The 57,671-nt window shown below is 56.2% G+C and carries 44 protein-coding genes and 4 pseudogenes; 18 read left to right on the forward strand and 30 right to left on the reverse strand.

The annotated features are described in order from the left end of the window. Nucleotides 1-689 precede the first annotated feature (689 nt). The 4 genes from P3T25_RS43175 (at nt 690) to P3T25_RS43190 (ending at nt 4,757) form a co-directional block, all read left to right on the forward strand. On the forward strand, nt 690-896 hold the full coding sequence (locus P3T25_RS43175; protein WP_429363513.1) for a TetR family transcriptional regulator: 207 nt from the start codon (nt 690-692) through the stop codon (nt 894-896). 224 nt (nt 897-1,120) lie between these two features. Then, nucleotides 1,121-2,518: an MFS transporter gene (locus P3T25_RS43180; RefSeq protein ID WP_429363425.1), complete on the forward strand. Its 1,398-nt coding sequence runs from the start codon at nt 1,121-1,123 to the stop codon at nt 2,516-2,518. A 132-nt stretch (nt 2,519-2,650) separates the two neighbouring features. Continuing rightward, a complete protein-coding gene (locus P3T25_RS43185; protein ID WP_429363427.1) occupies nt 2,651-3,601 on the forward strand; it encodes a D-2-hydroxyacid dehydrogenase family protein in 951 nt (316 codons plus the stop codon). 397 nt (nt 3,602-3,998) lie between these two features. Continuing rightward, nucleotides 3,999-4,757 (forward strand): SDR family oxidoreductase, encoded by a 759-nt coding sequence (locus P3T25_RS43190; RefSeq protein WP_429363429.1) that lies wholly within the window; start codon nt 3,999-4,001, stop codon nt 4,755-4,757. A gap of 78 nt (nt 4,758-4,835) precedes the next feature. Here the strand turns inward: P3T25_RS43190 and P3T25_RS43195 are convergent, their stop codons facing one another. The 9 genes and pseudogenes from P3T25_RS43195 to P3T25_RS43235 all read right to left on the reverse strand — a co-directional run bounded on the left by P3T25_RS43195 (nt 4,836) and on the right by P3T25_RS43235 (nt 15,907). Continuing rightward, nucleotides 4,836-5,330 (reverse strand): MarR family winged helix-turn-helix transcriptional regulator, encoded by a 495-nt coding sequence (locus P3T25_RS43195; RefSeq protein WP_429363431.1) that lies wholly within the window; start codon nt 5,328-5,330, stop codon nt 4,836-4,838. 270 nt (nt 5,331-5,600) lie between these two features. Next, on the reverse strand, nt 5,601-7,226 hold the full coding sequence (locus P3T25_RS43200) for a methyl-accepting chemotaxis protein (RefSeq protein WP_429363433.1): 1,626 nt from the start codon (nt 7,224-7,226) through the stop codon (nt 5,601-5,603). Nucleotides 7,227-7,314: 88 nt separating this feature from the next. Continuing rightward, entirely contained in the window at nt 7,315-8,769 is a 1,455-nt protein-coding gene (locus P3T25_RS43205) for an NAD(P)(+) transhydrogenase (Re/Si-specific) subunit beta (RefSeq protein ID WP_266261558.1), read from the reverse strand. Then, on the reverse strand, nt 8,769-9,095 hold the full coding sequence (locus P3T25_RS43210; RefSeq protein ID WP_097391320.1) for an NAD(P) transhydrogenase subunit alpha: 327 nt from the start codon (nt 9,093-9,095) through the stop codon (nt 8,769-8,771). Before P3T25_RS43210 ends, P3T25_RS43205 begins: the two co-directional genes overlap by 1 nt. A 12-nt stretch (nt 9,096-9,107) precedes the next feature. Beyond that, the gene (locus tag P3T25_RS43215) at nt 9,108-10,250 is read right to left on the reverse strand and encodes a Re/Si-specific NAD(P)(+) transhydrogenase subunit alpha (RefSeq protein WP_429363435.1); all 1,143 of its coding nucleotides are present in this window, start codon (nt 10,248-10,250) and stop codon (nt 9,108-9,110) included. Nucleotides 10,251-10,888: 638 nt separating this feature from the next. Continuing rightward, nucleotides 10,889-12,025: pseudogene (locus P3T25_RS43220) on the reverse strand (thiolase family protein). 378 nt (nt 12,026-12,403) lie between these two features. Then, entirely contained in the window at nt 12,404-13,645 is a 1,242-nt protein-coding gene (locus tag P3T25_RS43225; protein ID WP_429363437.1) for a CaiB/BaiF CoA transferase family protein, read from the reverse strand. 43 nt (nt 13,646-13,688) lie between these two features. After that, nucleotides 13,689-14,705, reverse strand: a complete 1,017-nt coding sequence (locus tag P3T25_RS43230; protein WP_429363439.1) for an NADPH:quinone oxidoreductase family protein — start codon at nt 14,703-14,705, stop codon at nt 13,689-13,691. Nucleotides 14,706-14,707: 2 nt separating this feature from the next. Further along, complete coding sequence (locus P3T25_RS43235; protein ID WP_429363441.1) at nt 14,708-15,907, reverse strand: CaiB/BaiF CoA transferase family protein; 1,200 nt, start codon at nt 15,905-15,907, stop codon at nt 14,708-14,710. A gap of 1,030 nt (nt 15,908-16,937) precedes the next feature. Here P3T25_RS43235 and P3T25_RS43240 point away from each other — a divergent pair. Further along, a complete protein-coding gene (locus P3T25_RS43240; RefSeq protein ID WP_429363443.1) occupies nt 16,938-18,209 on the forward strand; it encodes a porin in 1,272 nt (423 codons plus the stop codon). 400 nt (nt 18,210-18,609) lie between these two features. On the opposite strand, the gene P3T25_RS43245 is transcribed toward P3T25_RS43240, so the two are convergent. From P3T25_RS43245 to P3T25_RS43265, 5 genes are all read right to left on the reverse strand, one after another. Continuing rightward, the gene (locus P3T25_RS43245; RefSeq protein ID WP_429363445.1) at nt 18,610-20,019 is read right to left on the reverse strand and encodes an aldehyde dehydrogenase family protein; all 1,410 of its coding nucleotides are present in this window, start codon (nt 20,017-20,019) and stop codon (nt 18,610-18,612) included. Nucleotides 20,020-20,093: 74 nt separating this feature from the next. After that, nucleotides 20,094-21,701 carry a GMC family oxidoreductase gene (locus P3T25_RS43250; protein ID WP_429363447.1) on the reverse strand — a complete coding sequence of 536 codons (1,608 nt, stop codon included), beginning with the start codon at nt 21,699-21,701 and terminating at the stop codon, nt 20,094-20,096. Continuing rightward, nucleotides 21,685-21,837, reverse strand: a complete 153-nt coding sequence (locus P3T25_RS43255) for a hypothetical protein (protein ID WP_429363449.1) — start codon at nt 21,835-21,837, stop codon at nt 21,685-21,687. The genes P3T25_RS43250 and P3T25_RS43255 overlap by 17 nt, the downstream gene beginning before the upstream one ends. Before the next feature lie 101 nt (nt 21,838-21,938). Beyond that, entirely contained in the window at nt 21,939-22,829 is an 891-nt protein-coding gene (locus P3T25_RS43260) for a haloalkane dehalogenase (protein WP_429363451.1), read from the reverse strand. A 12-nt stretch (nt 22,830-22,841) separates the two neighbouring features. Then, nucleotides 22,842-23,066, reverse strand: a complete 225-nt coding sequence (locus tag P3T25_RS43265; RefSeq protein WP_429363453.1) for a hypothetical protein — start codon at nt 23,064-23,066, stop codon at nt 22,842-22,844. Between the two features lie 93 nt (nt 23,067-23,159). Here P3T25_RS43265 and P3T25_RS43270 point away from each other — a divergent pair, with 93 nt between their 5' ends. From P3T25_RS43270 to P3T25_RS43280, 3 genes are all read left to right on the forward strand, one after another. Further along, on the forward strand, nt 23,160-24,080 hold the full coding sequence (locus P3T25_RS43270; protein ID WP_429363455.1) for a LysR family transcriptional regulator: 921 nt from the start codon (nt 23,160-23,162) through the stop codon (nt 24,078-24,080). Between the two features lie 306 nt (nt 24,081-24,386). Then, a complete protein-coding gene (locus P3T25_RS43275; protein ID WP_429363457.1) occupies nt 24,387-25,829 on the forward strand; it encodes an MFS transporter in 1,443 nt (480 codons plus the stop codon). Nucleotides 25,830-25,942: 113 nt separating this feature from the next. Continuing rightward, nucleotides 25,943-26,071, forward strand: a complete 129-nt coding sequence (locus P3T25_RS43280) for a hypothetical protein (RefSeq protein WP_429363459.1) — start codon at nt 25,943-25,945, stop codon at nt 26,069-26,071. A 122-nt stretch (nt 26,072-26,193) separates the two neighbouring features. Here the strand turns inward: P3T25_RS43280 and P3T25_RS43285 are convergent, their stop codons facing one another. Then, nucleotides 26,194-27,105, reverse strand: coding sequence for a LysR family transcriptional regulator (locus tag P3T25_RS43285; protein ID WP_429363461.1), 912 nt, complete (start codon nt 27,103-27,105; stop codon nt 26,194-26,196). 406 nt (nt 27,106-27,511) lie between these two features. Here P3T25_RS43285 and P3T25_RS43290 point away from each other — a divergent pair, with 406 nt between their 5' ends. Both P3T25_RS43290 and P3T25_RS43295 read left to right on the forward strand, forming a co-directional pair. Continuing rightward, nucleotides 27,512-28,726 carry a porin gene (locus P3T25_RS43290; protein WP_429363463.1) on the forward strand — a complete coding sequence of 405 codons (1,215 nt, stop codon included), beginning with the start codon at nt 27,512-27,514 and terminating at the stop codon, nt 28,724-28,726. A gap of 118 nt (nt 28,727-28,844) precedes the next feature. After that, the gene (locus tag P3T25_RS43295; protein WP_429363465.1) at nt 28,845-29,861 is read left to right on the forward strand and encodes an NAD(P)H-dependent flavin oxidoreductase; all 1,017 of its coding nucleotides are present in this window, start codon (nt 28,845-28,847) and stop codon (nt 29,859-29,861) included. A 177-nt stretch (nt 29,862-30,038) separates the two neighbouring features. On the opposite strand, the gene P3T25_RS43300 is transcribed toward P3T25_RS43295, so the two are convergent. From P3T25_RS43300 to P3T25_RS43325, 6 genes are all read right to left on the reverse strand, one after another. After that, nucleotides 30,039-31,340, reverse strand: a complete 1,302-nt coding sequence (locus P3T25_RS43300) for a hypothetical protein (protein WP_429363467.1) — start codon at nt 31,338-31,340, stop codon at nt 30,039-30,041. 262 nt (nt 31,341-31,602) lie between these two features. Further along, entirely contained in the window at nt 31,603-32,031 is a 429-nt protein-coding gene (locus P3T25_RS43305) for an acyl-CoA thioesterase (RefSeq protein WP_429363469.1), read from the reverse strand. Between the two features lie 198 nt (nt 32,032-32,229). Then, entirely contained in the window at nt 32,230-32,874 is a 645-nt protein-coding gene (locus P3T25_RS43310) for an isochorismatase family cysteine hydrolase (protein ID WP_429363471.1), read from the reverse strand. Between the two features lie 268 nt (nt 32,875-33,142). Then, nucleotides 33,143-34,159, reverse strand: a complete 1,017-nt coding sequence (locus tag P3T25_RS43315) for an NADP-dependent oxidoreductase (RefSeq protein WP_429363473.1) — start codon at nt 34,157-34,159, stop codon at nt 33,143-33,145. A 76-nt stretch (nt 34,160-34,235) separates the two neighbouring features. Next, nucleotides 34,236-34,748 carry a DUF1993 domain-containing protein gene (locus P3T25_RS43320; RefSeq protein WP_429363475.1) on the reverse strand — a complete coding sequence of 171 codons (513 nt, stop codon included), beginning with the start codon at nt 34,746-34,748 and terminating at the stop codon, nt 34,236-34,238. 174 nt (nt 34,749-34,922) lie between these two features. After that, the gene (locus tag P3T25_RS43325) at nt 34,923-35,954 is read right to left on the reverse strand and encodes a LysR family transcriptional regulator (protein WP_429363477.1); all 1,032 of its coding nucleotides are present in this window, start codon (nt 35,952-35,954) and stop codon (nt 34,923-34,925) included. 184 nt (nt 35,955-36,138) lie between these two features. On the opposite strand from P3T25_RS43325, the gene P3T25_RS43330 reads away from it, so the two are divergent. Next, nucleotides 36,139-36,945 (forward strand): alpha/beta hydrolase, encoded by an 807-nt coding sequence (locus P3T25_RS43330; RefSeq protein WP_429363479.1) that lies wholly within the window; start codon nt 36,139-36,141, stop codon nt 36,943-36,945. A gap of 347 nt (nt 36,946-37,292) precedes the next feature. On the opposite strand, the pseudogene P3T25_RS43335 reads toward P3T25_RS43330, so the two are convergent. After that, nucleotides 37,293-38,009: pseudogene (locus tag P3T25_RS43335) on the reverse strand (sensor histidine kinase); the annotation flags it as partial. A 172-nt stretch (nt 38,010-38,181) separates the two neighbouring features. Here P3T25_RS43335 and P3T25_RS43340 point away from each other — a divergent pair. Beyond that, a pseudogene (locus tag P3T25_RS43340) lies at nt 38,182-38,746 on the forward strand (transposase); the annotation flags it as partial. Between the two features lie 177 nt (nt 38,747-38,923). Here P3T25_RS43340 and P3T25_RS43345 read toward each other — a convergent pair. Beyond that, a complete protein-coding gene (locus tag P3T25_RS43345; RefSeq protein WP_429363481.1) occupies nt 38,924-39,220 on the reverse strand; it encodes a hypothetical protein in 297 nt (98 codons plus the stop codon). A 977-nt stretch (nt 39,221-40,197) separates the two neighbouring features. Between P3T25_RS43345 and P3T25_RS43350 the strand changes: the two genes are divergently transcribed. After that, nucleotides 40,198-40,863 carry a redoxin domain-containing protein gene (locus tag P3T25_RS43350; RefSeq protein WP_429363483.1) on the forward strand — a complete coding sequence of 222 codons (666 nt, stop codon included), beginning with the start codon at nt 40,198-40,200 and terminating at the stop codon, nt 40,861-40,863. Nucleotides 40,864-40,953: 90 nt separating this feature from the next. On the opposite strand, the gene P3T25_RS43355 is transcribed toward P3T25_RS43350, so the two are convergent. Next, nucleotides 40,954-41,907 carry a LysR family transcriptional regulator gene (locus P3T25_RS43355; protein ID WP_429363485.1) on the reverse strand — a complete coding sequence of 318 codons (954 nt, stop codon included), beginning with the start codon at nt 41,905-41,907 and terminating at the stop codon, nt 40,954-40,956. A gap of 1,485 nt (nt 41,908-43,392) precedes the next feature. Between P3T25_RS43355 and P3T25_RS43360 the strand changes: the two genes are divergently transcribed. The 5 genes from P3T25_RS43360 (at nt 43,393) to P3T25_RS43380 (ending at nt 49,012) form a co-directional block, all read left to right on the forward strand. Next, nucleotides 43,393-43,827: a hypothetical protein gene (locus P3T25_RS43360; RefSeq protein ID WP_429363487.1), complete on the forward strand. Its 435-nt coding sequence runs from the start codon at nt 43,393-43,395 to the stop codon at nt 43,825-43,827. Beyond that, nucleotides 43,824-45,536, forward strand: a complete 1,713-nt coding sequence (locus P3T25_RS43365; RefSeq protein WP_429363489.1) for a methyl-accepting chemotaxis protein — start codon at nt 43,824-43,826, stop codon at nt 45,534-45,536. The genes P3T25_RS43360 and P3T25_RS43365 overlap by 4 nt, the downstream gene beginning before the upstream one ends. A gap of 9 nt (nt 45,537-45,545) precedes the next feature. Continuing rightward, complete coding sequence (locus tag P3T25_RS43370; RefSeq protein WP_429363491.1) at nt 45,546-45,842, forward strand: hypothetical protein; 297 nt, start codon at nt 45,546-45,548, stop codon at nt 45,840-45,842. A 298-nt stretch (nt 45,843-46,140) separates the two neighbouring features. After that, nucleotides 46,141-46,521: a hypothetical protein gene (locus P3T25_RS43375; RefSeq protein WP_429363493.1), complete on the forward strand. Its 381-nt coding sequence runs from the start codon at nt 46,141-46,143 to the stop codon at nt 46,519-46,521. Beyond that, entirely contained in the window at nt 46,487-49,012 is a 2,526-nt protein-coding gene (locus P3T25_RS43380; RefSeq protein ID WP_429363495.1) for an EAL domain-containing protein, read from the forward strand. The genes P3T25_RS43375 and P3T25_RS43380 overlap by 35 nt, the downstream gene beginning before the upstream one ends. 212 nt (nt 49,013-49,224) lie before the next feature. Here the strand turns inward: P3T25_RS43380 and P3T25_RS43385 are convergent, their stop codons facing one another. From P3T25_RS43385 to P3T25_RS43410, 6 genes and pseudogenes are all read right to left on the reverse strand, one after another. Next, a complete protein-coding gene (locus P3T25_RS43385) occupies nt 49,225-49,884 on the reverse strand; it encodes a substrate-binding domain-containing protein (RefSeq protein WP_429363497.1) in 660 nt (219 codons plus the stop codon). Between the two features lie 65 nt (nt 49,885-49,949). Beyond that, nucleotides 49,950-50,633: a 4-carboxy-4-hydroxy-2-oxoadipate aldolase/oxaloacetate decarboxylase gene (gene ligK / locus P3T25_RS43390; protein WP_429363499.1), complete on the reverse strand. Its 684-nt coding sequence runs from the start codon at nt 50,631-50,633 to the stop codon at nt 49,950-49,952. A gap of 2 nt (nt 50,634-50,635) precedes the next feature. Beyond that, complete coding sequence (locus tag P3T25_RS43395; protein ID WP_429363501.1) at nt 50,636-51,661, reverse strand: amidohydrolase family protein; 1,026 nt, start codon at nt 51,659-51,661, stop codon at nt 50,636-50,638. Further along, complete coding sequence (locus P3T25_RS43400) at nt 51,658-52,329, reverse strand: hypothetical protein (RefSeq protein WP_429363503.1); 672 nt, start codon at nt 52,327-52,329, stop codon at nt 51,658-51,660. The genes P3T25_RS43395 and P3T25_RS43400 overlap by 4 nt, the downstream gene beginning before the upstream one ends. A gap of 257 nt (nt 52,330-52,586) precedes the next feature. Then, nucleotides 52,587-53,862: pseudogene (gene dctA, locus P3T25_RS43405) on the reverse strand (C4-dicarboxylate transporter DctA). Between the two features lie 1,737 nt (nt 53,863-55,599). Beyond that, nucleotides 55,600-56,802, reverse strand: coding sequence for a porin (locus P3T25_RS43410; RefSeq protein WP_429363505.1), 1,203 nt, complete (start codon nt 56,800-56,802; stop codon nt 55,600-55,602). Between the last annotated feature and the right edge of the window lie 869 nt (nt 56,803-57,671).

Genomic DNA, 57,671 nt, shown 5'->3' on the forward strand with positions numbered 1-57,671 from the left:
GCTTCCATCCCTTGGGTTCCGTTGTTCAGACATCCAAGGTTAACAGCTTGCCGAGAAAGTAAACAGCCCCCTCAGGGGTTTTTGAACTGGCCTCTTAGTAAGCGGCATCAAGCACTCCTTTTTCCTCAGTTAGATGGCTGGCCCACCTGGCAAATGAACCATCACAATTGCATTCACAATTGACATTTAACCACATCGTCGTGAGGTGTCAAGCATCATTTCATCCCCAGATATCTGCAGGCGTCTGTAGATTCCGACCTCATAGCAGTGACGCAAGGACTCCTTGCCCATCCATTGCTTCAACCGCGTCCCGTTGATATGGATTCCGATTGCCATCGTCATACGAATATCCATTCACCATATCTTTGACGGCAACAGCGAAGGCGCGCGACCTCGACTATGCCGCCCGCAACCTGAGACGAGGCGCTCGACGGCTTCCCCTAGATGCATTCGGTTTTGTGGCCGACCAGATAGGCTTCTACACGCCACGAAAAGAGGTAGCGGCACCTAGCCTAGACCAACGACGCCCTCAAAGACGATGTCGATACTTCTATAACGTCAATGGCATTCACAATTGTTTTGTGCCAGAATGGCAGAACGTAAAGCGCAGGAGAGGAGAGCAGTTCGCTGGCATCTCATGACGGCAAGACTTTCATAATCGGCGGTCGCTCACTACCGCTGAGGAGAAGATCTTCCTCGAGCGCCGCGTCGACGCGGTGGGGCTGACGGAGCTTCCGAAGGTTGCGGGCTTCACCCAAGGTGCCGTCTACATCCGTTTCGCGTCGAAAGATGCGTTGGTGCTGGCGACGGCGAATAAAGTGAGCAATACCTGCCTCCCGATCATCGGAGCGACATTGATTCTCGCTGCCCCGGTTAAACCTGCTCCAGAGACGTAATGCGATTGGGTGCAGCGACAACCGAACCCCTCGCTGACCGGGTTGAGCCAGATATTGTTTGTTGCTTGATCTGGCCGACTATCGAAGGAGAATGACGTGGCAAAGACGGTCGGGCAGAAGAATCACCTTTCGTGTTGGAAGCGTCAGCAACGCTGTTCAACGAGAACCACGAGACGATAGCCAATCTCTCTAGATAGCCAATCTCTCTAAATGGAGCTGCAACAATGAATGCTGCGATTGACAAGCCGATTGCCCCGAAAGCGGAACGTAGCCTGCTCGTTCTGCTGACACTGGCGATCGGATTCGTGATGGCAATGATCGATGTAACCGCAGTCAACGTCGCCCTGCCCGACATCTCTCTCAATCTTTCAGTCCCGCTAACTGGTTTGGTGTGGGTCGTCGATGGTTACACCCTAACCTTCGCAGCTCTGCTGCTGGCAGGAGGCGCTCTAGCCGACCGCTTCGGACCAAAAAGTGTCTATCAGACCGGGTTGACGGTTTTCTTGCTGAGTTCAGCCTTATGTGGAACCGCGCCGAGTGGCCATGTTCTTGTCGGCGCACGATTGCTGCAGGGCTTCGGTGCGGCGATGTTCATGCCGAGCTCGCTCAGCTTACTCACCCATGCCTTTGAAGATGAACGTACGCGCATAAAGATGTTTGGCATCTGGTCAGCTATGGTCGGTGCATCAACGGCTGTCGGACCGCTGATCGGTGGTGTACTGGTTCATCAATTCGGCTGGCGAAGCGTGTTTCTGATCAATTTACCGATTGGCGTGCTCGGGATCGCAATGACTCAATTCTTAATCCCTGCCACGCCCAAGCACGAACGCCCGCTTTCACTGATCAGCCACGGACTTGGCGTGCTCATCCTAGGGGCTTTGAGTTTCTTTCTGATCGAAGGGCCAAACTTTGGCTGGGTTTCTGTGCCGGTGATTTCCGCTGCAGTTGTCACGATTGTGACAACGATAGCGCTTGTGCAGCGGGAACGCAGGGGGGCCCATCCGCTGCTGCCGCGCGCACTGTTTGAGACCCATAGCTTTGCAGCAATCAATATCATTGGCTTCCTTTTCAACTTTGGCATGTTCGGATTGATCTTCCTGTTGAGCCTATATCTACAGCAGAAGCGTGGCGCAGACGCCCTGCAGGCCGGTCTGCAGCTCGTGCCGATGATGGTCGGAATTACGGTGGGAAATCTCTCCTCTGCGCGCTTTTCCGCTCGTTTGGGAATGCACAAGGTCATGCTCGCTTTCTCTGCTGCTGCTGCGCTAATAGCGCTGATAGTGACGGTTACTCAACTGTATATGCCGTACCCGCTGCTGTTGGTCTGCGTGACTATCATGTCTCTGCTTGTCGCTGTTGCTATACCCGCCATGACTACTTCGGCTATGCAGATTGCCGGACGAGCCTATTCGAGCAGCGCTGCGGCGGCTCTAAACGCAAACCGTCAAATTGGCGCTTTGGTGGGAGTGGCACTCATGGGGATCATTCTCCACACGGTGCACGACTGGAACGTTCGGTTATCACTCGCGTTCGCAATTTTCACAGTGGGTTTTGGTATGGTCAGTTTTCTGGTTTACCGCTTTGTCAACGTGTCCAAACCCAATTTGTCCAATGCGGCCTGATCGCATTTCTCTGATTTTGTATGGCGGGATCGCTTCTTGCCTCGCACTTTTCAACGCAATCGAGAAGCCCATGTCACACACTGAGAATCACTAATCCGGCATGTTCGCAGAAATTTTTCAGGAAGACGCGAAGTGACGACATCCTTGGACCCGGTAAATGTTGCCGTCCTAGACGACTATCACGGCGTGGCGACGACTTTTGCCGACTGGTCCAAGGTTAGCAATCGAGCCAACGTTACCGTATTCCGCGATCACCCGGTGGAAGAAGACGCAGTCGCTGAGCTGCTGGCGCCGTTTGATGTCGTGTGCATCATGCTCGAACGGACCTCATTGTCGGGATCATTGCTCGACCGCCTTCCAAAATTGAAGCTGATCGTGTCCACTGCGTCCAGGAATGCATCGCAAGACCAGGCCGCCGCTGCGGAACGCGACATCACCGTCGCGCACACGGGCTATACCTCTGCGCCGACCATTGAACTGACCTGGGCCCTCATCCTCGCAAGTGTCCATCATGTTTCGTCCGGAGCTGCGTCAGTGCGCGCCGGCGGTTGGCAGCACACCATTGGCGACGATCTGGTCGGGAAGACCTTGGGCATTCTAGGCTTGGGAAGGGTTGGGGCTGGCGTCGCAAAGGTCGGACTTGCATTTGGCATGGAGGTGATTGCCTGGAGCCAGAACCTGACATCAGAGGTGGCTGCGTCAGCCGGGGTTCGGCTGGTGTCGAAGGAGGAATTGTTGCGCACCGCGGACGTCATTTCGGTGCACATGGTGTTGAGCTCGCGTACGATTGGACTGATTGGCGCGAAGGAGTTTGCGCTGATGAAACCATCGGCTCGACTCATAAACACCTCGCGCGGCCCGCTCGTCGTCGAGGCAGCGCTATTGCATGCGCTGGCCAATAACCGGATCGCCGGGGCCGCGATCGACGTCTACGATATCGAGCCTCTGCCACTAGATCATCCCTTTCGCCATGCCGAAAACCTGCTCGCCACTCCTCATATTGGGTATGTCGCGCGCGGTCACTACGAGCGCTTTTATCAAGACTGTGTCACTAATATCAGCGTATGGCTCGACGGAAGATGAGCAGGGTTTCCTCTGGTTTCTCGCGTAGGAAATGTACTGCTCATTGAATGATCCCTTTCTTTGGGGCCGCGAATGCGATACTTACTCCGCCATAAAGAGGCGACCTGAGAGAGGTTGCTCGATTTAAGCAGCGCAATCTCGAAACTGCGCGTAGCGGAGGAAGTCGTCAACGCGAGCCAGATACAACTGGACCGTGCGATTGCCGTAATATCTCCGGAGCTGCGGTGCGGTAAGGCTGAGGAAACGCCGCGCGCGGAAGACGTAAGGGACCGCGTCCGTTTCCGCAAAGCACTGCCGGACCGTTGCATAAGAATTGAGCGTCACTTCCACAGCGTCACTCAGCACCAGACGAGGCGGAGATAAGATAACGATTCAACGAGCCTTATGGACGAACACCATGCCGGATGAAAATCGAACAGCGCTTGTGACGAATGCTGCCGGATACGCCGGACCACCCGCTGTGACCGCCTTGAGCAGTTCAGGGTTTAGAGTTGTTGTGCATGACAAAGCCTTCGACGACACCGTAGCAAGGGCAGCGTTCCTTCAAACGCATCCTGGTGCGGAGGTTATTCTTGCAGATAACCCGGCGACGCTTGTAGCCCAAACGTGGAAGTTGGCCGGGAGGCTGGATACGATCGTTTGCAACGATCATTACCCTGCGGTTCAGGCTTCCTCCGAAACAGTGTGTCTAGACGAATTTAGGCGGACGCTGGAATACCTTGTAATCTATCCGTTCGCGCTGCTGCAGGCAGCGATTCCATTGTTAAGATCACAAGGTGGCGGGAACATCGTGCTGGTTACATCATGCCGCACGCACGCACCTATCGCCGGCGGAAGCGTTCCTGACGCGGCAAGAGCTGCTGCCAATGCGCTGGTGAGGTCACTCGCGATAGAGCTCGCTCCTGACGCAATCTCCGTCAATGCTGTATCTCCCAACTTCCTGTACAGCGAGGCCTATTACCCGAAAGCAGTTTTTATCGACGATGCCAAAGGACGCGATTACGTATTGAAGTCCGTTCCAGCTGGGAGACTCGGTCGACCAGAGGAAATTGGCGACGTAATCCGTTTCCTAGCGTCAACAGACGCAAGGTTTCTTACTGGGGCACTCATTGACTTCAACGGTGGGTGGCCATCGTCGCCAATTCGCCCTATCTGAATTTCGACTGTCAGCACCCCGCCGCGCACGCTACCGGGCAAGACATTGATTCGATGCGATACCAGCAACGCGGGGACGTTATCGTGTAAGAGAGAACAATTCTTTCCGCAGTCGCATGGCCCTTGAACTGCCGTAGACCTTCTCAAGATCCAGCTGTGCGGGCGTCACGTATGCCTCACCCTGTTTTGTCCTCTCAAGTCCGGCATCAGTCAGTGCAAGTATGCGGCGTACACCGTTGTGTGCATGGCTGGACTGATCCACTAGGCCCTCTGATACTAAGGGTTTGATGGCACGCAGTAGCGATGTGCGTTCCATGACCAAAAATTTCCCTAGCCCAGCCATTGTCAACGGCCCATGTTCTCGCAGCAGGAGAAGTATGCCGAATTGACCAACGGTGACAGAAGCCCCCGCCAAGCGCTGATTGTAGAGTCTTGAAACGTAACGCGTTGCGCGACTTAGGGCGAAATAGTAATCCTGCTCCAATAGCCCCCCAACCATTCCATTGGCCACAGGCACCACCTTCCCCGACGCCACTTGGGAACTCTCTCCACGCCTAACAATTTTGCCGTTCATATGCGAATTGTTTAGAAAATCTCTTCAATGACGAATCTTCGACCGTTGATTCGTCCGGTCCACGTTTTCTATATTAAGCGTGATCTCGCGATACCTCTGACACGGAGAATCATATGTCTATCAAAATCTTCCCGCAATCCGAGTTCGGATGGGCACAAACGTGGTTTGCTCTGCCGGCCAGTTGCCTGTGATATGGACAGCCTCTAAAAGCTGTCCCATGCGTCAGCCTTGACGGTTTGCGCCACCCGAACGAGCTGTGGGCGAGTCGTCTCAGGGCTGGCGGGGGCGGCGCGCCAGAGTCGCCGTCGCGGGCGTCGGCACGACAGGGCGGCTGATCCCGGTGTTGCGTGAGGCGTTCAGCCTGAACATCGAAACAGACGCTTTCAGATCGGCCGCCTGCGACTCGAGCGAACTGGCGGCGGCCGCCGCCTGTTCGACCAGCGCAGCGTTCTGCTGCGTGACTTCGTCCATCTGCGTGACAGCCTGGTTGACCTGGCCGATGCCCTTGCTCTGCTCCTGCGATGCGGCAGTAATTTCATTCATAATGTCGGTCACTCGTCTGATTTCGTGAGTGATCTCGCGCATCTTCGTTCCGGCTTCCTGCACATGGCCGGCGCCTGCCCGAACCCGCTTCACGGAATCGTGAATCAGCTCCTTGATTTCTTTGGCTGCCGCCGAGGAGCGCTGCGCCAGCGAACGCACTTCGGAGGCCACCACCGCGAACCCCCGCCCCTGCTCGCCTGCCCGCGCCGCCTCGACGGCCGCATTCAGCGCGAGGATATTGGTCTGGAAGGCGATGCCCTCGATGAGGCCGACAATGTTGGCGATCCTGTCCGAACTGGCGTTGATGCCGTCCATGGTTTCCACCACGCGCGACACCACGGCGCCACCCTGTTCCGCCACCTGCGCGGCCTGTGCGGCGAGCTGGTTGGCCTGGCTGGCATTGTCGGCATTCTGGATCACGGTCGAGGTTAGTTGCTCCATGCTGGACGCCGTTTCCTCGAGCGACGCTGCCTGCTCTTCGGTGCGTTGCGACAGGTTCTGGTTACCGGCCGCAATCTGGTGAGTGGCGGTGGCAATCGAGTCGGCTGAAACCCTGATTGTGTTGATGGTCTGGGTGAGCTGCTCCTGCATGCGCTTCATCGAAAACAGCAGGCTCGAGCAGTCGTTCGGCGCCGTCTTCACCACGGCAGTCAGATCGTTACTGGCGATCTGGTTGGCGATTTCGGCGGCATAGGACGGCTCACCGCCTAGTGAGCGAAGGATGCCACGGTTAAGCAGCACCACGACAGCAGACAGTGCACCGGCCAGCACCAGCAGGATTCCGAGGCTCTGATACAGCGTCGAGTGGAATGCCGCATCGAGGTCGTCGACATAGAGCCCCGTCGTGAGAATCCAGTCCCACGGCTGGTAGCTCACGGCATAGACAATTTTCGGAGAAGCGTCGGTGGCCCCGGGCTTCGGACTGGCATATGCGGTAAAGCCCTTACCGTCGCGCTTGATGAGCATAACGATATTCCTGAAGACGTAGACGCCGCTCGGATCTTTGTAGTCGCTGACGTCCTTGCCAGTCCAATCGGGTCGAGCCCCGTGCATCAGGACCGTCGGATGAGAATTGACGATCTGGAAGTAACCGTCCGCGCCATACCGTATGTTCCGGATGCTATCCATAGCCCGCCGCTGGGCCTCCGCTATGGGCATGGCGCCGGTGGCTGCCTGGTTGCCAAAGGTCTTGACTATACTCAGGGCGATCTCCGACGCATGTTCCAGATCCGCCTTGCGCTCGTCCAGCCGCATTTCTCTCGTCTGGCAAGCGTTGTAGATCGATATTCCAGCGAGACACAACAGGCTCAGGATCAGGGGTAACCAGAGTTTCTGCGCAAAAGACAGCTTCATATGCTTACTGACCTTTCGGATTGACCGATGGCGAGGAGAATGGCGAAGCCCACTTCGCAGGCTGGGCTTCGGTACGTGGTGTCGAGGGTTATTCCACCGCCTTTACCATATCCTCGATCACCTTCTTCGCATCGCCGAACACCATCATCGTCTTGTCCATATAGAACAGATCGTTGTCGAGACCGGCGTAGCCCGCCGCCATCGAACGCTTGTTCACGATGACGGTACGCGCCTTGTACGCCTCGATGATCGGCATGCCCGCGATCGGCGACTTCGGATCGTTCTTCGCGGCCGGGTTCACCACGTCGTTCGCACCGAGCACCAGCACCACGTCGACCTGACCGAACTCGCCGTTGATGTCGTCCATTTCGTAGACCATGTCGTACGGCACTTCGGCTTCGGCGAGCAGCACGTTCATGTGACCCGGCATCCGTCCGGCCACCGGGTGAATCGCGTACTTCACCTCGATGCCCTTCTCCACCAGCTTGTCGGTGAGTTCCTTCAACGCATGCTGGGCGCGAGCCACGGCCAACCCGTAACCCGGCACGATCACCACGGTTTCAGCATTGCCGAGCATGAACGAAGCATCATCAGCAGAGCCGGATTTCACCGGACGCTGCTCCGCCGATCCACCTGCTGCCGCCGCACCCGCCTCGTTACCGAAGCCGCCGAGAATCACGTTGAAGAACGAGCGGTTCATCGCCCGGCACATGATGTACGACAGGATCGCACCGGACGAACCCACCAGCGAGCCCGCTATGATCAGCATCGGATTGTTCAGCGAGAAGCCGATGCCCGCCGCCGCCCAGCCCGAGTACGAGTTCAGCATCGACACGACCACCGGCATATCCGCGCCGCCAATCGGAATGATGATCAGCACGCCGAGCACGAACGCGATGATCGTCATGATGATGAACGGCAGCCACGATTGCGTGAGGAAGAAGATCACGCCGAAGCCGAGCATCCCGATCGCAAGGAACAGGTTGATCAGGTGCTGCCCTGCATAGACCACCGGTGCGCCCTGAAACAGCCGGAACTTGTACTTGCCCGACAGCTTGCCGAACGCGATCACCGAACCGGAGAACGTAATCGCGCCGACGAACGTGCCGATGAACAGTTCAACGCGATTGCCATACGGCAGGAAACCCGGCACCGGATTCTCCGGATCGACGAGCCCGAAGGCCGACGGCTCCGACACCACCGCATACGCGATACACACGGCCGCAAGACCGATCAGCGAGTGCATCGCCGCGACCAGTTCCGGCATCTTGGTCATCTCGACGCGCGCCGCGACGAACGCGCCGATCGCGCCGCCGATCACCAGCGCGACCAGCAGCAGGCCGAGCCCTAACCCGAGGTTCGAGCCGAGCGCATTCGCCTGTTTGACGATCAGCGCGATGGTGGTGAGGATCGCAATCGCCATCCCGACCATGCCGAAGGTGTTGCCGGTGCGCGCCGTCTTCGGATTCGACAGCCCCTTGAGCGCCTGGATGAAGCAGACCGACGCAACCAGATAAAGCAGCGTGACGACGTTCAGACTCATTACGCGTTCTCCTTGGCAGCTGCGGGGAGCTTCTTCGGCTCTTTCTTCCTGAACATCTCCAGCATTCGCCTTGTCACCAGGAATCCGCCGAACACGTTCACCGCCGCGAGCGCGACGGCCAGCGTGCCGAAGAACTTGCCGGTGTCGCCCACGGTAAGGCCTGCTGCAAGCATCGCGCCGACGATCACGATCGCCGAAATCGCGTTGGTCACGGCCATCAGCGGCGTGTGCAGCGCGGGGGTGACGTTCCAGACGACGTGGTAGCCGACGTAAATCGCCAGCACGAAGATGATCAGGTTGATGACGGTGTGGTTGATGACTTCCATCGCCGTTCTCCTCTAGGCCTTGCGCGTGACTTCGCCGTCGCGGGCCAGCAGCGTGGCCGCGACGATGTCGTCTGCGAGATCGATGTTCAGGGCGCCTTCCTTGGTGATGATCAGCTTGAGGAAGTCGAGCAGGTTGCGTGCGTAGAGCGATGACGCGTCGGCGGGCACCATCGAGGCCAGATTCGTATAGCCGACGATCTGCACGCCATGCTTCAGGACGACCTGGTCCGCTTCGGTGAGCGGGCAGTTGCCGCCGCGCCGGCCTTCGTATTCGGCGCCGCGGCCTGCCGCGAGGTCGACCAGCACGGAGCCGGGTTTCATTGCCTGCACGGTCTCCACCGAGATCAGCGTCGGCGCCGCACGGCCGGGGATCAAGGCGGTGGAAATCACCACATCGGCCTGCTTCGCCCGTTCGTGGACCAATGCCGACTGACGCGCAAGCCAGGAAGGCGGCATCGGCCGCGCGTAGCCGCCGACGCCCTGCGCGGCTTCGCGTTCCTCATCGGTTTCGTACGGGACATCGAGAAATTTGGCGCCGAGCGATTCGATCTGCTCTTTCACCGCCGGACGCACGTCCGAGGCTTCGATCACGGCGCCGAGGCGCTTGGCGGTCGCGATGGCCTGCAGACCGGCCACACCCGCGCCGAGAATCAGCACGCGCGCGGCCTTCACGGTGCCGGCCGCGGTCATCAGCATCGGCATGAAGCGCGGGTAGAGCGTGGCGGCCAATAAAACCGCCTTGTACCCGGCGATGTTCGCCTGCGACGACAGCACGTCAAGGCTCTGCGCGCGGGTGGTTCTAGGCGCGGCTTCCAGAGCGAACGCGGTGACACCCGCGGCCGCCAGCTTTGATGAGTTTTCGGTATTAAACGGATCAAGCATGCCGACCAGCGTCGCGCCGCGCTTCAGAAGCGGCAACTCGGCATCGGTCGGCGACTGGACCTTGAGGACCAGATCAGCCCCAAAAGCGGTAGCCGCGTCGACAATTTCCGCGCCGGCGGCTGTAAAAGCTTCGTCAGGAAAGCTTGCGCCGGTGCCGGCGCCGCTCTGGATCGTGACCCGGTGGCCCTGGGTCTCATACTTCTTGACCGTTTCGGGCGTCGCGGCCACACGCCTTTCGTTCTCCCGCTTTTCCGTGGGTATGCCAATATGCATAGCACTCAAATCCTTTATCTTTCTATCCTGCTGTATCAGGGCGCGTCGCCTCGATGCGCGATGACATCAAGAACCGACTTTGGCTTCTGCCCCTGCCAACCGTCGCACATCATTGGTCAGGTAATCAAAATGTTCTTCACGATCAAGATACGCCACCGCACTCGAGTAGCTGACTACGTACTAATTCATGGCGCACCCAACTAGTGCGCCTCCCTTCCACGCCGCTCCATATGAAGATCGACTCAAGAAGCCGCCCAGACCGCATTCACAAAATGCATGGACATTCCTGTCAACACCAAAGGGCAGAGTAAACTTAGTGGACTTCAAGGGTTGCTGTCTCGCCAATACTCCCAAGGGGTCCTACATTGGAGTATGTCGCTGCGTTGGAGGGTTCGTGTCCATTGCTTTCCGTGGTTCTCAATTAACTGAGCACGTTTCCCGCGCGACCGTCCAACTTTGCCAACCACGGCTGTCCGACAACATCCACCGCATCCGCTTTTTATGTGTCGCATCTTTGCCGAGATGGTGTCACGCCGAACGTAATGCCGGCCCGGTGCCAACAAATAACCAAACTGATGCCGACGCCGGGTGACTTGCGCGAGCGCTAGCGCGAAGATAGGCGGTAGGATCACACTTACTCAGATCGCCTCAAGGACAGTAGCGATACCCTGCCCGCCACCGATACACTGCGTTGCAAGAGCGTACCGACCGCCCTCCCGCGCCAGCAGGGACGCAGCCTTACCCACCAAACGAGCTCCTGTCGCCCCAAGCGGATGTCCTATCGCCATACCGCCGCCGTCGAGGTTAATCCGCCTTTCGTCAAGCTTTAGCTCTCGGATGCAGGCAACAGCCTGACTCGCGAACGCCTCGTTAATCTCAACCACATCGAGGTCATCCGCGTCAATGCCAGCACGCGCGAGTGCTTTGCGCGACGCCGGGATCGGACCGAGCCCCATGACTTCAGGCGGAACAGCCGCGACCGCCGCGGATTTAATCTTTGCGAGGGGTCGTAGACCGTGCAGCTTCGCAAACGCTGCGCTACAAATTAGCAAGGCAGACGCGCCATCGGTCAGAGGTGACGAGGTACCCGCAGTAACGGAGCCACCTTCCTTGAACGCAGATTTCAGGGCAGATAGCCCCTGGGAATTCGTGCCCGGCCGGATACATCCGTCCTCGCTTACGTATCCATCGGCCGTTTGAATCGGGACAATCTCATCTTTCAGTCGTCCGGCTTCCCGCGCCGCGGAAGCCTTCAAATGAGATGAAATCGCCAGAGCCTCCTGCTCCTGCCGACTGATACCGCACCGTGCGGCCACATTCTCGGCGGTCATTCCCATGGAGGTATAGACCTCCTCGTGATCAGCTTGCAGTGTCGGATTTGGTGATTTATTAAACCCTCCTTGCGGCACGCGGGTCATCGACTCTACGCCGCCGCAAATGAACGCATCACCAAGGCCAAGCGTGATCTGACCGGTCGCATAATGTACCGCTGACATCGATGATCCACAAAACCGGTTAATGGTCGCACCCGGGACGGTTTCCCCTATACCCGCAAGAAAACTTACGATTCGCGCAATATTGAGACCTTGCTCTGCCTAGGGGTACGAACATCCCATGACCAAGTCCTCGATCAACGCTGGATCGATACGGGTGCGCTCGATCAAACCCCTAACTACTTGCGCGGCAAGGTCGTCCGGGCGCACACCGACAAGTGCTCCTTTTTTTGCCAGATGAAATGGTGACCGAGTGTATGCAGCAACAACTACATCTGCCATAGATACTCCAGATTATGAATGTTCAATGAGGCATCCTGCAGGATAACGAAGCACAATCGTTCACCTCCTCTGCGTTGAAACCATCGACAGCATGCGTCATGACTAGACCCATACATGCCCTAGCCGAAGAAATGAATAGAGAGTGTGGACTTAGGGTGATCGCATGTACCCATGCTAACTTTGCGCTGAGAAACCCCAAGCTATTAGTCCGATTCTCAACCATCGCAGCAAGCCTATTGACATTGCTACCTCGCGTGTACCGACCACGAGCAGATTCGTGGCAAACAACGTGGTCGCCATGAATGCCCCAACCTCAGTAGCGAAATAGTAGCTACCCCCGTCAATGCGGCCTTCGTGTCATAGCCAAGTCCTTAGACGCTACTTACCGACCGCGTCGGCAGATGCTCTCACCCGCTCGATTTCAGCATCATCCATCTGGAGCAGATCACGGAGCACTTCGCACGTATGCTCTCCGAGTACCGGAGGAGCCATCCGGTATTGAACAGGCGTTTCCGAAAACCGTAAAGGGCTGGCGGTGGTCGGCGCCATCACTCCCAGTGGGTGCGCGATTTCATGGCGAAGCCCCCGTACCTTGACTTGTGGATCCTCAAAAACTTGCGAGATGTCGTTGATCGGACCACAAGGTACACCGACCGCCTCAAGATCGCTAAGCCATTCATCGCGTGATCGGGCCTTCATAATCGAAGTCAAGCGCTCGATGAGTTCGATGCGGTTGATGATCCGTGCGCTGTTGGTGGCAAAGCGAGGGTCGGTACCGAGTTCAGGCACTCCGAGAACAGTTGCGTAAGCCCGAAATTGGCTATCGTTGCCCACGGCCACAATCAAATGTCCATCCGAAGCGGAAAATGTCTGGTATGGCACGACATTCTGATGAGCGTTACCAGCGCGGCGCGGAGCTTTTCCAGAAGTAAAAAAGTTCGAGTTCTGGTTGGATAGCATTGCAACGTGCGAGTCCAGAAGTGCGATATCGAGGTGCTGGCCGAGACCACTTCGTTGGCGTTCGACGAGAGCGCCCAACACGGCTACAGACGCATACATACCTGCGACTATGTCCGTCACCGCAATGCCGGCCTTTTGTGGCCCGCCGCCCGGCAGATCATCGCGTTCACCCGTAATGCTCATCAGGCCACCCATCCCCTGGATAGCAAAGTCGTAGCCGGGTCTTTGGCTATAAGGTCCGAACTGACCAAAACCTGTGAGAGAGCAATAGATCAGCCTAGGATTGATTTTCTTCAGAGAGTCGTAGTCGAGACCATATTTCTTCAGCCCTCCCACCTTGTAGTTCTCGACGAGCACGTCACTGATCAGGACGAGCTTGCGGACGACATCAGCGCCTTCCTGCGTTGAAAGGTCAATCTCAATGGACCGCTTGTTTCGGTTGCAACTCAAATAGTACGCGGCCTCGCTCGTCTCGCTGCCGTCTGCGTTCTTTAGATACGGTGGCCCCCAGCCGCGGGTATCGTCTCCGATACCAGGGCGTTCGACCTTGATCACGTCGGCGCCAAGATCAGCCAGATTCTGCGTGCACCATGGTCCCGCCAGAACCCGGCTGAGATCCACCACGCGCACGCCTGACAGCGGGCTCGTGCGCGCGGTCATGATTCCCCTCCCGATGCCGAAAACTCAGCGAACGCATGCAGTCTCATGAGGCAGCCTTGTCCGACATCGAAAGCGCAACCTTGCCGATCACCTGCCGCGTTTCAATCGCCGCAAGCGCCTGTTTCAACTCGCCAAGCGGGAAAACGGCCGACACGGTAGGCCGGATGCGCTCTTCGTTAGCCCAGGTCAGCATCGTCTGCATCACTTGCTGCAGTTCACCGGCATGCTGATGGCGTTCATCACGTGGCGTCCAGCCTATGTAGCGACCAAAGAAGAAGCCATGCCACGTCAGGTTTTTGACGAGCAGGATATTCGGCGCAATCGGGGGCATCTTCCCACTGGCAAATCCCACGCTAAGAAAGCGGCCGTTGGCGGCAGTTGCGCGAATGGCCATCTCCGAAAGATCGCCGCCCACCGGATCGACGACGATATCGACGCCGCGCCCTCCAGTAAGTTTCTTGACCTGGGCGGCCAGCTCAGCGTCGGGCGCGACAGCATGTCGCGCGCCTCGTGCGATAGTTTCGTCGCGCTTGGCCGCGGTACTGGCGCAAGCAATCACGTTGGCTCCCATCAAGGATGCGAGTTCGACCGCAGCTAACCCCACGCCGGCACCTGCGCCTAGCACGAGAACGTTTTCGCCAGGCTGAAGACCACAGCGCCATTGCAGGCCGCAATAGGCCGTACCGTAGGAGATCGGTACAGGCAGGGCTTTCAACGGCGGAAGGCCCCTGGGCAGTGGATAGACAGTGCATTCGTCTAGGGTAAGAAGCTCACCAAAGCACCCCCAATCCGCCACGGCGACAACGGTATCTCCGATCTTTAGCCGTGTCACGCGAGATCCGCAGGCCACCACGGTGCCCACTGCTTCCGTACCGGGCGTGAACGGAAGCTGTGGCTTGGTTTGATACCGTCCCTGAATCATCAAGCCTGTCGCGTGGCTGACGCTGGCGTACTCTATCCGGATCGTTACCTCGTTGGCATTTGGGGCCGCCGGTTCCTCACAGTCTTCGACCCTAACGTCTTCAACCGAGCCGTAGGTTTTGCATCTAAGGGCACGCATAGTCAAACTATCTCCGATGGGATCTCGGCCTGGCGAACGACACCGGTCTCGAGAAGCAAGTTAATTTCGTCGTCCGGTAAGCCCGCCGCTTGCAAAATCTCGACAGAATGCTGGCCGATATCCGGCGCTGCGGTCATCGCGCGCGGGTTATCGACGCCCGGAACTCCCACAAACTGAACGTCGCCGACTCCTGGCTGACGTACGGTTTTGAAGAGCCCTAAGTGCTCAGCCTGCGGATGCGCGGTCAGCGAGACGTAGTCACGTACCTCTGCGTGAAGCACATCTTCAGCTTTGAGACGTTCGGTCCATATGGCAGTTGTGGCTTGTGCCAAAAGAGTGGTCAATTCAGCATGAAGCACGTCGCGATTTATCAATCTATCAGCATTGCTTTTGAAACGTGGGTCTTCAAGCCAATGTGGTAAATTCAGAGCGCGACAGAGCCTCGTGAACTGGTCATTGTTCAAGGCAAGCACCGATAACACGCCGTCGGCGGTTGCAAAGACACCATTGGGTGCACTGACTGCACCCGCTGGACGTTCGCCTGCAATTGAATGCGTCGCGATGTCGTTGGATTGCAGTGCCGCGCAGGCCTCAAACAAGCTGATCCTAACGTGAGATCCAACTCCGCTTTTGAGGCGACCGTAGAGAGCGGCTGCGGTCGATTGCGCCGCATACAAGCCTGTTGATATGTCCGCCAGCAACAACCCGACGCGCCGTGGATTTCGATCCGCATCCTGGTTCGAGAACATCAGGCCGCTATCGGCCTGGATGACCGAGTCCGAAGCCGGAGCATCCGAATAGGGTCCGTCCTGACCGTATCCACTGATCGAAACGTAGACTAATTCCGGACGCTCGGCAGTCAAAGTCTCGAAGCCAATACCCAATCTCTCCACCACACCTGGGCGAAAATTCTGGATCACGACGTCTGCCTGGATCGCCAGCTCGCGAAGGATGCGCCTGCCCGCTTCCTTGCGGGCGTCGAGACAAATTCCCTTCTTTCCTGCGTTGTAGCTCACTGACGTCGCGCTTTGCCGGCCTCGAACGACACCAATATTACGGCTCCAATCGCCCTCGGGCGGATCAATCTTGATGACTTCAGCGCCCTGCTGCCAAAGAATTTCAGCGCAATAGGGACCGGCTATGCCCTGACTTAAATCTAGTACGCGCAGCCCGGAAAAGGGCAACGTAGAATTGATTCCCATTTGACGTCTCCGATGTTTTCTCGTCTCCAGAGAATCATAGGGAAGTATCGGAGAGCAAACAATCCGGCTGCATGTACCTCTACTGGTGAATCATGGTTGACAATAAACCCGATCTTCATTTTATTCGCCTCTTCGTCACAATCGTCTAAGCGTCATCGGTCTCATTGCCGCGCCTCACTACGACGCCCCCTTCGTACCGCGCTTAAGCGTGGTATAGGTGGGAGGGTACTGTTGTTCTCCCATCGGTTCTGGGCCGGCCGCCGCGGATAGTCCGAGCCGAAAATTTCATCTCGAACTTGTCGGCAAGGCGATCAAGCCTACTGGATTGCCGGCGTCAGGTCTTGCCGCTGTACTGATCGCTGTTAGCCACTCACTGTGCGCAAAGCTAGAGGTATCGCACCTCGTTCGCTTGATAACGAAATGAAATCACAGAGGCCTGTGATTTATATTGGACATGCACGTCGACTATCCTCGATCATGATCGCCAAAACATGAACGTGGAGACAAGAGATGAACAGCCAACACCGGCCGAAGGACGTGACGACAATCGGCCTGATGAGTCCGCCGACCAAATCCGATTCGATCCTGACTGGCTCGAACCGAACGGGCGCGCATCGCGATGATGCCTGACGCGCGCGCGATCCTGGGTTCCTAATAATCGTGACGTCTATCTAATGGACGCGGGACGCACGGTTACACCTTCGCCATCCCCTGCTTCTCGCCATCGGCGGGGTCGCGATGTCCGGCTCGTCGAGTACTCTACCCATCGACGCCCCGTATCCCTCCGTGTGATCAGGTGGTGCACATGGCCGCTTCGTTGGTGGAATACTCCGTAGCGCCCTTGTTCACCAAAATTCTGCTACATAAATCGACAAGGGCGCGGACTATTTTTGGCTCGCTGAGCGACGGAGAGCCTAGGGTATTTTATCGCCCGCAAGAGTAGCATCTCAACAGGAAACAAGGGTCGCAAGTTACTTATCGTTGTGAACTAATTATTTTGCAATCCTAATAATATTTGGAGACAATCATTGTGAAACAGCTGACAGACGCAGCTTCCTCCGCAACTTCGCGGTACTGGCATGCTCACATCAAGGTTCCACTATGTCGCATCGTCGGTATCGTCGTGAACAATTTCAAACGCGCTGCGAGCCACGGCTCGTTTAGGAAGCGAGGCAAACATTTCATTCAACGTAACATTGCAGTGCTTATTATATCTTTCCTTGGAATGATATCTTCAGGACAGGCTCAGGCACAATCATCAGTCACCTTATACGGGATGCTTGACGAGTTTCTGGGCTATCAGTCCACGAAGGTCGGTGGGAAAAATACGTCTCTGACTGCGCTCGGAAGCAATGGGGAACTCACCAGCCGCTGGGGCATACGGGGGATCGAGGATATTGGAGGCGGGTACCGCGTCACGGTCGACCTGGAAAGCGGCTTCGATCCAGGTACGGGTAACCTGCAAAATCCTTACCGATTTTTCGACAGGCAGGCATGGATGGGTATTTCAGGTCCTTACGGTGAAGTTAGGTTTGGCCATCAAAATACGCCAATGTTCGTCTGGAGCGGCAACATGGACGTTTTCGGCTCAGCAACGTACGGGTCCGGCTATAACAATTTTGCCAACTTTCAGGCCCGCCTCGATAACGATATCGCGTATATCTCCCAAAAAATCGCAGGTTCCCAGTTGGAGCTCCACTATTCAGTCGGGGGGCAGCCAGGAACACTGGCAGGAAATGCCGTCTACCAGGCCGCGGTCCAATCGAACGTTGGTCCGGTCTACCTTGCGTTGGCATATCTGAACGCAGCCAACGCCAAGAACGCCGTCCGTGTCCAGGAATTCATGGCGGGTGGAAACTACGACTATGGCCGAGGGAAGATGTATTTCAGCTTCGTCAGGGCCAATGACATCATTTCTGCCACGACCGGAAATGCCTTGTCCAATCCTGCCGGAAAGTACAATCCGGCGGCCGGTCCGGTCGGCAATGTCGCGGGAAATTATCACAACACCTACTCGTTATCCGCCGACTACCGCTTCAGTCCGTTCTTAACCGCAGGTGCCGGATACGCGTTCATCACGGATAGTTCGTCGTTGAACAATACGGCACGCGAGTTCAGTGGCATCATCAACTACGACCTCTCAAAGACGATGCGACTGTACGCCGTGGTGTCAAGGTTAAACAATTCCAACACGGCGCAGTTCAGAATGGCGGGCGCAAGCATCACGACGGGATCGTACCTGACACCTAGCGCGGGTCAGAGCGAAACCGGCGCACAGATCGGCATTCGTCACCTCTTCTGAACGCTCGTCGCAACCTGGATCTCGCGCCATGATCCGGGCTGCGATCCGATAGTTAAGTAGCTGCACACACTGTGTCGGACAGGCTAGTGGGAACACAGGTCAATCGACTACAGCCTGCCTGTCAGGCCGGCCCGATGCCATGAGCCAGCCTGGAGAGGCAACCTCGGTGAGGCCCAGAAACGAAAGCAGCGCTTGAGCTGCTTCACACCGCTCAGACAGCGCGCATAGATACCGTTGCGCGCACTGTGCGGACAGCTTCTCTTTTAGCTCGATGATTCAACGCCGAAGCCAACGTCTGCTGTTCGCCACCGCTATTTGCGTCAAGACTAATCGACCGGTAACTAGTCGGCGTTGAAGTGTCCGGCACGCAGAGGGCTTGATCGAAGTTGCAGCCAGATTGCTACTTCGCCATATTAATCACCATGGGCTGCGTGAACTGCTCCAAGCCTTCCTGACCGAATTCCGCACCCACTCCCGATTGTTTCGAGCCTGCGAATGGTATGTCTGCCTGAAGATCGAGATGCTTGTTGATCCACACTGTACCAGTGTGGATCTGTGAAGCGACCTCGAACGCGCGATCGAGATTGCTCGCCCAAACGGTCCCGCCCAATCCGTACTCGCTATCGTTAGCACGCGCGATGGCGTCCTCAACGGTCTCATACCGCAACACAGGCAAAATCGGACCAAACTGCTCCTCCTGAACCAGCCTCGATTCGTCCGGGAGGTCGCGCACGATCGTCGGAGCGATGAAGTATCCCTTTCGGTCCAGCGCGTCACCACCGGCGACAATCTTTCCGTCGCGCTTTGCGTCTCCGAGGAAAGTTTTGACCTTCTCATATTGAGCCCGGTTCTGCAGTGGCCCCATTTCCGTTCCCTGCTTCAGGCCATCATCAACGATCATAGCTGTCGCGAGGCGGCCCAATTCTTCGCACATTTCATCATATTGCGACGTATGAACGTAAAGTCTTTTCGCAGCCAGGCAAACCTGCCCTGAATTGCCCATCGCGGCGGCGAGAATCTTGGGTGCAACTGTCTTGACATCGACGTCGTCAAGAACGATTGCCGCATCATTCCCACCAAGTTCGAGCGTAAGTCTTTTGAGAGTCCCGGACGCCCCCTCCATCACCTTCTTTCCCGTCGCGGTCGACCCGGTGAAGGCGACTTTCGCGATATCCGGATGCGTAGTCAAAGCCCCGCCAAGATCGTTCTGGTCGACGATGACATTGACGACTCCTGGCGGAAGAATGTTGGCGCACAACTCGCAAAAACGTAGCGTGGTTAGCGGCGTGGTAGGAGCTGGCTTCAAAACCATAGTGTTCCCGGCCAGAAGAGCGGGAGCCACCTTGATCATCATTAGCAGCATTGGATTGTTCCACGGCATGATCGCGGCGACCACACCCAGCGGCACATTTCGCTGAACGATCTTCTGCTTGTCGTCCTCCTTGAGAACCTTCATCGGCAAATCCGCTTCCGCGAAATACCTCAACAATCCGATAGTTGCGTTCATCTCTCCGATCGCCCGCAGTAGAGGCTTGCCCTGCTCCAACGTGATCAGGCGAGAAAATTCTGCATGCTTAACCTCGATAGCATCAGCGAGCCTCTTCAGTATTGCGCCCCGCGTCCGGATCAAAGTCGCGGACCAAGCGGGGAATGCCGCCTTGGCAGCGGCAATCGCTTCTTCGAGCTGATCTCGATCGGAGCGCGGCGCAATTGCAAGTAGTTCTTCCGTCGCGGGATTAATCACGTCGATCGTCGCCGCACCTCGAACAAGTTTGCCATTTATCAGAAGCTTGTAGTCATCATCTTCCATGTTCATCTTTCCTTGTAGTCGTCATTTACCGCGTTTATCTTCCCTGCTAGCGATTCTGGTTCATCCCGATAGGCTTAGGCTGCAGAGCGCAAAATCAGATCAGCGGCCTTCTCCCCGATCATGACGATTGCAGCATGCGTATTTCCGGAAACGATGGTGGGCATCACGGAGCCATCCGCGATTCGCAATCGACCGACGCCGTGAACGCGCAGTTGCTCATCGACTACGGCGTCTGGTCCGGAACCCATTCTGGCAGTACAGCTGGCGTGGTGTATCGACCCGCCCCGTTCGCGGCAGTAGTTCAGAAGGTCTTCATCGGAACTGACGGCTACTCCCGGCTCACGTTCCATCTCGACGAGTGCGCATAGTGGAAATGTCCGTACAATCGAACGCAGTAATTTAACCCCCGCTACCGTGACTCTCCGGTCGGTCTCAGTAGCTAGATAATTGGGGTTGATCAATGGGGCTTCGAGCGGATCGGCACTACGGATTATGACGGTACCACGGCTTTCAGGGCGTAATTGACAAGATGAAAGCGTGAATGCAGAGAAAGGATCAAGCTTGTCGCCTAATTTGCTTGAAGAAAAATTTAGCAAATGCACCTGGATATCCGGGGTCGCGAGTCCACTATCTGTCCGGAAGAAGCCCCCGGCATACCCGGCGCTGATGGTCAACGGTCCCCTCCGTCGCAGAAGAAAACGCAATCCTACCCGGGACATGCGAAAGATGTTCCGCATGTCGTCGTTAAATGTAATGGGTTTCGTGACGCCAGCCACGAGACGAACCTGGTAGTGGTCCTGTAGATTTGCTCCAACGCCGCGGAGTTGCTTACGGACCACGATGCCGCGCTCCCTAAGGAGATCGCCGGGACCTAGTCCAGAGAGTTGCAAAAGCTGAGGTGTCCCAAACGCGCCCGCCGCCAAAATTACCTCACCGCCGGCGGTTGCGCATTCATGTTGTCCGTCGCGCAGCCATTCGACACCACAGACATTATGATTGTCATCGAATAGGAGGCGGGTCGCGTGGGCCTTCGTCAGCACCGCTAGATTCGGGCGACGCTTAGCTGGCTCAAGGTACGCAACAGCCGAGCTTACGCGCAGACCGCGACGCGACGTCGACTGAAAGTACCCAGCCCCCTCTTGGGTAGCACCGTTAAAATCGGTATTTATCGGATGTCCGGCAGCTTTTGCGGCAGCTATGAACGCGTCGCAGATATCATTAGGCTCGGACGGGTCCGAGACTGGAAGAGGTCCGCCGGCTCCGTGATAAGAATCCGATCCTCGCTCTTGATCTTCTGCCTTCCTGAAATAGGGCAAGACGTCCTCATAGCTCCAACCCCTATTCCCAAGTTCGCGCCAATGATCAAAGTCCTGCTGCTGTCCGCGAATATAGACTAGACCATTGATCGAACTCGACCCCCCCAAAACCTTTCCGCGCGGAAGATTGACTATCCGATCGCCAAGGAACGCCTGCGGCTCGCTCTGAAACTTCCAATTGACCTCAGCGTTGTTAAAAAGCTTTCCGTAGCCTAATGGAATATGAATCCAGGGATTGGAGTCTCTTCCGCCCGCCTCGAGCAGCAGTACGCGATGCCGGCCCGATGCACTGAGGCGATTTGCCAGTACGCACCCAGCCGATCCAGCACCCACGATGATATAGTCGAAGCTACCTATTGAAGTCATGTCCTTTGATACTTTCCTTGGTGGCAGGGCGCACGACGGTCGTGGCGCCCGACGCCTCGAACCTCTTCACCGTGTCGAGCGAAGTCGCGACCGTTTGTTTAAACGGATCGATTTCCTCGGCTGGCACAATCTTCATGAGGCCTCCGGCGACCCGCCGGTCAGGGATTGAATCGCGAAAGTGCGGCCGATCATAGTGACGGTGCTGTCAAGGCTGAAATTTGTTCTCCGAGCCGCCTGTCACGCTGCCCGCAATGAGCGCGCGAACTCTGCAGTGGCGTGGCCGATGGTATGGGGACTGTCTTCCTGAATGAAGTGCAGGCCCTCAACAGTGATCTCCGTCTGGTTGGGCCAGGTCCTGCAAAAATCGCGACGGTCCTCGGTCAAAATGACCCCAGGCTCCGCGTTGATAAATAGCTTTGGAATATTGCTTTGAGCTAGCCATTGACCATAGTCTTCCACGATCCTGGTGACATGAGGCGGCTCGCCGTCAATAGGAATGTTCCGCGGCCATGAAAGTGTCGGTCGGCGGTCCTCACCAGTGACGGCGAATGGTTCCCGATAGGCGTCCATTTCCTGCTCGGTCAACTGACGCTTGATCGAGCGCGGTAAATTCCATTCGATGAACATGTTGTCCTGAAGAACAACCCTCTCACCTTCCTCGCTGCGGTACATGCGGAACGCACTGCGGCGGGCCTCAGGCCAGTTTGACCAGCTAAATGGTGCGACGATTGCCTCCATATAGACGATGCCCGCCACGCGGTCCGGATGCTGACGAGCCCAGTCGAAGCCGAGTACCGAACCCCAATCGTGCAGCACCAGAATGATTCGATCCCCGAGCGCAAGTCGATCCCAAAGCGCGAACAGATAGTCCCGCTGCTCCTGATAGTGGTAACTTCCCGGCCCAGAGTTCGGTAGCTTTTCTGAATTTCCCATTCCAATCAGATCACAGGCAATCAGACGTCCTAATCCCTCACAATGAGGCATGACGTTACGCCATAGGTACGACGACGTGGGATTGCCGTGCTGGAAAACGATCGCGTCTCCCACTCCCTCATCGATATAGGCCATCGACAGTCCGTTGACCTCTGCAGTCTTTAGACAGCCGTACGGCTCCGCAGAAATACGCATCACAAAATCTCCTTAGTTCTTGACGAGCGCGTCGCTGATCAGTTCGGCGCAGAGAACATCCGGAAATTGCGTGCGCCATGGCCCCTCCCGCATCCGGATGAGACGTAGACCATTCTCGGTCTTACTGACTTCGGCGCCCTGCTGCCGAAGCGCCACGGTGCGATAGAGAGCGGCTTTACCATGACTTGCGACTGGCGCGCGCAGCCCGGAAAGGGGCAGCGTAGAATTGGGCCCCATTCGATGTCTCCCACATTTTCTATGTCTGCGGAGAATGATAAGAAATTATCGGAGACCAGACAATCTGGCTGCACGTACCCCTACTGGTGAATCATGGTTGACAATAAATTCGATCTCAATTTGCTTCGCCTCTTCGTCACAATCGTCGAAGCCCCAAACTTGAGTGTAGCCGCAGAACGATCCCACACGACCAGATCGAACATCTCCCATCGACTGAAAGCGCTCGAAACCACAATGAAGGCGCAACTGGTTCGCCGTACGACACGACGAATGGAACTGACCGAAGCCGGAAGGACGCTCTATCAGCACTGCATACGCATGCTTGAGGAACTCGATAGCGCACGCGCTTCGATCGACAATCTCGGCAACACGATTGCTGGCGATGTACGAATCCGATTGCCGACGGGACTAGGCCACATTTATCTGACCCCGGTTCTCCTGGACTTCGCGCGAGCCCATCCTCAGGTGTCCCTCCGCGTAATGTTGACTGATCATATCTCCGATCTAATCTCCGCAGAGGTTGATGTGGCCCTGAAGATCACATCCACGCCACCCGATGACTACGTCGCGCGCAAACTTTGTGATATCCAATGGTGCATTTGTGCAGCGCCGTCCTACTTAGAAGACCGCCCCATCGCGAACTGGAAGGACTTACAGTCTTCCGCCCTGATCACTCCCGCGGCCCTGGGCCGCAGTTTCGACCTTAAACTCGGACGCGACAAAGTCGTGACGGCTGTGCGTGTTACACCTCGCATTCAATCCGGCGACTTTCCATTTCTGATCAGCGCCGTAGCTGAAGGCTTGGGGATCGCACTACTGCCGCGCTATGCGGTATGGCAATCGCTTCGTGAGGGTTGTCTCACCGAGGTTCTGACGGAATACGAACCTCAGGGAGTCGGCAACGCTGCTTATCTTCTAACCGCTCCCAATCGATTTCCGACGCTCGCAACGCGAGCCGTGATGCAGTTCATCGTGCAACATGTAAAGGCTAACCAGAGCAATTGGAGCCGTTGATTCATCCTTCTCAGGAGAACGCGGGGGTTAAGACGGCGGAAGATAAAGCCTGTCATTCCGGGCGTAGGTCGATGAAACACGAAAACACGCTTTCCATGTCGGCGTCTTGCAGGGCTGCCCCTCATGGATCGCTACGGACCACGACTGGTGGTTCCTTATCTAATCACTCGCTTCGAGCACTGCATGACGTATCGCACGTTGTTTGCTTGATAACGAAATGCAATCACAGAGGCCAGTGATTGATATTGGACACACCGGGTGACTATCCCCGATCATGGTCTTCCAACATATACATGGAGACAGCAGATGAACAGCCAACACCCGCCTGGGGGCGTGGCGACGACCGGCTCAATAAGTCAGATGATTGAATCCAGTTCGAATCTGGCTGGTCCGAACAGGACGGAACCAGGTCGAGACGAGCTCTATCGTCGTATCGGTTTGCGTGTCGTTCCGCTTGCGGCGCTTGGCTACGTTGTTGCGTACATCGACCGCGTTAACATCGGTTTTGCGAAGCTGGGGTTTGTACGGGACCTGTCGTTTAGTGATGCGATCTACGGCGTGGGCGCCGGCTTATTCTTCGCAGGCTATTTCCTGTTGGAGCTTCCGAGCAATCTATTGCTCGAATACATTGGTGCCCGAAAAACTCTAGCCAGGATCATGATCCTCTGGGGGCTGATATCCGCCGCGACGGCTTTCGTCAAAACACCTGCGCAGTTCTACATCATGCGCTTCGCGCTCGGTGCGGCGGAGGCTGGCTTCTTTCCGGGCATCATCCTGTACCTGAGTTACTGGTTTCCCGCAGCGCGTCGCGGTCGCATTACAGCGCTCTTCGCGATGGGTGCGTCGTTAGCAGGGGTTGTCGGAAATCCGCTCTCTGGTTGGTTGATGAGTCTTGACGGTTTGCACGGGTTGCGAGGATGGCAGGTGCTGTTAGTCTACGAAGCTCTGCCCGCCGTTGTACTAGGAATCGTTTACTTTTTCTTCATTACTGATCGTCCCGAGAATGCGCGCTGGTTGTCCGGAAACGAGAAAAGGAACCTGCTCGAAGAGCTTGCCATTGACACCGCGACGCCCGATGGCGGTAGCATCCCGATGCGGACAAAGCTGCTGCACACTTTTCGCGATCCAAAGGTCTATATGCTGGCACTGGCCTATCTTTCGATATTAGCGGGTACGCAGACAGTCGCCCTCTGGGCACCCACGCTACTCCGAGAACTCGGAGTCGGCATGAGAAGCACTGGATTTCTTGGTGCTCTGCCTTTCGTTGTATCAACGCTCAGCATGTACCTGGTTGGAAGGAGCTCGGATCGGCACATGGAGCGTCGCTGGCATTTCTGCATCGTAATCTGGGCGGCCGCCTTCAGCCTGGCAGCGCTGAACCTCGGTGCCCATAGCGTAATCACTACAGTCGCATTGTTATCGATTATTGCGGCAGGCTGCTGGTCCGCAGTAACCGTGCTATGGACGATTCCCGCAGTTTTGCTACCAAATGAAGTACGGTCCGGCGGCATCGCGTTTATCAGTAGCGCCGGCGCAATCGGCGGGTTGCTCAGTCCGTTAATCATCGGATACTCCAACGAGCTGGCGGGAAGCCGTTACATTGGGTTTGCAATGATTGGCGCGATGCTCGGCGTGTCCGGCCTCATCGTGCTTTTCTTTGTACCTAAGGCAGCGCCCGTCGGATTGTTCGCATCGGGCGATAAACAACAGGCGATCGATATCTCCGCATACAAGCCCCATCAAGAATGAATCGACCGAATCAATCATTTGGGAGTCGCCAACGGCGCGAGCACACAAACTTACCATTGCTAGGTTCGCCAAATACAGCCTCAAAGCTGCTACTTGTGCGCAGGAGTCACGGATTGGATGTGCATGGCGAAGCTGCACTCATCCCGCTGTACGGATCTGCAACTGTTGAAGCTATGAAGCTGCTAGCTGTCGATCGCTTTCTCGATCCAGCGGTGATTGCGAAGGTCCATCAATTTCTGTAGGCATTCTTTGGTCAAGGGTCGGAAAGAACGACGTCACCCGTACGACAGCGGTTAGGTCTACATGAGCGCGTAATGCTCACTGGAAAAGGCATACTCGACGGAAAGTGCTGCTTACCGGGATGCTAACAGGCAAGCAGCGGAGCGATCTCACGGCATAAACTGATGAACCGCCGGACGGCAGGCGATGGTTCGTCCTTGCGGTAGGCGACGGCGACATCTGAGACGATGTCGACATTACTCAGCGGCCGGTATACGACATCTGGGAGGTTCAAGTGGCTGACAGGTTCAGGTATGAGCGCGACCCCGCAGCCTGCAGCAACCAGGCTGACGATCATTGGGAAATTACGAGAGCGATGAACTATGCGCGGTTCGAATCCGGCTGTCCGGCATACCCTTAGCATTGTGTCGTAGAAGCCGTAGCCCTCACGCAGGTGGGTCGCAATGAAATCGAGGCCGGCCAGGTCGCAAACCGATATCTGCTCACCTACGAATGAGTGATCGCTTCTAAGACAGACGAGCACGGGTTCGCGTCGAAGGGTCGACGTTATAACACCTTCAGGCAGCTGGGCCACCGGCAATCGGATAAAGGCAACATCAAGGTGTCCATCGGCAAGATACGTTAATTGCTGCTCCGGGTCGAGTTCTTGCAACCGGATCTTAACATCGGGCATGCGTTGCTGACACACATAGCAGATACGTGACAGAAGGCCAGAATACGCGACTGAAGTGACGAGACCGATATCGATTTCACCAAGCTCTCCCCGATTCGCGCGTGTGACCACAAGCGCTGCTTTTTCTGCTTGTGCCAGCGTATTGCGCGCTTCTGTGAGGAAAAGCATGCCGACCGGTGTCACGTTCACTGATCGTCGGTCTCGAATCAGCAATGGCGCGCCGATTTCACGCTCGAGTTGCTGGATCTGCTGACTGAGTGCAGGTTGGGCTATTCCCAGTAGTTCCGCCGCCCTACCGAAGTGCAACAGGTCCGCAACGGCAACAAATGCGCGAAGCCGCTTTAGGTCAGTTATACGTCTCATGCATGACTCGTACGAAATTTGGAGGTAAGGCCTCAACGTTCTGGATGAGGTCCCTGAGGAAGGAAAAGCAGTTCCATATTCACTGATTGTACCGGCCCTTCGTAAGTACCGTTGGCGCGATCCTTGGCGTGGAGGTCCGGGCAGCTAGCCAACTGAGGATTGTTCTCGAAATCGAGCGATCCAGTAGCAAGACGACGAGAATCGTTCGTTACTTACATACAGTAGCCGCTTGATCAATTTGACGGAGAAGATTTCAAAACACAATTAGGACTGCTTCTATTACATCACTGGTTCTGTCTGATATAGCGACGTCAACTCTATCGTAGCCTTTTGGTTCAGAGTTTGGTTCATTTCCTTGCCTGGCGTGATTATTTTTTTAATAGTTAAAAGTTAAAGAGGCCATAATATGAAAAGATTGATTTTTTCTGTCGTAGTGGTGAACGCATTTGTGACTGCTGCCAACGCTCAAAGTACAGTCACCCTGTACGGCATCATCGATGAAGGCTTTGAGGTAGTCAGCAATGTCAAGACGGCAGAAAGAACAGGCAAGACAATGTATCAGCTGGATTCGTCAAGTGGCCTCAACCCTTCGCGGTGGGGATTGCGAGGCTCCGAGGATCTAGGCGCCGGATGGAAAACGATATTTACATTGGAGAACGGCTTTGAAGTCAACACAGGTAAGTTGGGTCAGGGCGGAGCTGAGTGGGGCCGGCAGGCATTCGTCGGGCTCGCCAATGAAAACTACGGATCTCTTACACTCGGCCGGCAGTACGACAGTGTGGAGGACTTCGTCGGACCATTCGGAGTTGCCGATCAGTGGGCGAGTCAACGGGCTGCTCATCCCGGTACTCTCGACACTCTGAACCTTCTGATCCGGACGAACAATTCAGTCAAATACGCCAGCCCAAGCTATAGCGGATTGACCTTTGGTGGCCTGTACAGCCTCGGGGGTCAACCCGGGTCGATTTCACTGAACCAGTTGTTTTCGTTGGGTGCCGCCTATGTGAATGGACCAATCTCGCTTGGCGTTGCCTATTTGAACGTCCGCAATCCGAATAATTCGTTCTTCGGCGACAATCCGAGCGGCGGTGGCGTTGCAGCCAATAACACCTCGGCGTCCACCAATCCGGTTATCTCCGGCTACGCATCGGCGCACACCTACCAAGTGATCGCTACGGGAGGTTCGTACACATTTGGTGCAGCCACGGTTGGTGCGACCTATTCCAACACAAGATTCATGAACCTCGGCGATACGGCAACGTCAGGTCCAAATCCCCTCGGCTACACTGGGAGCGTCACGTTCAACAACGCTGAAGTAAACGGGAAATATCGGTTGACGCCTTCTTTGCTCTTGGGCGTCGCCTATGATTACACGAAAGGGAATGGCGTCAGTAGCACACATGCCGCCGTTCACAATTCTGGCGTCAAGTACCACCAGTTTGCTTTGGGCGTCGACTACTTCCTCTCGAAGCGCACAGATCTATATTTCGTTGGCGTGTACCAGAAGGCAAGCGGTATCGACTCGACCGGACAAAAGGCGGTGGCAAGTATAGACAACGAAACTGCGGCAGCGGGAAATCACGCCGCACTTGCCCGAATTGGTGTGCGTGTGAAGTTCTAGATAACCTCGCTGTTCAGCCAAATGCCAATGGGACTCGGAGAAGTGGACACTCGGTGTGGTCGGACCGTAACCGCGCAGCCGTGCGAGAACGTCGTAGTAACACCTTAACAGGATAATCATGGAAACACAGTTCGCAACATCCGTTACCGACCTTTTCGGTACGCGCCTTCCGATTGTCGCCGGCGGCTTGCAATGGCTCGCCGACGCAAACTATGTGGCCGCAGCAGCTCGAGCGGGAATTATTGGCTTCATCACCGCCGCCAGTCTGCCTGACGGCGCCAGCCTGCGCGCCGAAATCGACAGGTGCCGGGATCTGGCGGAAGGTAAGCCGTTTGGCGTCAACATCTCGATGCTTCCGAAACCAGCGCCCGATGAAAAGGTGGATGAGTATCTTGATGAAGTCATTCGGGGCAGAGTGCCTTTTGTGGAAACCTCGGGGCGGAGCCCAGAGGCATACCTTCCGCGTCTTCGTGATGCCGGAATCAAGGTCTTGCATAAAGCACCCTCTCTAAGACATGCCAAGAAAGCCGAATCACTTGGCGTCGACGCGGTCTCCCTTGTCGGTGCGGAGTGCGGGGGACATCCTGGGGTCGATATGGTCGGAACAATGATTCAAGGCGCCCTCGCTGGAAACGCTTTCAAGATACCGGTATTGTTAGGGGGAGGTATTGGCACCGGCAAACAGGTCATTGCAGCACTGGCTCTTGGCGTCGATGGTGTAACTATTGGTACGCGTTTCCTTGTCGCAGACGAGATTTGGGCGCATGGGAACTACAAAGATTTACTTGTCACATTGAGGGAAGCCGACACGGCGCTCATGATGCAAAGCGTCCGCAACACCGTACGAGCCCTGCGTAACGACACGACGAATACGGTGAACGAGTTAGAGCGCATCCACGCAGGGGATTTCAGTGTATTGAAGCCTCATGTGGCCGGCGTACTAGGCAAGCAGGCCTATATTTCCGGTGACGCGTCGATCGGCGCGCTTTCATTGGGTCAGGCGGTCACGTTCGCCGACCGAAGGGAGCCTTTGGCGACTATAGTCGCACGCATCGAAGCTGAAATGGCTTCGGCCATTGAGGCGCTATCTAAGTTTCAATTTCGTGGCCAAGTCAACGCACCATACATACTCTGAGCATGCGGAAGGCGCCCCTTTCTCTTAGTCTCTGACTAGCGAGGCGTAGGTCCTTTATAGACACAGTCGCATCTGTGCGGCAGAAGACCCGGCGCCGCCTTTGAATGGCGCCCACACTGAAACTGAGGGTAGCGCCGCAAGGCAAAAAAGGGACGCTTCACCCGCGAGTAGTGGCTTTTAGTGAAGGGTTGAAGGTGAAGACAGCCCCCACTCGATTTGCGCCGTATCTGAACGCATCAATGCCTGACGTGCGTTGTTTGCCGCTTTTCGCCTGTCAATCTCTCCTCTGTCTAGCGAACGAAGATAGAATCTTTCGGGACGCGAAGGATCAAAAAGAGGAAGCGCTAATATTGCCGGGAAACATCCGTCAACCACCACGGCTGCGTCGACGTCATCGTAAGTGACACACTGAATGAATAAGGTTCGCACCTCGTCTTCTGACAGAGGCCTACCAGGAGCAACCTGAGTGCGCATGGAGCACCACGCCTCCACCAGCCGAATTGCCACATCCGGCGTTCGAAGCGCGAGCTCCGCCGAGAATTTGAGCGCTTCAGCGACCCGGGTGTCATCATGTCCATACGTTTGACATTCCGACAGTGCGCCGCTCATACGCTCCAGAATTTCGTCGACATGGGTCTTGTGCCAGGTTGCAATCGCAGTCAAACCAAGCACAGCATCGTAGATCATCAAAGGGGGGGCTTTCTCCCCGATTCTCTCGAGGTACCTGTCGATTACCTCGGGACCAAACTGCGATGCGGCTGATCCGGCCTGTAGTGTCGAGAGCATAGAACGCTCACGCGACAGTACAAATGATGGTGTCCACGTATGCCACTCAAAGCTCATTGCAATCTCGGACAACCATGCTGTATCGGGCCCCGTGCACGCAAGCGAAATCAGAGTGCCCATTGCACGCACCAGATTCTGATACTCACCCAGCACGTAGCGTTGGCGCATTTCCTGCCTCAATACCGCTTGCTTGTACCCTCTTCTACTAGCGTCAAGCATCATCGATGCAACTGTCACCCATTTGTATGAACTTGCGGAAAAGAGATGACGCCACTTGTAGATTCGCTCAAACGTCTCCCGGTCGAGAGCCTCGGGTCGTCTGATCAACGCATCGACAAGTTCCTGAGCATCGACCAATGATTTAGAGCGTTTCATCGAGGCCCACAGACTCCCTCTCTTTTGGTCATCCATCTTTGCAAGGGTGTCCCCCGGAAGCGTCAGGAGGCCGGGCAAGAAGGTCGCGGAGCCGACAATCACCGCTCCGTTCATAAATATGACTGGACCAGCCGTGTCGATAAGGAGCACCTCCCGGCATTCCCCATCCGAATCCCTGACTGTCGATGATAGTGCGGTCGCCAGTTCACCGTCGCGCTCAAGGGTAAGACCAATGGCAATGCGTTGGGTTATCAAACGCTCAATTGCGTCCAGCTCTGCCACATAGAAACCCAAGCGTTCCCCATCAGTCTTCCTCACACTATCGCCTCACTCTCAGATTTCTCTTAAGTCCAAAAACGGACCGCTTGAAGGGCCAACACTGACCGATCCTCAATAAGGATTATATTTACTTTCCTGAATTTTGTTTTTCGCACTCCCCCAAGGACAGCAGCAACGAAGGTGACTCTTTGCACGGCTACGGTGTAAAGCCAGAAGCTGTCTAATGGGGGTTAAGAGACGTGGCGGCGAATTGGCGGCGCGAGGATGCGCGTTCTCGGGCGGCGGCCGCGGGGACGGATGCCTATCGCTCGGACGGCGCCGTGAACGACACGAGAGCCGCCCGCGCGAAATCGGACAACGGTTTCGAACGGCGGGTTCCGCTGTCTATCTGCACCAGTACAGCTTTCGCGAAAGCCGCGCATTCTCCATTCTGGAATAGACCCTGCTCCAGGTGGATCGACGCGCGGCCTATCGATGCGACACGCGAGCCTATCTCGACGTTGCCCGGCCAACGCAGTTCGGCGCGGAATTCTAGCGCCACGCTGGCGATCACGAACTCGGCCCCGTTTTCGGCAAGCGTCCCTTGCGAGCCGTAGAGAATTTCAACGCGTCCGGTTTCGAGAAAAGTCGAAAACACGGCATTGTTGACATGCCCTTGTCGGTCGGTATCGCCGTAACGGATCTTGTCGAAAGTCAGGATTGGGAAATCGTTGGGTGCATAACTGGTCATGGGTATTCCGCTCGAACCGCCAACGGTACGCCGACGGATTGTCATTTACGATCGCGGGAGTAGAACTATCCGGGCTGGTAGACCTCGATCAAGCCGTATTCCTCGCGACGTTCCGGTGTGCACGGGCTAAGCTGACGCATACGCCACGCCCCGCTTGGTCTGGTGCGAATCTGACCCTCAGGATTGAAGAGTCTGGATTTAGCGAACGGGCCGATCGACAGGCGACGAATTCTTGATCGCCGAAATCAGTTCTTCCGTTGCGAGAATTTCATGTGCATAGGTAGGGCCGTCAATGTTCATCGCCGCATGCAATGCCTCATGCGAACGCGCTGACGTCGCATCCCGAACCAGCGTAACGTGGTAACCAAGCTCCATTCCGATTCGCCCAGTCGCCTCGATGCAGGTATTCGCGAGCAAACCGACCAGGATAATCTTCTCTTTGTAGTTACGCTTAAGCTGAAGGTCAAGATCCGTATTCGGAAATCCGCTGGACGCCCAATGTTCCGTCGCAACAATGTCGCCCGGCAGCACCTTGAAATCGTCGTGAAACGTTCCGCCCCACGTGTCCTTGGCAAAGGACTGTCGTTCTGCCGCGCCCAACTGATAGGGCGACGGGTATTTCCAGTTGACATAGTTCCCCGACTCCCAGCGGTGATGAGGCACGTGAAAAATGCTGATGCCCGCCTCACGCGCAGTCCGGACCACCGTCCGAAGGTTCTCCAGCATATTGTTTTCTTTCGCAATATCCTTGATCCATGGGAAGAGCTTTCCCCCCTCGCTCAGGAAGTCGTTGTAGAGGTCAACGCACAGCACTGCCGTAATTTTTGGTTCATACGTAGCCATCGCAATATCCTTGATCTCGCAAGAAGTAGCCGCCGAACGGTCAATTCAAAGTTGAGTTACAAAAGTAGCGTTCATACATAATCCAAGTTCTGCGTAACGCGATATGTCTGGCAAGAGTCATCCTTGACGTCCAGTTAACGACTAACAGAAGAACAACATGCTCAATGAGCGCAGCGTAGTGCGACGCAGGACTCGCCACACCGGAAATGGTGCGCATTGTCAGTGCGGCGTCGAATTCAATACCGAACCCACTGAGACGGAGCTGCCGTCACGACAGGCGAACGAGTGCTTTGCCAAAGTTCCGGCCAGCCAGCATGCCGATGAAAGCCTCCGGCGCTTTCTCGAGGCCATCAACGATGTCTTCACGATAGCTGATATCGCCGGAGCGAACTCTGGGGCCGATCTCCCGCAGGAACGCATCATAGTGTTCTTCGACGAATTCAACGTTGATGAAACCACGCACCAGCAGGCTTCGACGTACGATCTCGAGCATCGTGATCGGCAGCTGATCCCGCTCGCCGCCGCCGGCGCCGTTATAGTGCGCGATGACACCGCAAACCGGCACCCGCGCAAAGCGATTGAGTAGCGGCAGGACTGCTTGCCAGATCGGGCCGCCCACATTCTCGAAGTAGACGTCGATGCCGTTCGGGCAGGCTTTGGCCAGTTTTTCCGCCAGTCCTTCGGATCGGTGATCTACTACAGCGTCGAAAGCGAGCACATCGCGGACATACGCGCATTTCTCCGCGCCGCCCGCGATTCCGACCACGCGGGCGCCGGCCAATCTGGCGAGCTGGCCGACGAGCGAGCCGACTGGGCCGCTCGCTGCCGCAACGACGACTGTCTCACCGGGCTTCGGTTGGCCAATCACCTTCATGCCGGAATAGGCGGTGAAGCCAGGCATACCCAGCACGCCCAGGACCGTTGTGATAGGTGCCAAAGCAGGATCAATACGACGCAGCCCTTCAACACTGATCGCCGCATGCGTGCGCCAACCGCTGCGTGCCTGAACCAGATTGCCCGGTCGGTAGTCTGGATGCCGCGATTCGACAACCTCGGCAACCGTCTCGCCTTCCATCGGTTCGCCAATCTCGACCGGCCGGGCATAGGACTTAGACGTGCTCATACGGCCGCGCATATAGGGGTCGAGTGATAGGTAACGGGCGCGAACCAGGACCTCGCCGTCTGCGGGAACCGGCATCTGTCCGCTCTCCAAGCGGAAATTCTCGGCGACAGGCGCCCCGGTTGGCCGAGATGCGAGAACAATTTGTTGATAGAGGTCTGCCATATGTGCTCCTGAGTTCTTTCACAGAAAAACGATATAGTCGGCCACGGCACGCCGGCGTATAGCTCGTCGCCACCATTCATTCCCGGCCGAAGCCGGGATATTCGCGTTTGCCGATGGGAACCCCGTTGTGGCGGAGAATGTTGTGAGTCGTCACTAGGTGGAAATAGAAGTTCGGCAGGGCGAAATTCAGAAGATAATCCTGTCCGCACTGCTGCCGCGAGGCACCACCAGCATTGTATGAAACCGTTCGTTCACCGCTCCCGGCGAACTGCTCCGCCCGGAAGGTCCTGAGATAGTTGTCGGTCACATCGATTCGTTGCCGCAACTCTTCCAGCGTGACTTCGGCATCAGCGAAGCGGGGGGGTGAAAGATCGGTCAGTCGCGCTACGGCGAACTTTGCCGTATCACTCGCCCGTTGGATCTGACTACCCAATGGCAGCATGTCGGGCGCAAGCCGAGCGCCAACCAAGATGTCGACATCGAAGTCTCGCGCCGCAGCATAAGCAGCGGCCCGTTCCAACACCACCGAGAGAACGTCGAGGCCGCGGAGAAAAACGGGAATTGAAGCCCTGTACATCGAAAGAGTCATCGTCCGCATCCTGATAGACTTTTATAAGACGTGAAGGAGTGCAGCGGGCGCTCCATCGCTCCATACCCGTTGTTCGGGACCAGACGAAGGGGATCTTCCGCTGCCGCCGTAAGCATCGGACTTAGAAGAGCTCCAACGTGGATATTGGCAAGAACCACGAGTTCGACGCCAGACTCAGCCATGGTTTTCAAACATGACTTCCGCTACCGTTGGCACCAACTTTCCAGAGGCGTGCTGTCGAACAGAGGGGGAATACTTGGCCAGGTGACTCTTCGGGGAACGCCCATCCACTTCCCTTGCTTCAGACATCAACGGGCAGTCTTCGAACAATTCCGATATCCATTCAACGAAAGCACGAACCTTGGACGCGAGGTGGCGATTGTGCGGATAAACGGCGGCAATAGGCGTGGAGCGAGGTTTGCACGCCGGCAACACCTCGACGAGCTGCCCGCTCGCCAGATATTGGGCGAGCATGAACGTGGGGCTCTGGATGATGCCCGCCCCGTCGACACCGCACATTACATAGGCATCGGCATCATTCACCGACAGCCCTCCTTTCATTTTCACTTCGGACGAATGTCCCGAGATCGTGAAATTGAATGGAGTATTCCGTCCGGTGCGGCTCGAGAAATACTGCACGGCTATGTGCTGCTGAAGTTCGTCAATAACCTGCGGCACGCCGTGTCGGCAAATGTAGTCAGGACTGGCTGCGGTTAGCGTCAGCAGGTTGCCAAGCTTTCGAGCGACGAGTTCGGAGTCCTCGAGTTCACCGACGCGAATCGCACAATCCACACCATCCCGAATCAGGTCAACGGGCGTATCACCGAAACCGATCGTCAGCTCGATGTGCGGATACCGCGTCCGGAAGTCTCCGATGTTCGGTATCACGATCAGTCGACCGATCGACGCCGGCATATCCAGTCGAAGCTTTCCTCGCGGTCCCATCTTGGTGCTTGCGAATGAGTCTTCCGCCTCATCAATCTCAGCGAGAATTCCGACGCAGCGCTCATAGTATTCTGCCCCTTCAAGAGTTAGCCTCAGGCGTCGCGTTGTTCGTTGCATCAGATGGACCTGCAGATGCGCCTCGAGCTTCTTTATGATATTTGTAGCAGACGCGCGCGGGAGATTGAGCGAGTCAGCGGCCCGAGAGAAGCTATTCATCTCGACCACTTTTGTGAAAACCTGCATTGCCTGAAGCCGGTCCATGTTGCCTCACATCGGCTACCACTAGCCGTCCTGGAAGAAATCGAAGAAGGCGGATTCCGGATTGTTACACCGGAACGAATTGTATTCTGGATTATAGCAATTTATCTCTTTTTTCGATTGTGTCACACTTTCTCATCTAGCCAGAACTATCTGGCGCACATACGTCAGCCAGAATATGCAATCTATGAATCATTCCGAGGTGGCGGTCGAAGATATCTTCCTGACCGGCCACACGCAGGAGATCGCGTTGCGCAGCTATCGTCCAGCGGTCTCGGATTCGGTGTTACCAATCGTCATTTACTTCCACGGAGGCGGTTTCGTCCGTGGCTGCCTGGAGGATGCAGGATGTGCCGCCAGCACGATTGCATCAAGAACTCCAGCGTGGGTAATCTCCGTTGGCTATTCCCTCGCGCCTCGATTCCCTTTTCCAGTCGCACTGGAGGACGGGTTACGCGCAACCCGTTGGGCTGTCGAGAATGCGCGCAGATATAACGCGGATGTCAACCGTATAGGTGTTGCGGGGCACGATGCAGGTGGCAATCTCGCCACTTGCCTCGCAGCGAGGGCACGCGATCGGGGGGAATTTTCATTCAAAGGGCAAGCATTGCTCGCTCCGTTGCTCGATCCAAGCATGACAAGAATCGCCCACGCCAACGAAGTATCTTCCCCAGACTTTAGCGTAAGAGAGTGCGCACAAAGCTATCGAGCCTACCTGCCGATAGTGTCGGACCGCCTACATCCCTATGCTGCACCCCTTGAGTCAAGACGTCTTGCTGGACTGCCGCCTACTCTGATTGCGAGTGCCCAAAACGATTTGCTGTACGTCGAGGCAGAAAATTACGCTGGACATCTGATAGCTGCGGGGGTTCTGACCGAAGTTACCAGGTACTCGAATGTTTCACATCAAGAACTGGCGACACACCCGGTTGTGCTCGCCGACGTTTCGGCATTCTTTGCAAAGCGCCTCGGCATTGCAGCAAAAGGACGTTGACTCCAATAATCCAGTGGTCCGGTGCAGACTACGCACTCGACTGTGCAACGCCAACGCGACGAGGTAACAATTCGTCGGATTTCAAGTGACGCGCATCGCCGGCCGCTCCACACTCGGTGGAAATATGCGCCACACACCGTCCCGATGACGAAAAAAGAATAATGCAACCGGGCCTGCTGCAGTCAAAGTTTCGACTCGTACACAGCACTCGTGTTTGGATCGCCGATTTCTGAACCTGGTAACCCGAACCCCGTTCGCCGGATCCGGCGCGAGCCAGTGTTCGACCATCGCGCGCAACGAGTCTTTCGCACTATTCACGCCCCCTCCTTCCCGCGTTACCACGTGGATCACACGTTCCGTTCGTAGTCGAACGGGACGCGGATCGAGACAACCGTGCCCACGCCGGGCGTGCTGTCGATCGATAGCGAACCGCCTATAGACCGGGCGCGCTCGCTCATACCGAGCAGACCATACGAATAGACTTTGCGTGCCGTAGCCAGATCAAAGCCGCAGCCGTCATCGCTAACGTGGAGCTCGAGAGCGGTCGCCGTACTGGTCAACGTGACATCCGCCCGTGTCGCCCGTGCATGACGGGCAATATTGGTCAGTGACGCCTGGACGATGCGGAACACGGCGGTAGCGCGCGTATCCGGCAGACAGAGCTCACCGCCATTGAAACGGAGCTGGCACGGGATTCCATTTCGGCGGCCAAAATCTTCGACCAGCCACTCAAGCGACGCAACAATCCCAAAGTTAAGCGCAGCAGGGCGTAGATGGTTCGCGACATTTCGCACCATCCAGATGGTCTTTTCAACTAGCTCGCGCATGTCGTCCGCTTTCTCCGCCGCGACCGAATCACCGACGAGACGCATCTTGAGCAGCGAAATGTCCAGTTTCAGGGCAGTAAGAAGTTGGCCCAGCTCGTCGTGCATTTCCATCGCGATACGCTTTCTCTCGTCCTCGCGAATCGCCTCCATATATGCCGATAGCCCGCGAAACCGTTCACGCGACCAGAACAGTGCCTGCTCAATGGGCTTGCGTTCCATGACATCGTTCAAGCCGACGTCAGGTGGTTGTACTTTCCGTGCGAAATCTGGCGGCATAATCCTGAGAATCCCCGTGGATCAACAACTTGCAAAATCACCGAATGCGGGAAAATCGCAGAATCGCCGAGCCGTACTGCAAACAGCTCTTCGCGCGACAACCGATAAATTTTGCACCATTCGGACGATTACCCTAAGGGACATCTGCTCGCGCAAGTTGCGCGAGCTTGGCAAACTCGATCTCTCACTGGCAGCCGTCGATTCTTCGCCGGCGCGAGCCGTTAGGGCGGGCAAAAAAACTGACCCGAATCCCGCTTGTCGCCCGCGACCCGTTCCAAACACCACATCCTCGCCGATGACAATGGCGTCCCCATCAGTGCCATCCTAACGGGCGCAAACCGCAACGACGTTACTCAGTTGCTGCCGCTCGTCGACGCCATTGCGCCGATTCGCGATGTAGGCGTCCGGTCGCTCTAGACGCCCAAAGTTGTTTGCATCGATCGCGGCTACGACTCCGAACCACGCCGCCCGAAATTTCGCAGATGCGACATCAAGCCGATGATCGCAAAGTGCCGGACCAAGCACCACAGTGTGCTTTGCAAGTTTCGCTGTACAGTAAAGCGCACTCAAGTATGACTCAACAACTTTCGTAGCCTTCGCATCCGCTTTGAGCGTCGCGCCGACATTCTCAGAGTATTCCGACACTGGATTGCTTCCTCGTCCGCTGGAACAGTTCCAGACGCACCAAGAAGTCTTTTTTGAACAGTCTCTCAGATCGCCAGGGTTCCACATTTCCGGCGTTGAGAAAAAAGGGCATCGAGCCTAGGCCCGACGCGACCGAGAAGGTCTAGCTATGGCGAGAGCACAACTGCTAGAACCTGATAGCCCGACACTCAGTGTCGCCTGACCTCCGACACCGCTTCAATTCAATCAGCTCATCGAACTTGCCTCTGAAAGTGTCGAAGCATTTCGAGACAGAGGTTGGTCTCAACAAGCAACGCAGAATGGTAGTCGGCTGGAAGGATCGTATCGTCCATCGCCGCCATGACGTCTTCGATAGCAATTTTGAACGATATGATCGCTTCGTCGCGCTGCGCACGAGTTAGCAAAGGTACAACCGCATCCGCCAACTTCGATAAGACAATCGATCTTGCTCCGAGACGCGAAACCACAGCGCCACTGGAATTCATCAGACTTGCCATCGTCTTCAACAAGCTGTCTTCTGCATTCAAGTTTTCTACCCCACGTAAGCGGCTCAAATGCACGAGCGTTAACGTTCCCTCAAGCTTCCGGACTTCCCAACGCCAAAATTGCTTGGCAGGAAAAGGCCGAACGCGCGCGACAGGGGGGACGGCACGCCGGCAAAGTGATTCATCCCACACCTCGAACTTTGCCTCAGCTCGGCGCTAGCCGAAAGACCACTTCGAGCAATAAGAGTTATTCCATAATGCTATAGGCCTTCAGCTTATGTTCGATCCCCGATGGTCTGCGCCTTCCTGCGGCGCGAGTTTGTTATCCGGCCACCGTCGAGTGTTCGTGGAACATTTCATCTTCACACAGAAACTGCGAAAATTTCGGCTGCCCGATATCCAAACGATGCTGACAGCGGAGCGAGCCAAAGATATACCTCGCCCGCGACAGAGTATCAGCCGCGGATCTCCCGTCCCGCTGCCCCCAACAGCACGCGAATCGACGTTCGCTCGTCAAGTTCCAACTGTGCACAATGGCCCAGCATCGTTTGTTTCGCTCCGACTTTTTGAATTCCGAAGAGCAAACACACACGCCAGCAGCGGATGCGTTGGCTTGCGCAACCAAGGTTCCTCGACGTCTACTATCTGGCCGTGCGAATCGCCGCGCCCTCCGGCCAACAGCCTACGCCTTATAGCGAGTGAACGAAAAATCGTAGAACGAGATAACATATATTTCATTCTGATATGGTAACCATGTATATACACTTATTTCGCCGAAACCCCCGACTGGCGGTAAAGAACTCTGCCGTAGGTACGGAACGTCCGTCCAGCCGCAATCTCATTGAGTCTCTTCGCCCAGTCTGGAACGACTTCCTGTAGCCTGTGTGATTTTAAATCTGTCTATACTACGTAATACTATCTAAATCAAAGAGCAAGGTTCATACTTCACAATTATCCACTAGTCGGTTTTTTCAGAATGTGCATTTGCATTAGAGGTAGTCGATAATCAAGGAAAATCAATGCCGCTCCCTGAATCTCTTGGTATCTTTGGAAGCCACTCGAACTTGCCAGGCTCTTCTCCTCAGGGCATCGGATCTGCAGGTTCGATCGTCGCGCGCGCCACTGCTGAACTACTCGCGACGGGTCACGCACGAAGTGCACTGAGGGCAGGTGCACTGGCACCCGGCTTCGAGTCAACCAGTCACGACGGCGCATCAGTGTCTTCTGATCGAATGCTATCCGACGGTGCACTGATAGTAAGCTTTGACGCAGGTATGTGGCAGTCCAATTCAGGTTACGAACTAGATGCTCTGCAGGATGCGCTGGCGACCTTGCGGCAAACGGAAGCGCACATCGTGGTAGTAACGTCGCAGAGTCCGCAAAATTGTCAACGGATTGCTGCAGCAGTGAATCTTGACTTTCCTTTGTTGAGTGATACGCGTAACCTCATCGCGACGCGCTTCGGTGTGTGCAACGCACTCCCGCCATATCTTGTTGACCATTACAAGCGGCAAGGTGAGTCTCTACCGGGCTTCTCCGACGACGAAACATGGACACTTCCGGCTCCGTCCCGCTACGTCATTGGAAAAGATGGAATCATCGCGTATGCAGAGGTAAACGCTGGATACGGGCGGCTCCTTCCTCCTGCCACGCTTGTTCCAGTGCTCCGATCCCGCCGCGGATGATAGTGACACAGGAATGAGATGGCGCCGCTACCTTACCCAAGAAATCCGTTTCGGACGATAACGCCAATGCGGTTTCCAGATCTCTGCGTTTCACAGCGACATTGATACGAGATTTAACTCTTCGTATCCGCAATCCTGCTGAACCAATGCGGACTTTCCTACTTGATTTAGGACTTCCTCCATGAACGCGGCGAAGGCACGCACCTTTGCGCTTGGACGACGTCCTGTTGGAAATAGCGCCCATACGTCAATCGAAGGTAGTGTCCAATCGGCAAGAACTGGAACAACGACCCCCGAAGCGAGTTCTGCCCTGAAGATCCATTCCGGCACTACAGCCAATCCAAGGTTCCCCAACACTGCCGCTCGAATACCCTCGGTTACGGTGGTTCTGAAACGTCCGGTGACGGCCACCGACACCTCTGCGCCATCCCGCCTGAACGCCCAAACACTGCCCCCCCTACCGGGATCGCTAACAATAGTCTGATGTCCTGCCAGATCAGCAGGAACCCCCGGTTCCCCGTAGGCTTCGATATAGGATGGGGTACCCACGACGATCCTTCGCTCTTGCGCGAGTCTTCGCGCAGTCATGCTGGAGTCTTGCAAATCGCCCAACCTTAAGGCTAGATCTATACCGTTTTCCAGCAGGTCGATGTTCTCGTCACTCAGAACCATATCCACGACCAGTTCCGGGTGCTCGTCCATGAAAGCACCTAGGAACGGGATTATCTTTAACGTGGCCACCGTGATTGGAACACACACTCTCAAACGTCCAGTCAACCCTCCAGCCGACTCCCGTGCCGCAGATTCGGCCTCTCGAGCCTGATCGATGGCGACCGTTGCACGTTCGTAAAACTGCTGGCCGGCCTCGGTAGGCACCAAGCCTCTGGTCGTCCGGAAAAGCAGGCGAATGCCCAACCGATCCTCAAGCTGAGCAATTGATTTGGAAACGGTCGGTTGCTTGATGTGTCGCAAGCGCGCCGCGCCAGAGAACGACCCAGCGTCTACGACGCACACAAATGTCTCCATCGCGGCCAGTCTGTCCACTGTATCCACCCTCCGAAGTCTGACTGCTCACGTCGCCCGGTGCCAACAAAGGGCTTCGTGAGTGTTGGCCATACTGTGGCTCGTCCCAAATCGTTATGGGAGCCCAAGCAGTGATGTCGAGTCTCCCGGTCAGGCCCTGCTTCTCCTGCACCCCGGAGATTCACCAGTTCATTGCCGTGCGTCGCAATCAAACATTCCAGAATGGTCTCGCCTAAAGCGGCGCACCGTACATGCATTTTTAAAAGAACGCATAAAACTGCTGAATTAAACAATCACATCCCGATATGTGGATTATACACATACGCCTGATGTTGGGATGACATAGATTATGAAATTCAAGTGCCATTCGCGGTTGAGGATGGGCGCCTGTAGTTCAATTTTTTGCTTGGCCCAACCACGGTCCGTAACCACGATATGCCACACATCACGGGGGATTGCCAATTTTCGGGGATGTATATGTCCATCCGATGTTTTTTTTGCTTGGCAAACGAGGAATGACTGCGTCCGTGATCCGGTACCTGACAAATGCTGAGGAATGAAGTACACGGTCCAGCCTGCCTGGTCGTAGCAGAAAGATATCATCCACCAGAGACATCATATCGATCGTCGATCCATCGGCTCCAAATCAGAACTTCTGGCGTATGATATAAATCCAAAACTTGCGAGGCTTGTGTTGGCCTGAATCTTACCGATGGAGGTTGACTTTGCTGCCGAAGGCACCGACACGAAGTACATCCTGCGTCACGCTAATCGTGCACTTCAAGTCGTGGCGAGCAACAGCGCGAGTACGCGTGGAGACGTTCGGTCTCAAGTGCAACGCAATAAAGCAATATTGCGCTTCGATGCCTCGAGTTCGACCGACGGATACGACGTGCTAGTCGCATTGCTCCTAGGCATCCTGCGGGGTATGCCTGCCAGCCTACAAAGTCTTTTTCTTTTTCACCGGGCGCCGCTAGAGTCCCAGCAATCGCCCTAGAACACTTATAACAACGCAAGTGTTGTCGCCCTGATGCAAGATCGTCGGATGGCACGAATCCACCTAGACGATGGCCGCTTGCAGCATCGACCTTGCGAAACGGAACCCTCTGCGGAAGACATCGGTGACGCCGGCCAGGCGGATAGTGGTCGGCTTCCGGTAGTTGGTGACCGTGCCGCAAAGCGGCAGCGTCGTCCACACGTTCACTTCGAACGGTCGACCTGAAAGAAGAATGGGACCACGCTCCTCACGTGCGCGCGCATTCCTTCGCGAAAGAATAGATTCACGCTTAGGGCATACGCTGCGCTGCTCGGCCTGAGATTCTGCTTTAGACGCAATTGCCCCTACCCACCGCAGCCGTTCGAGCCATCGTCGGCTCTTCGACGATCGTTCAAGCTGCGACGGACATGGACATAAGCACCTTGGGCGACGAAAGAAGCGCACTTGCAAAGTATGGTGAGCAGCTCCGATACGTGTGACAACCGGATGAGAATCGATTCTTTCATTTAATGAGAAAGTATCTTGCTCATACAGCCGTAAATAAAACATTCTCATCTGACGATAGCCGAGGTGTCAGCGCAAGTCTGATTGCTGCGATCGCGCAGCAATGGAAGGCTGCTTCAATGGCCTGGAGAGCGAGCGGTTGGATGGCAGGAGACGCAGTCTTCAGGAAGCTATTGCGGATCTCTCCAAGTACATCGAGACGTTTTATAGCCGCAGTCGTCGGCATTCGAATAGGCTTTAAGGTTTCGGCTGCGCGCATCATCCTCGCCAGCACTGGATACCACGTGCACGATCCGAAAAAGGGACAAGGGGAAGGCGATAGCTTCGCCCTCGCTACCGCTGAGCAATTCAAGTCGACAGTTATGGAAGTATTCCTCATCACCTTCGGTATCGCTCGTCCGAACCGTCTTATTGCAACACAACCAACGAGAGTGCCATGACGATCTCCCGACGCTTGAGCCTTACGTTAGCCGTAGCCTTACTCGCCTTGATTTTTGTCGGAGGTCTCGGCGTCTGGCGGCTCAACCAGGCGCAACAGCGTTTTGAATATGTTCAGGTTAATATCCTTCCTAGCATCATGGAACTGAAGGATGCCAAGTTCGATGTTAGCGAACTCGCTCGGCTGAATTTACGGTATCTCCTGACTGCTGATGACACCGGCAGAACCGCAGCCAATCAAGATATCGACGCTCTCAATAAGAACCTAGATCAACATATTGCAACCTACGAGCGCGACGACGTCTCGGACGACACTGATCGCCAGATGCTCGAAATCGACAAGGCGAATCTCGCCGCTTACCGGGAAGCCATACAAAATTTTCTGGCGAAAGTCCGCGGCGGCGACCTGGATGGCGCCAAGGCCACTCTGATCAACGGCGAGGCGCGCAATGGAGTCTTGAAGTTAGCGACAAGTTTGGATAGGCAAATCGACTACAACAACAAGCTCGGCAACGATCTACGCGCTGCAAACAACGCTGCGTACTCGCAGGCCTTCTGGCTTTTGCTTAGCTGCATTGCGTTGGCGCTCGTGGTGAGCGGCGGCCTGGGCCTCCAGCTTTTCCGCCTGATAACGTCGGGGCTGAACAATATCCAGCAGACGTTGCAGCAAGTAAGCCAATCTCTGGACCTGACCCATACGGTGAAGGTTGAACGCATGGACGAGATCGGTCACACCGCGACGGCTTTCAATGCCTTGCTAGCGCGCGTGGCGGAAGTCGTCGGTGAAGTCCGGCGCTCGGCCAGTTCTGTCAGCGTCGCCTCCAGGCAAATCGCGACTGGCAACGCCGATCTGTCGCAGCGCACAGAAGAACAGGCGACCTCACTGGAGGAAACTGCCTCAAGCATGGAAGAGCTGACAGCTACGGTTCGGCAGAACGCGGATAACGCTAGACAAGCAACCACGCTGGCGAATACCGCGTCGGAGGTGGCGCAGCGTGGCGGCGAAGTGGTCGGGCGCGTGGTCGAGACGATGCACGGGATTTCCGGCAGCTCGACCAAAATCGCCGAGATCATCAGCGTGATCGAGGGCATTGCGTTCCAGACCAACATTCTGGCGCTCAATGCTGCGGTCGAAGCCGCTCGCGCAGGGGAACAGGGTCGGGGGTTTGCCGTCGTGGCTGGCGAGGTGCGCACGCTCGCCCAACGTAGTGCGACGGCGGCCAAGGAAATCAAGGATTTGATTAGCGACTCAGTGAATCGGGTGGACACCGGCTCGAAGCTCGTCGATGAAGCGGGCAGCACGATCAGTGAAATCGTCCAGTCGGTGAAGCGGGTGACCGACATTGTGGGCGAAATCTCGTCGGCATCCGAAGAACAGCGCACCGGCATCGAGCAGGTCAATCAGGCGGTCATCCAGATGGACCAGGTAACCCAGCAGAACGCGGCGCTGGTCGAAGAAGCCTCAGCCGCTGCGCAGTCAATGGCCGACCAGGCCGCGACGTTGCAAGAGGCGGTGGCAGTCTTCAGGATCGCTGGCACGGGACCATCCGCGTCCCGGGTGGTCACACCGCGGAGCGTATCACCTCGGTCGGCACCGGAAGTTCGCACGTCCTCACGTACAACGTCAGCGAAAGTGACGCCTGTCGATACCGCAGCGAGAAGCGCCGTAGTCCCGCCGGATACCGGCGCTGCGGATTGGAAGGAATTCTGAGGAGGAGACGTGAAAGATTCTGACGAAGTACTGAACCACATGAGCAGGCTCGTGACGGACAACACAAAGATTATCAGCGTCCTTGGCGCAAGGGTCATGGTGCTGGGCAAGTTCTTTGATGCAGCCCTGCCCCAGCTCACGTCCTTGCAGCGTGGCGAGGTCACTCGATCGTTTCGACAGGGCATAGAAGATATCCTGTCGCTGATGGACGATGTGGCACTGCCCGCCGAATATTACCCGGCACTGCTTGATCTCACCAATACGATCCTCGCGGCACTGGGTCAGAAGTCAGCCACCCGTCTGTAGCCGCATCGGCGCGGCTTTATTCGGGCTTCAAGTTTCGCTTGTGGGGGCTGGCGATCGAACGTTGGGGTAACCCCACCAGCCATACCGGTCGCAGCCACGGCCGTCGCGACGCAGATGCCGTTCCATCACAAACCAGCTATCCGCTAGTTTAACGACGAACCCGTTCTACCGTGCAAACTTCTGGCCCCGGCCGGGACCCGCCGTTCAGAGATGTTCCAGAACCGAACTCAACAGGGAACCCACTTACTCCTGTGATATCCACCGTGTCCAGCCGCGCAGCCTCCCAAGGAATCTCAACATGACATCTCGTCGTCTACCTAAAAACCGAGTTGCGCGTCGTCGTTCCAACATCACTACGCGCGTTGTCCCCGGCGCTACCTCTTCGGCCTTTGAGGAAATCACCCGCGTTGCAGGCACGATCGGCCTGGTGCCGATCGTTGCCGTGGCCCTGCAAGCCCGAGACTCACCGTGGCGTCATTCAGTTGCCGGCTCATCCGCCAAAGAGTGGATGACCGTTGACGCCGAATTCGCCCTGCTGATGGCGGGCGATCGCCACCGAGTGGACGCGATCAGCGTGGCCAACGATCCCGAGCTTGCCTGGGCTCCGCTCATCGCATCCGGTCACCGACGTCACCGGACGGAACGTGGCGATTTTTGCTGTGGGACACAACGTGCGTGAACGCAGGCGGCTCGAACAAGCCTTGACCGAGAGTGAACGCAGATATCGCGAGCTCTACGAACGCACGCCGGCGATGCTGCAATCGATCGACGTGCAAGGCAGACTCCTAAGCGTGAGCGACTTATGGCTCCGCACCCTGGGGTATAGCCGCGACGAGGTACTGGGGCGGTTCTCATCCGACTTCCTGAGCCCTGCATCGCGCGAGTACGCCCGTCAGGTCGTGCTTCCCGAGTTCTTTCGCGTCGGCCACTGTCGCAACGTCGAATACGAAATGGTGTGCAAGGACGGTGAAGTGCTCACGGTATTGTTGTCAGCCGTTCTCGAAAGACAGAGCGATGGCACACCATTACGGTCCATGGCGGTTATCGAGGATATCACCGGCCGCAGGAAAACCGAGGCAACCCTGCTCGAGAGCGAACACCGGTATCGCGCGCTTTTTGAACACATGCAGGTTGGGTTCGTATTGCTGGATATCGTCAGTGATGCAAGCGCAAAGATTGTTGACTTCCTCTTCATCGCGGCCAATCCGACCTTCTTAAGGATGGCTAATGTTTCGTTCGATCGCTTGATCGGCAAGAAGGTCTCAGAAGTGTTTGCAGCGCGAGCTGAACCGAAATGGGACTGGCTCAGTACACTGACTTCTGTGGTCCTAACCGGCGAACCGGTTGCTCGGCAGGACGTGCCTGCCGCAAAGGGCGGCTGGTTTGATATGGTCGCATATCGTCCCGGCCCCGATCAATGCGCTGTCCTGGTCCTCGAGGCCACGGAGCGCAAACGGATGCAAGCGACCTTGGCCGAACAGCATGAGTTCTTGCAGGTAACGTTGCATTCGATCGGGGACGGCGTCGTCACAACCGACCGCAATGGGTTTGTCACTTATCTGAATCCCGTCGCAGAGCGGCTAACGGGGTGGTCTATTGCCCTAGCGCGCGGTCGTTACCTGAAGGACGTCTTTGATGCCCGTAAGGAGTCGACCCGCGAAAGTGCTCCGAATCTCGTCAAGCAGTGCCTGACCGAAAATCGCGTCGTGGGAAGTGCTGGCAACCTTGTCCTGATATCACGGGATGGCGCGGAACATTCGATCAAGGATTCTGCTGCCCCGATCGTCAGTAAAATTGGTGAAGTGCTGGGCGTCGTACTGGTGTTCCACGATGTGACGGAAGAGCGTCGGCTTGCGAGGGAGACGAGCTACCGCGCCACGCACGACGCGCTGACTGGCTTACTCAATCGCGCGGAATTCGAAACACAACTTCATCGCGTGCTAGCCCATGCGCGCGAAGAAGGCAGTCGACATGCCATGCTGTACATCGACCTAGATCAGTTCAAGGTCGTGAACGATACCTCCGGTCACCTCGCCGGTGATCAGTTGCTGCAACAGGTGACGGCGCAACTGGTCCTGTGTATCCGGGCAGCCGATACGCTGGCCCGGCTAGGAGGCGACGAGTTCGGCATCATTCTGGAACTTTGCGACACGGAACATGCCCGCCGGATCGCCACCCAGATCTCCGAACGCCTCGATGAGTTTCGATTTGTATATAACGAACGGCGGTTTCATATTGGTGCAAGCATCGGTCTGGTTCCCATTGACGGCCGCTGGCTGACCACTGCGGCCGTGCTCCAGGCTGCGGACAGTGCATGCTATGCCGCCAAGGACGCAGGGCGTAACCGGGTGCACACGTGGTTTGACGCGGATGAAGTCGTTCTTGCGCGACATGGCGAGATGCAATGGGTTACACGTCTCGAGCAAGCCCTCGACGAAGACCGTTTCGAACTATATGCCCAGCGCGTCCAGGCGCTTGATCGCGAGGAAAGAGGTGTCCGGTGTGAACTCCTGTTGCGTCTGCGTGAGCCGGATGGGAATCTGGTACTACCGGCTGTTTTTTTTACAGCGGCTGAGCGTTTCCAAATGGCCTCACGCATTGATCGCTGGGTGGTAAAACACGTATTCGCATGGATGGCACGCCATCACGACCGGTTGGACCACGTTGAAAGTGTCGCGGTGAACCTCTCCGGTCAGTCCATTGGTGACCGCGATTTCCATCGGTATGTAAGGGATCTGGCTGAGGCTTTGCAATTTGATACCCATAAGCTCTGCTTCGAAGTCACAGAAACCTCGGCGATCACAAATCTATCAGCGGCAACGGAGTTCATCCACTCGCTGAGGCTGCGGGGCATGCACTTCGCCCTGGACGATTTCGGGAGTGGTACCTCGTCGTTCGGTTATCTTAAAGCGCTGCCGGTTGACTACCTGAAGATCGATGGACAGTTCATTACCAATCTGGAACATGACCCCATTGATCGGGCAATGGTACGGTGTATCTGCGATGTGGCGAAGGCAGTCGGCAAGCAAACCATCGCGGAGTTTGTCGAAACCTCCGACGTCGCGGCATTACTGCGAGACATAGGAGTCGACTATATACAGGGGTACTATATCCATAGGCCTGCCCCCATGGAGGAAGTTCTGGTCCCTGAAGCCGACACACGTAGCTGACAAACAATAACGCGGGCACCGCGTGCCCGAAGCCAATCCTCACCAAGTCAAACTCGTGGATGAAGACGTCAGTCATTCGTACGGAGTTAGCAAAGCGGCTTGCTCTTGCGCCGTGCCCTCGACATATCGTTTCACGGAGCCGTAATCGGAAAAGACCGTAACTAACTCCTCGACCGCGTCGAAGCAATGCTTACACCTGGAACCTGTCGATCTCATGCAGGTTCCATACCGTGATCAAGGATCGTGGATTCGGCTCTCGATGACTTGAGAAACGAGAGCATCGATTGTGCAGCGTCCGCACTTTCGGCTGTCGCACATATGGCAGCCGAAAAGATGGTGATGACCTGAATCTCAGGCGGTAGGGAGCCAATAATGTCGATGCCCGGTAAGTGCATCAACTCGCTCAATTGCTGAAAACCAAGTTCAACCTCACCACGAGCGACAAGTGTGCCAACCGGAATTCCTGGCGGGGCCTGCACGATTCGCGGGGCGACCACGTTAGCGATTCCCCAGCGCTCAAACAATCGACTCAGGTGCGCACCGCTGGGACCGGTCGAGTAGCCAATCCTACGCGCAGCCAGAATAGCGGCGCGAACTGCCTGTTCATTGAATATCCCGGGTGGCGGCGCCCCCGCTGCAACCGCAACCGACACACCGGAACGGGCGAGATCGACGCGACTACCCACCTCAACCCGGCCGCCTGCGGCCAACCGGTCGATTGCTTCCGCAGCAAGCACGACAAAGTCAAACGACTCGCCTTCGAATACGCGTTGAAAAGCAGCGACACCGCCGACGGACTCAATTGTCACGTGCTGTTGCGACAGTCGCTCGTACTTTTCGACAAGCTGCGCCAACATGTTGCGGGTGGCCATGGAAGAGATACCTACGATCTCCGATCGATCTGAGATCCGACGAATGACCATATCTGCCGTCCTCTTCAATCTATATAACGAAGGCCCGCTTGTTGCAGCGGTCCGCGCATGTTGTACATGTCAAGGCCTAGCACGCCGGCAGCCAATCTGACACGCTTCTCGCCCTCGCTGGCTTCTCGTGCGGCCGCCTTTGCAAGAACCGAGTGTGCCGAAGCCGCTGGGACGACGACTATCCCGTCGCTGTCCGCCACAATGACATCGCCAGGATTCACCAGCGCCCCGGCACACACCACAGAGATATTCACGGAACCCGGCGTCGCCTTGACAGTTCCCCTGGCGGAAATGGCCTTGCTCCATACCGGAAACTTCATCTCGGTCAGTACGCGCACGTCGCGCACACCAGCATCGATAATCAGTCCCCGAGCGCCACGGGCCTTGAAGCTCGTCGCCAGCAAGTCACCGATGTAGCCATCGGTGCAGTCCGTCGTTACGGCGGCAACGACGACGTCGCCTGGCTGGGTCTGCTCCGCTGCGACATGCAGCATCCAGTTATCGCCCGGCTGCAACAGGACCGTCACAACTGTGCCGCAAGTACGCGCACCGAAATAGATCGGGCGCATATAGGGCTTTAGCAGGTCTGCGCGACCCATCGCCTCGTGCACGGTTGCCGACCCGAACGCTCCAAGTTTGGTGGCTGTATCGCCATCGGCGCGCTGAATATTTCGATATACAACACTCAGTTCATACATAATCAATCTCCTTTCGTTTTGAGCACTGCATCGAGGCGCGGATAGACACGTCGCGCGTTACCCTCGTAGATCTTGTAGCGGGTGTCCGAATCGATTTGTGCGGCTTCGACGTAGCGCCTGGTGTCGTCGAAATAGTGGCCCGTCTCCGGATCGATGCCACGCACGGCACCGATCATCTCGCTGGCAAACAGAATGTTCTCGACCGGAATCACACGCGTGAGCAGGTCAATGCCTGGCTGGTGATAGACACAGGTGTCAAAGAAGATATTGTCGAGCAGATGGTCCTTCAGCAACGACTTCTTCAGCTCCTGCGCGAGCCCGCGGAAGCGGCCCCAGTGGTAAGGCACTGCACCGCCGCCGTGCGGGATCACGAAGCGCAGGGTTGGAAAATCGTGGAACAGTTCCGATGTGAGGCACTGCATGAAGGCGGTCGTATCGGCATTCAGGTAGTGCGCGCCGGTAGTGTGAAAACACGCATTGCAGCTCGTACTCACATGAATCATTGCAGGGATGTCGTACTCCACCATCTTCTCGTAGATCGGATACCAGTAGCGGTCCGACAAAGGCGGGCTGGTCCAGTGACCGCCCGACGGATCCGGATTGAGATTGATCGCCACGTTGCCGTATTGCTCCACGCACTTGACGAGTTCGGGGATGCACGTTGCGATATCCACACCGGGGCTTTGCGGCAACATGGCTGCTGGAATGAAGTGATCGGGAAAAAGTTGGCTCACGCGATAACACAGTTCGTTGCACATCGCCGCCCAGGTGCTGGAGACTTCGAAGTCTCCAATGTGGTGCGCCATGAAACTCGCGCGAGGGCTAAAGATGGTCAAATTGAGGCTGCGCTCACGCATGAGCCGTAGCTGGTTGCTCTCGATCGATTCGCGCAATTCGTCATCGCCGATCCGCAATTCAGCCACCTTCGGCCTTTCGGCCGGATTGTTGATGCCCGCAATCTGGCGGCTTCGCCACGCCTCCAATGCCTTCGGCGCGGTGGTGTAGTGTCCATGAATGTCGATAATCATCGTTGCTTCCAGGGGTTAATAGTGTCGGACGATCTGTCACAAACTCCCGTCACGTCGATGTCCCCGTGCGCGACATTGTGACGCCGGGGTAAACATATGCGCAGGGTGCCCTCCCCGTATGTACGTTCCGACGAATTTTCTGTTAGTTCTTCATATGAGTAGGCGAGGTACATCAGATACAGGTCAATGTTGGCGCGCCCCTGATGCCAAGTCGTGATGCTGACGCCATGTATGGCGGTGCGGGTGATATCTTCATGATTCGACGACATATACTCGACGGCGTTCTGCCAAATGCCGCCGTCGAGTTGCATATTGCTGTAGCTCGCCGTGTACAACTGTGCAACTAATGGCGAAAATGCTACCCACGAGCAGGACTGGTTGATGAGTTGCTGATTGAAACGAGTCGAATTGGTCTGCTCTCCCAGTTTGAACGAACCGTATTCGCCGGCGAGTCCGGCATGCGCGCTATGTGAGAACTGACCGTTGGTTGCGTCACTTCCCAACCGCCCCGTGCTCGGTCGGAAGAAAGGTTCAGACGCGAAGATCACTGCGTTGCCTCCGCCGACGCGTTCCCGTCTGCGCATGCCCCAAACGAAAGTCACCAGTGCGCCGCCTTGCTGCAGCGTACTCGCCTGGAAAGTGCTGAGTTTCGATATTTTGATATACATTCCGACCCATATAACTATACGGACGACATCGGAACCACCACCGCTGCTGCGGTGGCGCCCTGCGAACTTCCCCCCTATTGCCGTGTGCCGGCCAACACTGGCGAGCGCGAGCAACACCGCGGCCACGCTGGCCACTTTGGAAACCGATCCGCACCGTGCTGTGTGTTTTTAAGGCCACTGTCTGTCCTTTGTTCTTTCTTTAATGCGTGCGCGAAGAACAGGACATCCGGTGTTGGTTCAAGCGAGCCTCCAGAGCTTCAGTTCGAACGTTGACGTGACATTTCGGCGTTGAGCCTCGAACGGTCAAGTTCGCGCTCCCACGCAGACACGACCAACGTCGCCACGCCGTTGCCGATTGTGTTCACCAACGCGAGGCCGGTTCCCATGAAACGGTGAATGCCAAGAATCAGGACCATTCCAGACACCGGAATGAGAGGAAAAACCAGCGGTGTTTGCGTGAGCATGACGAACGCCGCGCCCGCCACGCCGCTAGCTCCCTTGGATGTGAGCATCGCTACGCCGACCAACGTCAGTTGCTGAGTCAGGCTGAGTTCGATGTTGAATGCCTGCGCGATGAACAGCACAGTCATCGTCAAATAGATGTTGGTACCGTCGAGATTAAACGAATAGCCCACAGGAATGACCAGACCCGCCACCGATTGCGAACAGCCGAGCCGCTCGAGTTTCTCGATCATCTGCGGCAACGCGGCCTCGGACGAGCCGGTGCCGAGCACGATCAAGATCTCTTCACGGATATAGCACATGAAGCGCAGGATGCTGAAGCCCAGCAGCCGCGAGATCACGCCGAGTACGACCAGCACGAAGACAGCGAGCGAACGTGCCGATCAGCTTCAGCAGAGGCAAACCCGCGCCAATACCGTAGCTCCCAACGGTGAAGGCAATTGATCCGAACACGCCGATCGCCGCGTTCTTCATGATGATGTGGACAATGCCAAAGAATGTCTTTCCGAAGTCGTCGATTGTCTTGATCAGCGACCGCCCGCGTTCGCCTGTAGCCGCGAGCGCCACGCCGAACAGTAGCGAGATCAGCAGGATCTGCAGCACGTTGCCGGGCGCAAACGCGCTGGTGCTCGTGTCTGGGATAATGTGCATCGGGAACTCCACCGTGTTCTGCTGATGCGCGGCCGTAGCATAGTCCGAGAGCGCTCTCGTATCGACGCTCGCGGGATCCAGATTAATGCCAGCGCCCGGCCTAAACAGATGTCCAGCGATCAGGCCGATCACGAGCGAAATCGTGGAGGCCACTTCAAAGTAAAGCAAGGCCTTACCGCCGACGCGCCCGACCCTCTTCATGTCGCCCATGTCCGCGACACCGGTCACGACGGTGCAGAATGTGATCGGCCCGATCACCATCTTGATCAGCTTGATAAACGTGTCACCAAGAGGCTTCATCTGGACAGCAATCGATGGTTTGAAGTGTCCAAGCAGCGCACCCAGAATGACCGCGACGAATACGTGAAAATATAGGCTTCTGTAGAACGACCTATTGACGCTGTGCGACGGAAAATTCATGAGGGCGGGTCTATCACGACGCCGCTCCACAACAAACGGGGTTGCGATGGGTTTTGATCATCGACGTCTCCTGAGTTCAGCTGTACCAGTTGCAGTCGGTCCGACTTCCGCTTCTCTGCTTCTTGACGTAGCAGTCCAAACGGTAATGCGCGAAAAGGGCGACCAGACTCCGTAGAGAGGCACTGGGTTAGCCATGAGTGGCTTCTCGCGGCACGGCGTGTCTGGGCAGAAGCGAAATAGCAGATCGACCCGTTCGCCGTCGTTTGGTACGTCCTTGGATGTTCGGACGCGCAATCAAACCAAAAATCGCATCCGGGAAATCAGACAACGTAACAACGCGCTCGTACGACGCATTGGGCGACGTGTAGGCACGATCCAGCGCGTACGGAACCCGTGCGACCGAGCCGAAAACGTGGCAATGAGCATCGCAGGCGCCGACAGGCAAGGTCTGATTGAGTTGAACGGGATAGGAACCTAGCGGTACGCGGGAGTTCATTCAGTTCGTCTCAATGGTCGTTACCGCGTCGCCCGCATTAATCGGTTGTTCTGATTGTGGTCGACGCTCCGTCCCGCCACAATGGCGATATCGGACTAGCTGATATGTAATTTTCACATACCCATGTGCACATAGATTTGAAACTGCAGTGGCCGTTGATGCATATCGCCGAGCTCGACAGCCGCACATGTGCTGCCGTTAAGCTGGACACCTATCAGCGTGTATTGAGCCCGCTCGGTCGGTAGAAGTTGAATTCGACACACGTTGCTTGAACGCGTAGGCCGTGGCGTGACACGCGCGTGCGCCGGGTAACGGATGCTCGCCCAAGAGAAAGGCATCCTACAAGATGCAACGTGCCTCACAGGATCTAGATGAATTGCATCGCACACCGGGCAATCATTTCGCTATTGGCGTCAAGTCCAGTTTTTCAAAGGACGCGACGAGTTAGCTTGTACTGGATTTTCGACTCCTTTCCCCATCGCAAACGTCTCGGCGGCACGAGGCTTGGAGTACGCACGAATGCGTGCGACGAAATCTCTTGTCACCGACCGCACACTTGCAAAATAACAGATAGCATTTCCCGTGGCATAGACGGTGTCCGATTTTGGCGCGAGATTTGCGAAACAGAGTCCTGAGCACACCCTTGACAGTATTTTTTCAACCACCGCAACAAGTGCCGTAGTGGCCGAACGCTTACTGATTCGCTTTTGGTCCTTCGCGCCATTCCGGTTATCGCCCTGATTGACCACGAACTGGTCACCTCAGTTGCATCCGCATCCTCCCTGAGCGCGACAAGTGCGCCCTGATAATTTCGGCGTGAGCGAAGGTCCGCGTGAGCACGATGTACCGGTGAGATTGGAGTGTGTGCGTCAATGGCGTCAGTGCGTTTACCGCAGCTACACCGGACTACGCATCGGCTCCGGTTCGGATTTTCCTACCCTCGGACACCGCCTACATTTGATGGGGCGAATTGGTTCTGCGCCTGAACTCGCGTGGCGAGTGGTACGTCGGTGCGCTATTAGAGTGCTGCTCACCGTGTCGCTCGGACGCGACGGCGAGATTGCGCGATTCGCCCGGTCCGGTCATTATTTTTGTAGAAAATTGCGAACGGCTGGGATGAGCGGCCGGATATCAACGTTGCAATGTCACCCGCTCCGGGCAAGGACGCCCGTGATTGGGCGCAGACTGTCGAAAGAGCCGGCTGAAAGACCGGCTGCCCGAGGGCCGCCGGTCATCTCCGCTTAGAACCGGTGAGTAATGCCGAAGATACTGCCAAGCTGATGGTTGTTGCCCGAGTAGGCACTTCCGCTGAGATCGGCAACGGCCCGCTTGCCCGTCGAATCGATGCCCGAGGCCGCCTCGTAGAAACCCATCGCGTAGAGCGAAGTGCGCTTTGACAACGTGTAGGTCGCACCCAGGTTGAACTGGTTATATTTCGCACTGCCCAAGTTGTCCGCACCGCTGTTGTGCGTGTAGATATACGCGCCCGCCAGCAGCAACGCCGTATTCACTTGGTACTTGAGATTGATTTCGCCCGAGTTGAAGGTTGCAGTGCCGCCCTTGTACTTCGGGCCGGAGATCGCGCCGACTGCGTTGACCGATCCTAGATTCTGGAATTGCGTGTTCGAATATAGAAGGCCAACGGTTGCCGGGCCGAGCACATATGAACCTCCCGCCACAATGATCTGCTGCGAACCCGCCGACGCGTAGCCGCCGAAGATCTTATTGTTCATATTGTCGTTCGCGCCCGTGGCCGAAGACGTCGGCGTCGACGAATTGCCCTGATTGCCATAGGTCGCATAATATGGGTCCTTGGTGAACGTATAGCCAGCACCGAGCTTGAGCGGACCATTGGAATACGAGGCCGCCGCGTCCACTACCGAGTTCTGCGAGAAATTACCCGCTTGGCCGCCCAGGCTGTACAGAACACCCGCCTGCAGACCATTGTAGTTCGGGCTCATGTACTTGATCGAGTTCTGGATGCGGTTCGACGTATCGACGTTATCGACGTCGCTCGCACGCGTGCCGTACGCGAGGCCCGTGGCAGCCCAGTCGGCGCCAGACGCAAATGCAGAGGTCAAGTCATTGCTTACCGAGTATTGGCGACCGGCCGTTACCGTACCCCAGTCCTTGCTGTTCAATCCGACGAAAGCCTTGCGACCGAACAGGAGGCCACCCTGGCTAAGCGTGCCGGTGCCGGAGGTGAATCCGCTCTCGAGGGTGAAGATCGCTGATAGACCACCGCCCAAGTCTTCCGTGCCTTTCATGCCCCAGCGCGACGATGTCCCCTGCGAGAGCGCGTACTGGTGCAAACCTTTGACATTGTTGTTGAAAAGCATACCCGTATCGACGATGCCGTACAGGGTCACGCTGCTTTGCGCATGTGCTGCGCTGGCAAACGCGCCAAGCGCCAGTAGGGCCACCGAGGTCTTTCTCATTTTCATCTGTTTTCCACTTTATTTGAGTAAGGATCTCGCCCGCGTAACGAGCAAGATCAATTTATGTTAGTTGCTCGGTGCGCTCATCCAACGCAACATGAATGTAAGAGTCGCACTCTGACCAACCTACTGCAAACAAGAACAAACGATCAAAAGTTGTTCCCGCTATTCCTGTCAGGCATACAACACTCACCCCATCAGGCGGGACAAGGGTGTCGGTGCCAAATTAGATTTTGGTGACTATAGCCAGGAAATAATTATTTTGCTTTCCTTGTCGATTATTATCATGATCCTGATTAGATGCAATGCGCTTGCCTACGCGAAATTACGTTGACTAACCACAGTGAACATGCTTTTTGCGATATCAACTGACAAAAGAGCGACTGACTCAAGCGTGATTCCGATGGATGCGGCGTTGCAAGCGATTGCGCGCAAACGCAACGGCAAGACAACCCGGGAGAAGTTTCTGAGTGGCGCCACGTGTGTGCCTGCGGCACAGGGACATAATGACGTTTCATTGAGACAGGTGTACACGAAGGCAGAGATCGATCACGTCTCGATGAGCTGCCAATACGGTACCAGGAAGAGTTTGCTGCTAGATATTTTTGAACGCGGCAGATCAACGAGGAGTGGGGACGAAATAGATAGACGCTCGAGGAACTGATCCGCGCAGGTCGCCCCTAGTCTCGAAGGTCAGGAGTCAGCCGCCCATCCGTAGCGGCACCGGCACAGCTTTACCCGGCCTGCAGGTTTTGCCTGCGCAGGTTGGAGAAATGAACGTGGGAGCGTACGACCTGCCATGCCGATCACATCCAGTGGCGGCGCGACTGAGAGGCCGCTTGACCACGCACTCGATACCCTCTTTCTGATATGCC

Origin of the sequence: Paraburkholderia sp. GAS32 (assembly GCF_050434225.1) — a bacterium.
GTDB classification, from domain to species: domain Bacteria; phylum Pseudomonadota; class Gammaproteobacteria; order Burkholderiales; family Burkholderiaceae; genus Paraburkholderia; species Paraburkholderia madseniana.

Excerpts from the sequence above, each read along its gene's own strand:
- P3T25_RS43180 (WP_429363425.1), top strand. The coding sequence starts at position 1,121 with ATGAATGCTGCGATTGACAAGCCGATTGCCCCGAAAGCGGAACGTAGC.
- P3T25_RS43190 (WP_429363429.1), top strand. The coding sequence starts at position 3,999 with ATGCCGGATGAAAATCGAACAGCGCTTGTGACGAATGCTGCCGGATAC.
- P3T25_RS43195 (WP_429363431.1), bottom strand. The coding sequence starts at position 5,330 with ATGAACGGCAAAATTGTTAGGCGTGGAGAGAGTTCCCAAGTGGCGTCG.
- P3T25_RS43200 (WP_429363433.1), bottom strand. The coding sequence starts at position 7,226 with ATGAAGCTGTCTTTTGCGCAGAAACTCTGGTTACCCCTGATCCTGAGC.
- P3T25_RS43205 (WP_266261558.1), bottom strand. The coding sequence starts at position 8,769 with ATGAGTCTGAACGTCGTCACGCTGCTTTATCTGGTTGCGTCGGTCTGC.
- P3T25_RS43210 (WP_097391320.1), bottom strand. The coding sequence starts at position 9,095 with ATGGAAGTCATCAACCACACCGTCATCAACCTGATCATCTTCGTGCTG.
- P3T25_RS43215 (WP_429363435.1), bottom strand. The coding sequence starts at position 10,250 with ATGCATATTGGCATACCCACGGAAAAGCGGGAGAACGAAAGGCGTGTG.
- P3T25_RS43225 (WP_429363437.1), bottom strand. The coding sequence starts at position 13,645 with ATGACCGCGCGCACGAGCCCGCTGTCAGGCGTGCGCGTGGTGGATCTC.
- P3T25_RS43230 (WP_429363439.1), bottom strand. The coding sequence starts at position 14,705 with ATGCGTGCCCTTAGATGCAAAACCTACGGCTCGGTTGAAGACGTTAGG.
- P3T25_RS43235 (WP_429363441.1), bottom strand. The coding sequence starts at position 15,907 with ATGGGAATCAATTCTACGTTGCCCTTTTCCGGGCTGCGCGTACTAGAT.
- P3T25_RS43245 (WP_429363445.1), bottom strand. The coding sequence starts at position 20,019 with ATGGAAGATGATGACTACAAGCTTCTGATAAATGGCAAACTTGTTCGA.
- P3T25_RS43250 (WP_429363447.1), bottom strand. The coding sequence starts at position 21,701 with ATGACTTCAATAGGTAGCTTCGACTATATCATCGTGGGTGCTGGATCG.
- P3T25_RS43255 (WP_429363449.1), bottom strand. The coding sequence starts at position 21,837 with ATGAAGATTGTGCCAGCCGAGGAAATCGATCCGTTTAAACAAACGGTC.
- P3T25_RS43260 (WP_429363451.1), bottom strand. The coding sequence starts at position 22,829 with ATGCGTATTTCTGCGGAGCCGTACGGCTGTCTAAAGACTGCAGAGGTC.
- P3T25_RS43265 (WP_429363453.1), bottom strand. The coding sequence starts at position 23,066 with ATGGGGCCCAATTCTACGCTGCCCCTTTCCGGGCTGCGCGCGCCAGTC.
- P3T25_RS43270 (WP_429363455.1), top strand. The coding sequence starts at position 23,160 with ATGGTTGACAATAAATTCGATCTCAATTTGCTTCGCCTCTTCGTCACA.
- P3T25_RS43275 (WP_429363457.1), top strand. The coding sequence starts at position 24,387 with ATGAACAGCCAACACCCGCCTGGGGGCGTGGCGACGACCGGCTCAATA.
- P3T25_RS43285 (WP_429363461.1), bottom strand. The coding sequence starts at position 27,105 with ATGAGACGTATAACTGACCTAAAGCGGCTTCGCGCATTTGTTGCCGTT.
- P3T25_RS43290 (WP_429363463.1), top strand. The coding sequence starts at position 27,512 with ATGAAAAGATTGATTTTTTCTGTCGTAGTGGTGAACGCATTTGTGACT.
- P3T25_RS43295 (WP_429363465.1), top strand. The coding sequence starts at position 28,845 with ATGGAAACACAGTTCGCAACATCCGTTACCGACCTTTTCGGTACGCGC.
- P3T25_RS43305 (WP_429363469.1), bottom strand. The coding sequence starts at position 32,031 with ATGACCAGTTATGCACCCAACGATTTCCCAATCCTGACTTTCGACAAG.
- P3T25_RS43310 (WP_429363471.1), bottom strand. The coding sequence starts at position 32,874 with ATGGCTACGTATGAACCAAAAATTACGGCAGTGCTGTGCGTTGACCTC.
- P3T25_RS43315 (WP_429363473.1), bottom strand. The coding sequence starts at position 34,159 with ATGGCAGACCTCTATCAACAAATTGTTCTCGCATCTCGGCCAACCGGG.
- P3T25_RS43320 (WP_429363475.1), bottom strand. The coding sequence starts at position 34,748 with ATGACTCTTTCGATGTACAGGGCTTCAATTCCCGTTTTTCTCCGCGGC.
- P3T25_RS43325 (WP_429363477.1), bottom strand. The coding sequence starts at position 35,954 with ATGGACCGGCTTCAGGCAATGCAGGTTTTCACAAAAGTGGTCGAGATG.
- P3T25_RS43330 (WP_429363479.1), top strand. The coding sequence starts at position 36,139 with ATGAATCATTCCGAGGTGGCGGTCGAAGATATCTTCCTGACCGGCCAC.
- P3T25_RS43350 (WP_429363483.1), top strand. The coding sequence starts at position 40,198 with ATGCCGCTCCCTGAATCTCTTGGTATCTTTGGAAGCCACTCGAACTTG.
- P3T25_RS43360 (WP_429363487.1), top strand. The coding sequence starts at position 43,393 with ATGAGAAAGTATCTTGCTCATACAGCCGTAAATAAAACATTCTCATCT.
- P3T25_RS43365 (WP_429363489.1), top strand. The coding sequence starts at position 43,824 with ATGACGATCTCCCGACGCTTGAGCCTTACGTTAGCCGTAGCCTTACTC.
- P3T25_RS43375 (WP_429363493.1), top strand. The coding sequence starts at position 46,141 with ATGACATCTCGTCGTCTACCTAAAAACCGAGTTGCGCGTCGTCGTTCC.
- P3T25_RS43385 (WP_429363497.1), bottom strand. The coding sequence starts at position 49,884 with ATGGCCACCCGCAACATGTTGGCGCAGCTTGTCGAAAAGTACGAGCGA.
- ligK (WP_429363499.1), bottom strand. The coding sequence starts at position 50,633 with ATGTATGAACTGAGTGTTGTATATCGAAATATTCAGCGCGCCGATGGC.
- P3T25_RS43395 (WP_429363501.1), bottom strand. The coding sequence starts at position 51,661 with ATGATTATCGACATTCATGGACACTACACCACCGCGCCGAAGGCATTG.
- P3T25_RS43400 (WP_429363503.1), bottom strand. The coding sequence starts at position 52,329 with ATGTATATCAAAATATCGAAACTCAGCACTTTCCAGGCGAGTACGCTG.
- P3T25_RS43410 (WP_429363505.1), bottom strand. The coding sequence starts at position 56,802 with ATGAAAATGAGAAAGACCTCGGTGGCCCTACTGGCGCTTGGCGCGTTT.